Source organism: Paenisporosarcina quisquiliarum, assembly GCF_027563315.1.
GTDB classification, from domain to species: domain Bacteria; phylum Bacillota; class Bacilli; order Bacillales_A; family Planococcaceae; genus Paenisporosarcina; species Paenisporosarcina quisquiliarum.
The window spans coordinates 1-56,864 of record NZ_JAMKBJ010000004.1 but is presented as its reverse complement, the minus strand read 5'-3'; the positions used below and the strand labels follow the sequence as shown (position 1 = coordinate 56,864).

Genomic DNA, 56,864 nt, shown 5'->3' with positions numbered 1-56,864 from the left:
CATCTGTAAGTAAATTTAAAGGGCCTTTTTTCAATTTCATCATCTCCTGAACGAACACAAAGACTGACCAACGAATTGGTCAGTCCGAGTTCAATTTATAAGAAAGGGTCGCTATTTCGATGCTTTCAAAAGTAGCGTAAAGCAATTATTTGATTAATAGTACAGGTGAATGTACGCGTTTTGCTACTTTATGGCTTACACTACCAAGCACCATTTCCTGAAGGGTATTAAGACCCCTGCTGCCAATGACCACAATATCGTAATTCTCCTGGTTTGCGTGTTCCACAATCACTGGACCGGCTTCACCATGTAGCAATTTAATTTCAGTTGAAATCCCTTTGGACGTAAATAAATCTTTAATAGGCATGATTTTGTTTTTACGATCAATATGCAACTCATCACTATTCATGCTGTGAATAACATCCGTTCTCGTTTTATCGTAGTCCAAAACATATAACAATGTGACATGTGCATCGGGAGAGGCGCTTGCCAAGAAAACTGCGTGCATTGCGGCTCTTTTTGAATGTAAAGAACCATCTACAGCCACCAAAATTCGTTTATACATCTTCAAACCCCCTTAGTGAAGTGATTGTTCTCTGCAATTCGTTACAATCAAACTGCTTATGTATTGGATATATATTCTCTAAAGGAGAAGAAAAATCCTTTATTTACATAGGTTTCATTTTAATATTTGAATTGGTGTGAAAACATTTTTTGCAACCTGGACAACTAATCTGTCAACCTGGAAGTCAATTCTGTCTACCGGTAACCTCAAACTGTCTACCTAGACTCAACTCCTAAACTTTCTACGCACTTACATTTAAAAAATCATCATGTCACTGTCCTTGCTTTTAAAAGTACGCGAGCATATACTGTAGGTAATAATCAAATGGACGTTTGAATGAGGGGTTGAAACGATGAAAACAGAAACATGTGAAACGGTATGTGTTCACGAAGAAGATGTGAAACACGTTCAACAAAACTTGCCTGAGTTGAAAGGTATGTCATTAATTTTCAAAGCACTGGCAGACGAAACCCGACTTAAGATTGCTTATTCTTTAACCTTGAAAAATGAATTATGTGTATGCGATGTGGCGGCTATTATCCAATCATCAACCGCAACCGCTTCACATCATCTACGTTATTTAAAAGATATCGACTTAGCGAAGTCAGAGAAAAGAGGCAAACTCGTATATTACCGACTTGCAGATAATCATGTGGGGCAGCTCGTGAAAATTGCCCATGAACATGCGAAAGAAGGGGAAAGACATGAAAGCACATGAACAACAGGAATTTCGCTTAGAAAACTTAACCTGTGCGAACTGCGCCATGAAATTCGAGAAAAACATTCAAGCTTTACCGGATGTAACGGAAGCGAATGTTAACTTTGGCGCATCCAAAGTACGTGTGATTGGTCCTGTAACAGTTGAGGACTTAGAGAAAGCAGGCGCTTTCGATGGCATTAAAGTTGTTCCGATGTCGTCGAAACGTACAATCGAAAGTAAACCATTCTTTAAACAAAAAGAAAATGTCATGACATTGATATCATTGCTGTTTTTAGTTATCGGAACAATCATTTCATTTCAAACGTCTGAAGCGGACCCATATGCGATTCTTTTCTTTGCATTATCGATCGTCGTTGGTGGTTATGAAATGTTCTGGAGTGGTCTGAAAAATTTGTCCCGATTTTACTTTGATATGAAAACCCTTATGACCATTGCGATTATTGGGGCTGCCATCATTGGGGAATGGCGTGAAGGTGCTGTCGTTGTCTTCTTATTCGCTGTAAGCGAAGCACTTGAGGCATATTCGATGAATAAAGCAAGACAATCCATTAGACAGTTGATGGACATTGCTCCTGCCCGTGCCGTCATTCGCAGAAACAATGAAATGATGGAACTTGGCACAGAAGAAATCATCATTGGCGATACGCTCATTGTAAAATCTGGTCAAAAGATTGCCATGGACGGGGAAGTAATCTCAGGTCAATCTTCCGTCAATCAGGCGCCGATTACGGGTGAATCGATGCCGGTTAAGAAAGCACAAGGTGACGAAGTGTTTGCCGGTACGTTAAATGAAGAAGGGGCTCTTGAAGTCCGAGTGACAAAAAGAGTGGAAGACACGACCATTGCGAAAATCATCCACTTAGTTGAAGAGGCTCAGGCAGAAAAAGCACCGTCTCAAAAGTTTGTCGATCAATTTGCGAAGTACTACACACCGATCATTATTTTGATTGCACTACTGGTAGCAGTCATTCCACCTTTATTTACCGGCGACTGGCAAGCTTGGATTTATCAAGGTCTTGCAGTACTGGTTGTAGGTTGTCCTTGTGCACTCGTAGTTTCAACTCCGGTGGCCATTGTCACAGCGATTGGGAATGCAGCTAAACAAGGTGTTCTAATTAAAGGTGGCATTCATCTTGAAGAGATGGGGCGTCTCCAAGCGATTGCTTTTGATAAAACAGGTACATTGACTAAAGGTTATCCAGAAGTGACTGACCTTGTGACGGAAGCAAATTTCACGAAAAGTGAGATTCTGCAAAAAGTGGCGTCTGTCGAGTCATATTCAGATCATCCATTAGCACGGGCTATTGTGAATCATGCTGCATCCATGGATGTAGCACACTCTGCTGCTGAAAATTTTCACTCGGTTACAGGTAAAGGAGCAAAAGCTCTGGTGGATGGAATCGAAGTAGCGATCGGAAGTTTAAAATGGGCAGAGGAAACTACCGCCATTTCAGCTAATGTGAAAGCAAACGTGGAAACACTTCAAAAACAAGGGAAGTCTGTCATGGTCGTTCTTTTCAATAGTCAATATGCAGGCCATTTGGCTGTCGCAGATGCAATAAGAGAATCAAGTCCTACAATCCTGATGAAGTTGAGAGAACTCGGAATGAAACATATCGTGATGCTGACAGGGGATCATCCTACAACTGCCGTTGCAATAGGTCAATTACTTAACATGACCGACGTGCGTGCTGGGTTGATGCCAGAGGAAAAACTGGAAGCAGTAAAATCTTTGCGCAACGAGTTCGGTCGGGTTGCGATGGTTGGGGATGGCATGAATGATGCACCCGCGCTTGCCGCTGCTTCTGTTGGAATTGCAATGGGGGGAGCAGGTACGGATGCAGCTTTAGAAACGGCTGACGTTGCCTTGATGGCTGATGACTTGGAAAAACTTCCTTACACCATTCAATTGAGTCGAAAAGCATTGCGTATTATTAAAGAAAACATTATGTTTGCATTAGGTTTAAAAATAGTGGCGTTACTGCTGATCATTCCAGGGTGGCTGACTCTTTGGATTGCGATCTTTGCAGATATGGGAGCAACGTTGCTCGTTGTGTTAAATTCAATGAGATTACTGCGCATTCAAAAGTAACGCAGTTCGGGGGAAGAGCATGCGACTAACAGAATGGACAATGGAAGAACAAGAACAACTAATACATTTCATGACGACCAATACCTGGCCTTTTCACGGGAATTCAAATCCAGCAAGAGAAATTATTGAAAAGACCATTGAAGAGGGCGGGTATGAATCAGACGAAGTCAAAACGTTCTGGGTCGAAAATGAGGAACAGCAAAAAGTGGGCATTGTGAAAGTATTCGATTTGCAGGATGAAATCCCGGTATTTGACTTGCGGATTGCTGACAGTCATCGTGGTCATGGATATGGTCCTGCTGCTTTAACAAAAGTGGCGGAATACGTATTCAATTTGCCTGAAAAGAAAATCCGTGTGGAAGGTCACACGCGTCAAGATAACTTTGCGATGCGCAAAACGTTTGAACGCGCGGGATTTGTTAAAGAAGGACATCTTCGTAAAGCGTGGTTTTCTCCAAAAGAGAATTCTTACTATGATGCCATCACGTATGGGATTACAAGGGAAGACTTTATGGAAGGCACAACGACGCCTGTCTTATGGGATGATCAGCAAGCAACGGACCAATCGGAATCGAAAGTCCATGTCGCCATGCGAACTTTTCCGGATTCATTTGAATCGGAACGACTTTTCATCCGTGCACCAAAAGTTGAAGATGCACCTCTTGTCTGGGAAAGTGTTCAAGTATCCCATAAAGCATTAAAACCATGGATGCCCTGGGCCCAAAGCCGTCAAAAAATCGAAGATACAACAGAAAATACAAGACAAGCGGTTGCTGATTTTGTAACTAGAAAAGATTTGCGTCTTCATTTGTTTTTAAAAGAAACGGGTGAATTTATTGGGGCAAGCGGGTTTCATCGCATCAATTGGGATATTCCAAAAGTGGAAATCGGGTATTGGTTGGACAGTCGTTTTGAAGGAAAAGGCTATATGACGGAAGCAGCTGAGCGTCTGACGAAATTTGCTTTTGAAGAGTTAGGAGCCAGAAGAGTGGAAATTCGCTGCGATACAGATAACGTGCGAAGCCGGGCTGTAGCTGAACGATTGAAATTTACGTTAGAAGGAATCCTAAAGCAAGAGGGATTATCTGCGGATGGAAAATATATTCGTGATACGTGTATCTACGCTAAAATCAAATAACATACAAAAGGGATGTCCGCATTATACGGACATCCCTTTTGTTACAGTTTTCGTTTACCCGTAACTAATTGTACGACTAAAATGATACCTGCAATTAATAAAATCAAGTGAATTAGACCGCCGCCAATTTTAAATACAAGTCCTAATAACCAAATAACTAATAATACGACGATGATCATCCATAACATTCTACCCATTCAAGCTCATCCTCTCTGCTGTAATGCTTTGATATTAGTAAGGTACCCTTGATATTTTACTGATAAACCACCGAAACAAAATTTATTAAAATTTAGTTGTTTTTTGTATGTTTCGGCACTCATATTTTGCCCATTTTACATATATTCGTTATTCATTGAGAACGATAAGCGACTATAGTACACTTATATAAGCTATGGAAAGAGAGGAACAGAGTGATGCCGACACCTAGTATGGAAGACCATATTGAACAAATCTATATGCTGATTGAGCAAAAAGGATATGCACGTGTATCGGATATCGCTGAATCTCTTTCAGTTCTTCCTTCTTCTGTAACGAAAATGGTTCAAAAACTCGACAAAGATGGATACTTGATTTATGAACGTTACCGAGGTCTGATGTTAACACCTAAAGGGTTAAAATTAGGAAAGCGGTTGGTTCAGCGTCATGATTTGTTGGAACAATTTTTGCGTTTAATTGGCGTACAGGAAGACAAAATATATGAAGATGTAGAAGGAATTGAACATCACTTGAGCTGGAATTCGATCGATCGTATTGCAGATTTGATTCAAGCGATGGAAGAGAACCCTGACTTTCTTCAAAAACTAGAAGAACTTAAAGAACAGCAACAATCAGAATAGGAAAAAGCGAAAGGAGTGTCCGCTATGAGCGAAATGGTATCTGGAGAAATTGTTGACTTACAGATAAAGTCACAGGAATCTTCTAAATGGATATTATCCAATGGTGAAATCGAAGTACCAATCAATGGATCTGAAGCACCTGAAGGAGTTCAGGAAGGCGATACAATTAAAGTGTTTTTATTTAAAGACCGTCGTGGCAATTTAAGTGCAACTTCCACATTGCCACATATCACAAAAGGTACTTATGGATGGGCAAGAGTCATTAAAATGGACGAGCGTGAAGGTGCAGTTGTTGATATCGGCAGCTCACGTGAAGTCATTGTGAAACCATCAGACTTACCATTATTAAAAGAGTTATGGCCAAAGACTGGTGACCATTTATACATGACATTGAGAACCGATTTTCATGGCGATTTATTCGGTCGTCTGGCAACCGAAGATCGTGTAGCTGAAACATTTGTAGAAGCTCCAACATCTGTCATGAATGAAAACTTGAAGGCACGAGCATATCGCTTATTGCCAATCGGATCGTTTTTCATCAGCGTTCCTCAAGGGTACAGAGTATTTGTTCATCACACAGAACAAATGGCTGAACCACGTTTAGGTGAAGAAGTTGACGTTCGTGTGATTGGTGTGAAAGAAGATGGGTCATTGAATGGTTCTATGTTGCCACGAAAACAAGAGCGTTTGATGGATGATGCAGAAACTCTGTATCGTTACTTACAGGATGTTGGTGGTAAAATGCCATTTACGGATAAATCATCTCCAGATGAAATTTACGACATGTTCAATTTAAGCAAAGCTTCGTTTAAGCGTGCATTAGGAAAGTTAATGAAAGAAAAGAAAATCGAACAAAAAGATGGTTGGACTTTGGTCAAATCTGACATTTAAGTTTAAAATATTCCGTCAAGGGGCACAAAAAGAATGGAGACATAAAACTCTCCGAAACTTTTTGTGCCTTTTCGTCGTATTATCAAAAGGGAAGCATATTCATAGACAGAATGGCTTGACCCATTTTAAAAAAGAAAATTTCGTTCTGAGAGGAGAAATATGAATGAAAAAGAATATTGTCCGCTTTGCGTCAATTCTACTGGCTGCCTCGTTGCTACTACCTTCTGGAGCTTTGGCCAGCACTGGTTCTTCGTCGTCCGGGAATGCGATTAATGAGAAATTCGGCATGCCCATCGTCGTTTATGGAGCAGATTTAACAGAAGCTGAAAAACAAAGTGTTAAAGACAGTCTTAAGGTGACGAGTGAAAGCGAAGTAGAGGAAATTTCAGTAACTGGCGAGGATCTCGTAAAGTATATTAAAGATGGAGATTCAAAAGCCCGCATGTTTTCATCTGCGAAAATTACACGTGAAGATGCAGGTAAAGGCTTAGTCATCAATATTGTGACCGAAGAAAACATCACACAAGTTACTGCTGAAATGTACGAAAATGCAATGTTAACTGCAGGAATTGAAGATGCAACAGTTGAAGTGGCTGCACCGAAGAAAGTTACGGGACACTCTGCTTTGGTCGGGATTTACAAAGCATATGAAGTTAGTGGAGAAACATTGGATAAAGAGCGTACCGATGTAGCGAATGAAGAGCTTTCCGTGGCAACCATTTTAGCTGATAAAGCAGGCGTTGATGAAGCGAAAGTCAGTGAACTGTTGACGGAGATTAAGAAAGATATCGCAGAACAAAATCCGGCATCTAAAGAAGAAGTTGAAAAGATTGTTCAAGATCAGTTGACGAAACTTCAAATTGAGTTGAATCCAGAAGACCGCCAATTATTAATTGATTTAATGGACCGTATTCGCCAACTGGATATCGATTTCAGTAAATGGTCAGATCAATTAAATGATTTAAGCAAAACACTTGAAGACAAAATCGGCAACATTGTTGATAATGAAGGTTTTTGGCAAAGTGTTAAAAACTTCTTCAATAATTTGATTGATTCCCTTCGCTCATTATTTAATTAAGAATTAGCCTCCCAAGTGGAGGTTTTTTTCATTGAAACAGATGAATTGCACAACCTAAAAATGCGTGATAAACTAAAAGAAAAAATATCTCGAATTCGAGATATTATGACGCGGGAGGAATTAATATGGAGTTAGCAGGTATTCATCATGTATCAGCCATTACTGCAAATGCTGAAAAAAACTATGATTTCTTTACACGTATATTGGGAATGCGACTCGTCAAAAAGAGTGTGAATCAAGATAACACATCCTCATATCATTTGTTTTATGCTGATGCAGTAGGCACACCTGGAACAGATATGACTTATTTCGATATACCGCACGCAGCAAAAACAGTACCTGGCGTATCAAGTATTAGTAACACGTCATTTCGTGTGAAAAGTGAAGATGCCTTAGCATATTGGAAAGAAAGGTTCACTGAATACAACGTTCATTTTGAAGAAGTGATTGAACGCTTCGGAAGAAAAACAATGTATTTTGAAGACTTCGAGGGATCTCGTCTTATGTTGGTTGTTGATGATGGAAAAGGAGTACCTTATGGGATTCCGTGGACCAAATCTGGCATTGCTGAAGAAAATGCAGTGGTTGGGTTAGGTCATGTCACTTTGACGGTTCGCAAAGCGGAACAAACACAACTTGTATTGACGGAAGTATTGGGGTTTAAAAAGATAGGTTCGTATCCATCCGTTATTGAAGGAATGCCTGAAATTACGGTTTTCTCTACAGGTGAAGGTGGTCCTGCATCTGAAGTGCATATTGAAGAGCGACCTGATTTGCCAATGGAACGACCGGGTCGTGGCAGCGTTCATCATGTAGCCTTCCGCGTAAAAACGTTTGAAGACTATGATAGATGGGAAGAATTACTTCGTTCTAAAGGATTTATGACATCTGGAAAAGTGGATCGCTACTACTTTAAATCGATTTATTTTCGTGAACCGAATGGAATACTGTATGAATTGGCGACGGATGAGCCAGGGTTTGCAACAGATGAATCCATGGAAACGTTAGGTGAAACCCTTGCCTTACCACCATTTTTAGAGTCACGACGTGAACAAATCGAAGCTTCACTGCGTCCGCTTTCGTTGAAAGAGTAAGTTATGCTACACTGAAAAAAAGGAGTGATGGGTATGGAATTCCAGTATAAAGAATTAGGTCATGATGCATACGCTTTTGTGTATGAAAAAGATGGTAAGACTTTAGGGGAAATTACATGGACGTTGCTAGGGGATGTAATGGTGATGGATCATACATTCGTTTCGCCGGCACTTCGTGGTCAAGGGGTGGCTAAGCAATTACTCGATCGTTCAGCTAATTTTGCTCGTGAAAAAGGATACAAAATGGAAGCCGTATGTTCATATGTTGTAACAGCTTTCAATCAGTCAGATGAATATGAAGATCTCAAAGCATAATAAAAAGGCAAACCGCTAATTACAATTAGTGGGTTGCCTTTTAAGTCGTCTGCGTCATATAAGTTATCCCTCACATTTGAGTAAAAATAAATAAAAATCCTGTTAAAACTGAAGCACCTACCATTGTATACATGAAATCTGATTGACTGAATACTAATTTCTTTTCCATTGTGCATCTGCTCCTTTCAATTTGGTGTTAGTAGATGTGTACCCGTGTATTCTTACTTTTAAACAGGTTTATTCATAATTTATGTAGGGAAAGTTAAATTTATGTAACCATAATACGTTTGGTTCGTACATAATATAGTAAATACATTTAAAGAGGTGAATGCTTTGAGCAGAGCGGGAGAAGTAGCATTAGGAGTTATCGGAACTATATTAAATATTATCTTATTAATTTTCGTCATACTCGCAGTAGTGGGAGCATCCAATGCGAACACAGATGAATTGAAACAAATGTTTGAAGAGGAAATTGTATTGTCTGATCCGACCATGACACCTGAAGATATTGCTGTTTTTAATGACGCTGTGGATGTCGGCATTGAAGTAGTAGGTGTAGTAGGATGGGTAGTAGTGGTAACATTACTAGTCAGTATTATATTAAGTATCTTGGGAGTCGTGAAAGTTTCCAAAAATAAGAGTCCGAAAGCGGCAGGAATCATGTTCATCTTTGCAGGATTACTGTCAGGGATATTATTATTGGCACCAATTTTATTCTACATCGCTGCGATTATGTGTTTCGTTCGTAAAACACCCGTTCAGTATGTAGAAGATCCATACTATAACAATGATGTGCAACATCAAAACCAACCTCAACAACCATTATAAAAACAAAAAAACGCCTGTTAACATTAACTGTTAACAGGCGTTTTTAGATAGTAAACATATTTAGCTGTGGATAAAGGATGACCTTCAAAAAATTCATCGAACTCTTCTATACATGTAAAATTGTTACGTTCATAGAAAGCACGACCTTTTTGATTTTCGCTTTCGACGTATACAAATAATTGTTGAGCGTCTTGAATATGTTGCAGTCCTTCATTTAATAGCTTCTTTCCATACCCTAAATGCTGATGGGAAGGCAATAAATAAATGGCAGTCAGTTCTGCATCGCCATCTTCATCTACACGAGTAAAATTGGCGAAACCAATAATTTCTTCATCATGAACAGCGACATAAACGGATGTTTTTTCTAAACGTTTCATCATCATGGCATTGGAATAAGCCCGTTCAATAAATAGATTTTGAATATCCCCAGGAATAATACCTTCATACGTATCATGCCAACTGATTTTAGCGATTTGCTGTACCGCAGCAATATCGTCTTGTTTCATCGCTCGTATCAAATCGTCTCACCTCAAAATTCTTTCAGCTATCATACCAAACATTTCACTTGTATGCCATAGTTGTGGAATAATATCCACATAGGGAGTGAAATAAATGTGGACAATCAAATCATTTAAAGAGTTATCAACAACGGAGCTTTATACATACTTACAATTGCGGGTGAATGTATTTGTGGTGGAACAGTCATGTCCATATCCAGAGATTGATGGATACGACATAGATTCATATCATCTTGCTTATATTGAAAATGGCGAATTGCTAGCATATGCGCGTATTTTACCAGCAGGAATAAAATATGACCGAGTATCAATCGGAAGAGTAATCGTGAATAAAAATGCACGTGGAAGAGGTTTGGCAAAACAATTGATGGAACAGGCCATTTCCTTCAGCCGAGAAAAATGGCCACTGGGCGAAGTTCAATTACAAGCACAAACATACTTAAGAAATTTTTATGGCTCATTCGGTTTTGAGGAAATTTCGGAAGAATATGACGAAGATGGAATTCCTCATGTCGATATGCTATTAAAGAAATTGTGAAATTGTAACCAATTTGTCATCATAAAAAAGTGTGAATTTAATAATAACGGGTATCTATATGAGTATCAGAAGAAATTAAACTTTGGAGGAATGATGACAATGGCAAGAGGAAATAATCGTTCACTATTGCTGGCTGGATTGGCAGCAGGTGCATATGCATACTTTAGCAAACCAGAAAATCGTGAAAAGGCACTAGTTGCTTTCAATAATACAAAAACAAAAGTGAATTCGTATTTGGATTCACAAAAATTGAATAATACGGATATGACCAAAGTAGGTCACTCAGAACCTCATGATATTGACGACAACAAAATGTTAGATGAAGGTGCTAGTACAAGTGTTCAATATTACAATGAGGAAGTTCAGGAAAACAAGAAAAAAACAGATTCAACTTTAGCAAATGAAGATAAATTAGATAGTAAAAATCTATAAAAAGAAGGCTACGCTTTTTGCGAGCGTAACCTTCTTTTTTTTATGAACGCCTCTAGGGACAATAGTAATATGAGAGGTTTAATTAGTGAGTAATAAGTCGTTCCAAAAACTGTAAAGCGGACTTTTATTAAAATCCTAATGATCGACGGAAATAGCTTGCATACCGCTGACTAACTGGAATTCTCGTTCCATCCGTCATTTCCAATAAAAAAGTAGAATGGGAATCCGGTTGGATTTCTTTAATAAATGCAATGTTGACTATGTAAGAACGGTGACATCTGATAAAAGTTTCTGATGAAAGAAACAATTCCAGTTCGCTTAAATTTAAGCGATGATAGCCTTCCTTAAATTCCGTTTTAACAAACGTTTTTCTTAGTTGAGTTTCTAAAAATATGACTTGTTCATGCTTGATTGGATACCAATTCTCTTCCGTTTTAATCGTCATATATTGACTTAAAAAAGGAGACGGTTGATGAGGGAGAATGGCAGTGACGGCTCCCTTGGTTTTACCTTCTTCAATAATGGGGATACTCATTCCATAATAGGAAACACCAAAAATATCAGGATCTATAAACTCGTTTACTTTTTGACCATATACGAGTGCTTTGTGTGTGGCAGTTCCTTCTTTTATCGAATCACCTGGTAGTATTTTTAAATCAATTCTTTTACTTGGTTGATAATACACATATTCACGTGTATTGGATATCGCAATGGATGCTTGCTCTGGAAAAAACTCTTGTATAACTTGCATGATTTCATTAATTGTTTTTGTGTCCATTGACTGCACCTCATTTTTAACGAACTTCTCTTTTTACTATTTTACCATATAAAGCAAGAATACAAAGGAGGCATTTTCCTTGAAAAAAGCCATGTTTATTTTAAATCCCTCATCAGGTAAAGAATTAGCAGGAACATATAAAGATCAAACGATTGAAACCTTACAGGAAATGGGATATGAGGTTCATGTCAAGGAAACACAAGGGGAAGGCGATGCCACTGATTTTGCTCGTCAAGCCTGTGTGGAAAAATACCATCTTGTGACTGCCATGGGTGGGGATGGCACAATAAATGAAGCAGTGAATGGATTGGCAGAGCAAGAACATCGACCAATTTTTTCATTTATACCTTTAGGTACAGTAAACGATTTTGCCAGAGCCCTCGGAATTCCTTTGGATCCTGTTAAGGCAATTGAAGCTTTGAAAACAGCCGAACCACGTTTTGCAGATATTGCGAAAGCCCAAAACAAATTCTTTATGAATATTTTGGCCGTCGGTCGAATTGCTGAGAACGTTTCGCACGTATCAGTTGAACAAAAAACAAAATTAGGAGCACTCGCTTACTTGATTGAAGGCGTGAAGGCTTTAACATCTGACGAAGAAACCGAAGTATCAGTTGAACATGATCATGGTACATGGAAAGGAAATGCGGTCATTGTTCTGGCTGCACTAACCAACTCTGTGGGAGGTTTTGAAAAGCTTGCACCTAATGCAGAGACAGACGATGGGCTATTACATGTATTTGTTGTGAAAAGTGCGGGAATTCCTGCTTTCCTTCGTATGGCTTCCGCTATATTACGTGGCAAGTTAGAGGAAGATCCAGACGTCATTGTTATTAAAACTAAGAAAGCTAGAATTGAAACTACTCCTGAATTGAGTTGCAATTTAGATGGGGATGAAGGATGTACAACTCCTATAGACGTTAAAATCCTAGAAAGACATATCGAATTACTAGTTCCAATTAAGGAGATTGTATAAGACAATATCATGAGACCAATTGTATAAATTTGCTAAATCCATACTATACAAAAATGACATTTTCGTAAAATGAAGAATTTTGTCGTATATTTGTGAAAAAATACCTAATATTCCAGATTAATTTTTTTCGTGAGGAAAGTAATAAATCTATTTTCATAAAAGAATTTTCATTATATAGTTAACTAATAATGGTGAAATACGCACGGGCGTATTGTAACGAAAGATGGTGAGTTTTTATGCAGCAAAAACAATCAACAGGCAGTGAAACAATAGCTAAAAAATATATGAGTGAAATTGAGATATCCTCTCAGTTCGAAGGAATAGAAGATTTCTTTGAATTAGAAGCTAAACTTTTGTATGAAATTCACCATTTGGAAACAGAACAGGCAAAGAAAACCTTGCATCTCATTATCGATCGGATTTCACTGAGAGCTGGGAAGCAGACGATTCGTGGAGTGAAAAATTATTTTAGTGTACTGTCATCCATAATGGCGAGAAAGTTATATGAAAACCAAGTACCTTCAAAAAAGGCTTTTGCATTTAATGCAGCATGTATCGATATGATTGATCTTCACATGAATGATGCATCATTTCTGCAATTTGCAGATGATTTAATTGATTTTTTCGTGTCGGTTATTTCCGAAAGAAAACAACCGACATTCAGCCATCAAACAGTAAATAAAGTAATTTTATTCATTAATGATGAAGTGGAGTCTGAGCTGTCGGTAGAGGATATAGCTAAACACTTCCAGGTCAGCACGAGCCATTTATCCCGAATTTTCCGGGAACATGTAGGAATTACACTTGTAGAATATTTAAATGTGAGACGTGTGGAAGAGTCTCAATACTATTTGAGACATACAAACAAAAGTATTTCAGCGATTTCAAAGCAATATCATTTTTGCAACCAAAGTTATTTCACCCGCATATTTAAGAAGTATACAGAAGTCACACCAAAACAATTCCGTGATCAAAAAGAACATGAGTATTTTCGTTTTTCATTACCGACAACAGTTTAAAGAGTCGCTGGCAACGACTCTTTTTTCTATGGATTTGAAAAGTAGTAGTCATATAAGGTATACTTTTCTATAGTTTAAAAGATGAAGGTGTGAACCTAGTGAAGAAAAAAATTGGATTACTATCTATGCTTGTAATGGCTGCTGTTGTTTTAAGTGGATGTTCAGGTGTTGAAAACAAAGAAGGATACTTCTACAGTATATTTGTAAAACCCTTCGACTTTTTACTTAACTTTTTTGGGGATTTATTCAACGGAAGTTTCGGTTTGGCAATTATCGCAATCACCATTCTAATACGACTTGTTTTAATGCCTTTAATGCTTCGTAACTATAAAACTCAACAAGGCATGAAAGTCAAAATGGATGCAATGAAGCCTGAAATGGACGAAATCCAAAAGAAAATTAAAGCATCTAAAGATAAAGAAGAGCAAATGAAGTTACAACAAGAGATGATGGGCCTTTACCGTAAGCATAATGTGAATCCATTAAACATGGGTTGCTTGCCGATGCTGGTACAAATGCCAATCATTATGGGACTTTATTTTGCGATTTTATATTCGCCAGATGTGAAGAGCCATCAATTTTTATGGTATAGTCTGGGATCACCAGATGTTATTATGACGTTGATTGCAGGTGCCGTATACTTCCTACAAGCGAAAGTGTCTTTATGGACAGTTCCGGAACAACAAAAACAACAAATGAAAATGTTTGTGTATATTTCGCCAATCATGATTATGTTCGTTTCATTTACATCGATGTCGGCGTTGCCACTTTACTGGACTGTTGGTGGTTTACTATTAATATTCCAAACTTATCTTGGACGCAAGTTTTACTCGAACCATCCTGAAAAAGCATTAGAAGAATAACAAGTAAAAGTCGGTGCATGGCGCACCGACTTTTTTTAGGAGTGACAGATATGAAACGTAATTGGGTTGCTGGGTTATTAATTACTGCGGTAAGCATTGCTGCTATCGTTTTTATTATTAAAGGAAATTTATATGTATCTGTATTGTTTATGACGGCACTGTTTGCCTTAACGAATGGATTTAGAGCTGTCAGTTTTAAAGAAAAAGGATTTGAGCGAGAATCGAAATGGATGAAAGGGATGTCAATTTTCTTTTCAATCGCATTTTTCATCATTTTAGCAGTGATTATTTTTTAAATGTATAATTGTCTAAAATAAAGCCATCATGCTAATGAGAAGTCATTTGCATGGAGGTTTTTTTATGAAAAAATGGATAATTGCATGTGCAGCAATTCTTGTTACTGGATGCAGCCAACAAAATGTATCAATACCCGTTAGTGGTGTGATTGAACATTCGCTTGCTACCACGATAGTAGATGCTACAGGTAAAGGAATAGGCACTGCAGAGTTAACCGAAACTGAAGCTGGGGTTAGAATTCATCTGTTGCTGAAAGGGATGACTCCAGGAGTAAAAGCGATTCACTTCCATGAAGTAGGAAAGTGCGAATACCCGAAGTTTACAACTGCAGGTAGTCATGTGAATCCAACGAATAAACAACACGGTTTTGATAATCCAAAAGGCTATCATTCCGGTGATCTTCCTAATTTGACTGTGGGCGAAAATGGCGAAGTGGATTTAGAAATTACTTCACCGCATGTGACATTGGAAAAAGGAAAGTCCAATTCATTACTTGATGCAGATGGAAGTGCATTGGTGATCCATGAAAAAGCAGACGATTATAAAACGGATCCATCAGGGAACTCTGGTGATCGGATTGCTTGTGGAGTCCTTAAATAAAAAAACGTTCGTAACCATTAACGGTTACGAACGTTTTTCTGTTTTTTGTCCTTGTTTCTATCTTCTTTACGATTTTCTAAGAGTTCATCTAATTGTTGCATTAATAGTAGCACGTCGAATTTTGAGATTCGTGACATGTAGACACACACTCCCGTCTCGATTTTGATACTATATAATTCGTAACACAAGATAGTTTTCTGTCCGTCGAATGAAAAAAAGTTTTAATAAGAGAATTTTTTTCTAGTAAGCAGGACAATCACAATGGATGGAATGGAACATAACGTCATTCCTAAGAAAGCGGCACCTGGATCAACTTCATATAAATAACCGCCGGCCAACGTCAATACAGCTGTACTTAAACTAAAGGCAAATGCGGCATACATTCCTTGAGCCGCAGGGATTTCACTGGGAGAAAGTCTCCTTGAAATGTACTGAATAAAGGCATAATGCGCCACACCAAAAGAAGCTGCGTGAAATAACTGCGAGATATTAAATACCCAGACGTTTGGGAAAAGAAAGATTAAGACCCAGCGAATGGTGGATCCGATGCCAGCAATCAAAAACATGGTAGATACTTTAGTATTGGCGAAGAGTTTGTCAGCTCTAGTAAAAAATAAGATTTCCAGAAGAACCGCGACATTTAAAACGAACCCAATATATAGACTGTTCACGCCAAGATCTTGTAAGTAGATATAACCAAAGTTGTAATAAGAAGCATGAGCTCCTTGGAGTAATATCGCCAAAATTAATACAGTTACAAAAGGTTTAGAAGAAAGTAGTCGTTTGAAATTGGATTTTTTGTCTTCTCCGTCAATTGTCTTGTGTTTCACGGTGAGAGACACAGGTGCCGGGCGAGTATGCGATATCCACATAAATACAAGTCCAGCCAACATTACCCATAGAATGGCCTGTTCCGACCATATCGCCACAACCGCTCCAACGAGTAGGAGACCTACCGTATAGCCAATTGAACCAAAGGAACGGCTTTTTCCGTAATGTACTCGTTCATTTTGAATTAATACAGACGCGCTACTTTCCATTGCAGGAAGCAAATTGGGGTAAACAAAATTAAAAGCAATGGTGATCAGTAGTAATGGAACGAATGTATTGGCGGGAATATACAATGTCATGACCAACAATGACAAAAATGCAGTCCACATCATCACTACGCGTAAAGAAAAGATTTTCGTGGCAGCAGGAAATAACACAAAGGTAGATACGGCACGAGCGAGCATCCCTGCACCCATAATAAGACTTGCATGAGAAACGGAAAGTCCTTTTTCAGTGATTAACCAGCCTGTCCAAAAGGGGAGGAATACGCCCCATGTGAAAAAGAAGGCAAAGAAATTAGTAGATAACCATTTTTGCGAATTTATCATATATGAAACCTCTTATCTATTTCGATTGTCTAAATGTATTATAGCGAAAAAATATTGATGGGTGTCATCTTCAAACAAATTAATGGTAAAATAAATGTAAGTAAACTGAAAGAAGGCTTCTCATGCAATCTCCAAAATACCGTTTTAATCAAAAAGATAAAAAGAAATGGCCAATCATCCTTGCTGTTATTATAGGTAGCTTGTTGTTACTTACACCGGTGGTTTGGATTGGATTACACAATTGGAATCTGGATAATAGTTTATCAGCATTAAATTTCGAACGAAAAATAGATGAACCTAATCCCAATGCTCCTGAACCAACAGACAGCAGTGTAGCAAAAGTGGATGAAGGGGTTGAAGAACCAAATCAACCGCAGAAACCAGAAACACCGAAAGAACCTTTGCCTCCAAAGGAACAGGAAAAGACTGAAACCCCAGTCAAAACACCAGATGAGCCTAAGGAAAGCCCGACACCACCTGTAGAAAAACCAGCAAACGATGAATATATACCGAATCAAAAATATCCAACAACCCCAACAATTGTAGAAGGCTTAATTATTGCAAACAAACACCATCCTCTACCGAGTGACTATAATAAAGGCGAGGATCCAAAGGCACGTGAAGCATTCAATCAAATGGCGGCTGCCGCAAAACTTGATGGGTTTGAGCTTGTGGCATTCAGCACGTTCCGTTCTTTTGAACGCCAACAGGCTTTATACAATAAATATGTTGAAAAAGACGGACAACAAGCGGCAGATCAGTACAGTGCACGTCCGGGGTACTCTGAACATCAGACTGGTTTAGCGTTTGATATTGGAGAGAAAAACTTTGAACAGCACTGGGCTTCCGTCACTTTTGGAAACACACCAGCAGGTCAATGGGTTGCAAATAATGCACATAAATATGGATTTATTCTTCGTTACCCTTTAGGGAAAGAAACAATAACGGGCTATATGCACGAGTCGTGGCATTTCCGATACGTAGGAGTAGTACCTGCTACGGACATGTTTACACACAAACAGACGCTCGAAGAGTATTTAGATTTATAAAAGTTTATAAAGCTGAACATAAAAGAAGAGGGCACGTTCCTCTTCTTTTTATTATGGAAGTGAGATAGTTGCTTTTCTTGGTCGTTAGCTGAAAGTACTTTTCTAGGAACCACATTGGCAATGAATGTATAAGATGGACTAAAAGGAGTCTTACATGGCAGTTAGTGAAATTACTCAATATGTCTATACCGTTCAACCTGGAGATACTTTGTACAGCATTGCCAATCGTTTTGACAGTACAGTCCCTGCAATTGAACAAGCCAATTCCTTGTATCCGCCTTTCACAGATCCAGGATTAATTTTCCCGGGACAACTACTCATCATTCCAGGAGGAAGATTCGGTTTTCAATATGAAGTGTATGATGTCGTTTCTCCTAGCGACACGTTGTTTTCCATAGCTCAACGCTTTTCTGTATCAACAGATCTTTTGTTTGGTATTAACTCACAGATAGCGAACCGCAATTTTATTTATGCGAACCAAGTGATTTGGGTACCCGCATTCGTTTATGAAGTATCCACTGGAGACTCATTATCGGAAATATCTAGTGAAACGGGGGTTCCTTTGGATGCAATCATTCGAGCGAATCAACGTCGGGCCGGCTTTTCTCCTGATGTGTTGTATCTAGGCTATCGCTTGCTTATGCCGTTACCTGCGTCTCGCAACATTGTGGTCCTACGTCCATTGCCAGGGGATATACTTCAAACGGGTAGCTTAATCCAAGGAATGGCGAGGGCTTTTGAAGCGAATGTCCTTTACACCATATTGGACACACAAGGAAACGCGGTTTCAAAAGAGAAAAGCATAACAGCAAAGGCAGCCGGTCCGGAATACGCGGCATTCTCCACAAATGTTCAATTTGACTTTAAGCCTGCTACCCCTACAGGTGAATTAAGAGTCTATACACGAAGTGCCGATGATGGAAGCATTCAGGATTTGGTGAGCGTAAAGGTTCGTTTTGAATAATCGTACATTTGCGCTAGATTAGCCCAAAATGTACTTCTTTCGATTTTTGGAGCAACTTTTCAAAAATGAGATCAACTTTCACTGATTTTGGAGCAACTTTTCAAATTTGAGAGCAACTTTCACGATTTGGGAGCACTAACCAATTTCCTCCTAATTCTTACTCTTACCTCCCGCAGGAAATGTGTAAATAAAAAAGACACTCAAATCTCTGAGTGTCTTTTCTTATGATTATTAATTAACGATTATCAATCGTTTCAGGATACATATCGTGATTCATCATACGATGGGCAGCCATCTCTTCATATTTCGTACCTGGTTTCCCGTAGTTCGTATAAGGGTCGATGCTGATACCGCCGCGAGGAGTGAATTTGCCCCAAACTTCAATGTAGCGAGGATCCATCAGTTCAACCAAGTCGTTCAGAATGATATTCATGCAATCTTCGTGGAAATCACCATGATTTCGGAAGCTGAACAAATATAATTTAAGTGACTTACTTTCGACCATTTTGATATCTGGAATGTAACTGATATAAATCGTAGCGAAGTCAGGCTGGCTCGTAATTGGACATAAAGATGTGAACTCCGGGCAATTGAATTTCACGAAATAGTCTCGATAAGGATGTTTGTTATCGAATGATTCCAAAACACCGGGGTTATATGAAAAATCATATTGGACATTTTGATTACCTAGTAAATTGATTCCTTGTAAGTCTTCTTTTTGACGACCATGCATCTTTGTTTCCTCCTTGTTAGACACCGCGCTTATTTCCCCAAACTAATGCGTGTAATTGGGGCAACACTTTTGCATCGTTCATAATGGTTGATTTCATGGCACGATCAATCAGCCATTCAAATCGGGTCAATAGAGTCGAAACCAAGGCTTGGTCATCGACGGTAAATACATCATCATTTCCGACCTGCAAGTAAAAAGGCACCGCCGGATAACGCATGTGTATCATTTCTGCAAAATCAAAGTCTTCTTCATTGAAAACGACGACTTTCAGACTGATATGAGAGTCTTTTAAATTCATCATGAATGTATCAAGTTTGTTGAAATCAGTCACCATTAGCGAGCTCGGTGGTTTGGGTGAGATTGTGACATCATCAATCGCTGTCAGCCAGTCTTGCCAAAATGATCCTTGCGTTTCAATGGCCACTTTCCATCCTTGCTCGTGACATTGGCTGATAAATTCTCCCAACCCTTTATGAAGAGCGGGATTACCCCCTGAAATCGTGATATGTGAAAAAGCGTCTCCGCCAATTTCTTTAAGTGAAGCAATGATTTCTTCTGGTTTCATCGCAGTACTTTTCCCGGTACCATCCCAAGTGAATTTGGAATCACACCATGAACATGAATAATCACATCCGCCAGTACGGACAAACATCGTCTTTTGTCCGATGACCATTCCTTCACCTTGTATGGTCGGTCCGAATATTTCCATTACCGGTATTTTCATAGCAAATCCTCCGCTTTTGGACGATATACGACATAGCTGGTAGGAGTTTCACGCACCACAACTTGAATACATTTAGGTTGGTTCGATAAAGTATTCAATTTTTGTTGAATGGTCGACCAGATTGTTTCAGCCACTTGTTCGGTCGTAGGGTTTTTCTGTTTGAATTCTGGATGATCGTTCAGAACTGTATGATCATATTTTTTGTGAATGAGATTCTTAATTACTTTGAAATCAATGAGGAAACCCATCTCATCCAACTCGTCACCAGCAATGGTGATGTTGATAAAGTACGTATGGCCGTGCATATATTGACAGTTGCCTGCGTCGTCATGTGGAATGAAATGAGCTGCAGACAAATGCATATCTTTATTTAATTCAAATCGGTAAGTATGAGGTGTTTGTGGATAAAATTGCTGAATCACTGGGCTACACTTCCTTGTTTTTCTTCAAGATAAGTCGTTAACCCATTTTTACGCAGCACACATGAAGGACATTCACCACAGCCATCGCCACGGACTCCTTCATAACAAGTAAGAGTTTTGGTGCGGACGAAATCCAAAGCACCTAAGTCATCTGCAAGTTTCCAAGTTTCTGCTTTGTTCAACCACATCAATGGCGTCTGGAATTCAAGGGAAGTATCCATGGCCAGATTAATGGAAACATTAAGTGCTTTGACAAATACATCACGGCAATCCGGATATCCGCTGAAATCAGTCTCACAAACGCCTGTAATAATATGACGTGCTCCGATTGATTGAGCATAGACGGCTGCAAATGACAGGAATAAATGATTTCTTCCAGGGACGAATGTTGACGGTAATTCACCATCAGCTGCGTCGGTCACTGCAATATCGCTTCTTGTTAAAGCATTTGCCGATAACTGGTTGATCAATGTCATATCCAGTACTTTAAATGGAACGTTCAGTTCCTCGGCAATTTCTTCAGCACATTTAATTTCTTCAATATGCCTTTGACCGTAGTCGAATGTGACGGTATACACTTCTTCATACTGTGTTAATGCCCACAGTAGACATGTAGTACTGTCCTGGCCGCCACTGAAGACGACAACTGCTTTTTCTTGTTTCATTGCTCATTTCTCCTTTTGAAGAATGAGTATTCGACATCTCTATTTAGGTGATTCAGTTTTAAAAATCACATATTAATATGAAAATGGCACACTCCATGGAATCGGGGTATGCATGAACTGAGTTGATGCTAATCAAGCACAAAAAATGTGATTGTCAGCAACTATTTTCACCTTAGTTTTTTATAGAGGGAGTTTGCGAACCTCTTCCTATTTTGTTACATCGTACATAATAGCACAGAACAGATGGAGTGCATACATTTGCTTAATTTGTTAGCGCCAATCTTAACCATGAAAAAAGCATGAAGACGAATATCATCTTCATGCCGGTTTGTGCAATACATTCAGTTTTAAAGAATGGGTGATAGAAGTCTTGAGACGGACTCTTTCATTTTAATTAAACGTGTCCGCGATTCATAGAGTTCCCATGTTAATTCTCTAGACAATAACATATCCTGTTCGAACAACTCAGCCAATTGATGGGAAGTTTCCCGATCATAAATAAAGGCATTCACTTCAAAGTTCAATTTAAAGCTACGAACATCAATATTTGCGGTACCGACCGTGGATGCTTCATCATCAACCACAATCATTTTCGTGTGCAGGAACCCATTGTCGTAAATATATACTTTTGCACCTGCTTTAATCAGATTTCCTACATAAGAGTAAGTCGCCCAGTAAACAAACATGTGGTCAGGTTTATTTGGAATCATGATTCGAACATCTATTCCGGATAGACAAGCAATGCGAAGAGAATCCATAAAACTCGCATCGGGAATAAAATAAGGTGTTTGAATATAAATGTATTTCTTGGCCATCGTAATTAATTTTAAATAGCCATTTTTGATTTGTTCCCACTCTGAATCAGGACCACTTGAAACAATTTGTAAGCCTACTGATCCCTTCATTGGTATTGCAGGGAAATAACGATCGGAGTATTCGATATCTTGTTCTTTCGAAGCCGCCTGGTTCCAGTCCAAAATAAATCGGGTTTGCAAAGGATGTAAGGCACTACCTTCAATACGTAAATGTGTATCACGCCAGTAGCCAAATTTTCGGTCCAAACCTAAATACTCGTCTCCCACGTTAAATCCACCGATATATCCTACACGGCCATCAATGACTACGATTTTTCGATGATTACGGTAGTTTAATCGCGGATTTACAAGCGGCATAATGGATGGGAAAAATGCTTCTACTTCGCCACCTAAATCCATAAGCTCTTTAAAGTGTTTTTTACGCACGCCTCGAGAACCCATATCATCAAATAACAAGCGAACTTTCACACCTTGCTTTGCTTTTCGTATAAGTACCTCGTAGATGCGTCTGCCCAGTCCATCCAATCTGAAAATGTAGTATTGGATATGAATATGGTCTTTTGCATGCTCAAGGTCTTCCAAAAGTGCACTAAACTTTACATTTCCATCATTGTAGATCGTCAGGGCATTGTCCTGAGTCAATACAGCATGGTTATTTCTTAAATGCATATAAATCATGTCTTGATAATCTTGTGAGTCGTCAAGACGAAATTCAAAAGTGCCGTCTTCAATAGCATCTATTTGATAATCTATCAAGTTATCAATCCCGATTTTACTGCGGCCTTCCCAACGGAATAAATGCTTTTTGCGTAATTGTCTACCTAACATCAAGTAAAGAAGGAATCCAAGGATGGGAATGAAGAATAAGACCATCAACCATGCCCAAGTGGAAGAGGCATCACGGCGCTCAAGGAAAATTAACACAATGGCTAGAAAAATATTAAGTATGATAATGGCGGAAACGCCGATGCTGAGCAAATTGGCAGCCATATAGTCCCTCCTAAATAAACTGATTTGGTCATATTTAAGTATAGCTTAAAGTAACATAAGAAAGAAGGGAGTGAAAAATCGGACAGTTCAATGAATATTTCTCGACTCCTTGAAGCTTTTGGAAAACGGGTGATTTTATTATAAGCAGGGGGGATCATGTTGGATAATTTATTTATCTTGATCAATGTCGCCGTATTACTACTTCTTATCGGACTTCTTATATATATGGGACGGAAGCACATTTCATTTTCAAAAAGGGTATTCACCGGACTTGGCTTAGGGATTGTTTATGGTCTGATATTACACTATGTATATGGAACAGATTCTGAAATATTAAGTGATTCCGTTCAATGGTTCAATTTAGTTGGTAATGGTTACGTCAAATTGCTTCAAATGATTGTTATGCCATTGGTGTTCATTTCCATTCTTTCCGCTTTTACAAAGCTGACAATTGGAAAGAATTTCGGCAAAATGACAGGTCTTATTTTAAGTTTATTGATTGGTACTACAGCAGTTGCTGCAGCAGTCGGAATCCTTTCAGCGGTTGTATTCGATTTGGATGCTTCACAAATTGTGGGCGGGAACGCTGAAACAGATCGTGGTGAATACCTTGAAATGCGCACGACAGAAGTGGCTGATCGGACATTGCCACAACAGATTGTTGACTTATTACCAGGTAACCCTTTCCTTGATTTCACTGGCGCAAGACCGACCTCGACAATTGCAGTGGTCATTTTTGCTGCATTCCTAGGTTTCGCATATTTAGGCCTCGCTCGAAAAGAAGAGGAGCAAGCGGCTGCCATCAAAAAAGCTGTAGATGCAGTGTATGCATGGATCATGCGTGTTGTGAAAATCATTCTGCGTTTAACTCCATACGGCATTTTGGCCATTATGGCACGTACTGTTGCCACATCTAACTTTGACGCAATATATAATTTAGGTAAGTTTGTTATTGCATCATACGTCGCATTGCTTATTATGTTTGCCATTCACTTATTAATCGTTTCACTGTCTGGATTAAATCCTGTCACTTATGTGAAAAAAGCAGCTGAACCATTGTTGTTTGCTTTCACTTCGCGATCAAGTGCAGGTACTTTACCACTTACAATCAATGCTCAAACCACACGTTTAGGTGTTCCAGCAGGAATCGCGAATTTCGCAGGTTCATTCGGGTTATCAATCGGACAAAATGGTTGTGCGGGTGTTTATCCTGCGATGCTTGCTGTCATGATTGCGCCTACTGTAGGACAAAATCCGCTTGAGCCGATGTTCTTGCTAACACTCCTTGCAGTTGTAGCCATCAGCTCGTTCGGAGTGGCAGGTGTTGGTGGGGGTGCCACGTTTGCTGCTATCCTGGTATTATCCGCTTTGGATTTACCGGTTGCACTGGCGGGATTATTGATTTCTGTGGAACCTTTGATTGACATGGGGCGTACAGCTTTGAATGTAAGTGGGGCGATGGTGTCTGGTGTTACGACTGCCCGCGTTACAGGTGAACTGGACAGCGACATGTACAATGAAGCAATCGAGAACCAAACAGTTTAATAATAAAATATTCTTTAAGAACGGGGATACTCCATTAGTGTATGACACTTTTGGGGTATCCCTGTTTTACTTGTTCATACCTCGAGAGTGAAAAAATAAAGAAAATTTCTTTAATATGACAGAACTTCCATTCATTATATACGTCTTATAGTAAGTAGATGAGATTTTTCATCATAAGCAGCATCTAAATGAATGGTATGAACTCGTTAGAAAGTCCAAAACTGAGTAGTCTTTCTGGATCTTCATGTAAAAAGCAGTGATCTCACAAGGAGCCACTGCTTTTTAGTAGGTCATTATACGTTTGGAGAATAAACGTTTTATATGGTGTTTCTGGTAACGGAAGAATTAAGTCATGACCAATCTTGGCTTCTTTCACCGCTTTTTCATTATCGCCAAGTTTGGCGTAGCATTTCGCGCGGTAGGCATGGACTTCATAGCTTATTGATAAATCGAGAGGGTGATGGACATATTCCGGCACTTTATATTGGTTTAGTAGCGTCAACGCTTCATTAACTTGACCCAGTCCGAATAATGCTTTTCCTTTCTCTAGTAGGTAGTGGTTGTTACCTTCATGATCCGTTTTATCCTTGTACATTTCTTTTCCAAGTTTAAGAAAGCGTTCGAGATGGGTCAGCGCTTTTTCGTACTCATGCGCATAGGAATTGTAGTAATGTGCTTCCAGAAATTCTGCTATGGCTGTGGAAAAAAGATTTTCTGCGAACTCACCGTATTGTCTAACCTTGCGGAGATAGTATTCACGGTCCTCTTCATTTCCGTTAATAATGGCTTGTGCTCCAGCCAATCGATATAAATCGTCGATGCGGTAAAAAATGCGTTCTTCTTTTGAGTATGATAAGGCTTCATTCATTTTCAGCTGGGATTCTTCATATCTGCCAACTGCCGAATATAAAATGGATTCAATGTACATGTAGTCAAGAGTGGTCACGGCATCCAGTTTGATGGCAGGAGAATCAAAACGGGCATGTTCTTCCAAAATAATCGCCAAGGCTTCTTCGTAAGCGTGTTGGTTGAACTTAATTAACCCTTTAAACATTGCGAGCGATGCCCACTGATTGTATAGATGTAATTGTTCATATAGTTTCATCGCCTGGTTGTAATACGACTCCCAATCTTCACGTTTTAAATGATAGCCGCATTTACTGTAAATCTCGAGTAACCGTGCAGATTCGTAGCTGATTGACAATTTATCGACAACCGGTTGCACGAGTTCAATGATTTGTTGGTGTTCGTCGTGTAACTCTGCGTAATCCACTTTATATAATTTTTCAACTTGTGCCAACAAACTTCTTTTTTCTGTCTGACTGACATCTTCCATTAATTCGGACGATTCAATCCCAAGTCTTCCCGCAATATAAGATAGGCTCTCCATGGAAGGCTGTGCTTTGCCGTTTTCAATGAGACTTAGCATGCCTTTTGTCAGCTGATCTCCAGCCAAAGCTTCCAGTGTGAGCTTTTGTTGTTTGCGTAATTTTCTGATGCGTAAACCAAGTGTATCCATAATAATCGCTCCGTTTCTAATTAGTTTAATTATATTAAACTTTTTGTTGCAAGGGAAGTTATTTCGTGTTATTATTTGTTTAATTAAATTAAACTTTTGAAAAGAGGAATTAACCATGGAAGAATCCATGAAGTTAAAAAAGGCAACCTATCATCTTTGGACGTTCACAATCAGTAAATTAATTTCTACGTTTGGTGTCAGTGTTTTTTCGTTTGGAATAAGCTTTTACATTTTATCGGTAACAGGTTCTGCAACGAGCTTCGCTTTAGTCCTAATCTGTAGCATACTGCCGAGGGTGCTCGTGGCACCATTTGCGGGTTATATGGCAGATAAATATCCGAAAAAGACCATCATTATCGTTGCTCAGATTTGTAGTGTACTGGCGGTAGCGGGGTTGTTGACGGTGAGTTTAACTTTGGGACTTTCGCTCATTGCAATTTACATTACACAAATCATCTTGTCCATCACGTCTTTGTTCTCAGGGGTGACGTTCAGTTCGTCCATTGCAAACTTGGTGGATGATGCACGAATTCAAAAAGCAATGTCTTTCAACCAAATGTCTATGTCCTTCGCATCTATAGGGGGCCCGGCGGTGGGTGGTCTGTTGTTCGGACTGGTTTCGATGCAAATGTTCTTAGTTATTCACATGGTCAGTTATATCATTGCCGTGATTCTTGAATCAACAATGGATTTCAAACTGTATTCGAAGAAAGCGGCTGAAGTTGTAGAAGAGAAAAAAGAGACGATGCTTCAAAATATGAAAGCTGGCATCACTTACTTAAAGCAGCACCGTGTACTTTCAGTAATCGTATGGGTGGCGCTTGTAATCAATTTCTTCTTCGGTGCATTTACGGTTGGTTATTCATTTATCCTCGTAGAAGAACTGAAGGTCCAGTCCGCTCATTTCGGTATAACGGAAGGAGCACTTTCGATCGGAATGCTGGTAACGTCCATTTACTTATCTGCTCGTAAGGACATTAAGTTTCCGCTTGTTGTTTCCAAAAGAGGGATTGTAATCATGGGACTTCTGATGGCTGCCGCCACTCTGCCTTTGCTTGTCACCCTTTCCTATTTTGGTATTGTCAGTTTCTATTTCGTTCTTATGTTCTCATTCGGCGTGGCGATGATTTTTGTTAACACACCAATCGGCGTCATGATGCAAAAACAAATTGCGGAAGAATATAGAGGGAGGGTATTCGGACTGCTAGAAACAATGGCGATGTCATTGATGCCACTAGCGATGGTCCTTTTCGGGTTCCTATTCGATATCGTACCTGCACAATATGTATTGTTGACTTCAAGTGCCATTATGTTGGCGGCCATCCTATACATGCTCCGACCATCTGTCATGAGGCAGGCGCATCCTGACCTTGAGGAAGAAATTGCCCCTGAACCGATAAAAGCAGTATCTACCCAATAAAAAAATCCAGCCCCTCAATTTATGAGGAGGCTGGATTTTTAGATTGATGACAAAAAATATTAAATAATATAACAGTATATTAAAATTCGAGTTCTTTTTTTGCACTCAATCAAAAAAAGAAGGTGGTCGGCTATTTCTTTCGCTTTCCGCGGACGAAACGCCAGCCTCCTCGGCTCCTCTGTCTCTGACAGCGGAGCCTGTGGGGTCTAGCTTGTTCCGTTTTTTCCGCAGGAGTCTTCAGAAATAGCCGACCACTTTCCTAATTAAATATTTTGAAGAGAAACACATAAAGAAGCGGTTTCTGTTGATTGGAGTGGAGGCGGCGACTTCAGCGGGAACAGCACGAGCTGAAGGCCCCGCAAGAGCGTAGTGATGAGGAGACTGAGGCCGTGCCCGCGAAACGCGTCCGCCGCAAAGGAAATCAACATATTTTTGCTTACTCTTTTTCAAAAGTATGTAGCAATATTCACTCATTTTTTTGTTTCTCTAAAGCCTGAATCCAGCCCCTCAATTTAGGAGGAGGCTGGATTTTTATTTTTCAATGACTTATTGGATTTGCGGAACAAAAGTATCAAAGTGATGGATGCCAGGGCAAGGATAGCTGATAGAACATAGACGTGATCTGGTTGAACGGTAAATATCCATGTGAAAAGAAGAGGACCAATGATACGCCCCATATTATCCATGGAATACGTCATGCCTGCTGCTGTCCCGTACATCCCGCCGGACTCTTTAGTCGTCAGAGATACTAATACCGTTCGAGCAAGGGCATTTCCAGCAGTAAAGACACTGAGTGCAAAACCAGCCCACAGGAGACTGCCTGTAAAAAGCAGTAATACTAATCCGATCGCCGTCACAACTTGGGCAGCCATGATCCATTTTGTTTCCTGGCCGTTTTTCACGCGGCGAACGACACCACCTTGAATAATTGCGTCGACCAATCCACTAGCCATGAACAAATAGCCGAGTTGCAGTGGAGTTATTGATATTTTATCAATTTGAAATAACTGGAATGTCGCTTCAAGACCGGCTAGCAGGAAAGTCACCATAAAAGAAAACAGGAACAGATAGCGAATGCGATTCTGCCAAAGCTTGTTGGCACCTTTTGGCACAATGGCTCTTTTTCTTGCTTCCCCTCTGGATGTAGGTTCTTTTAAAATCAGACCCGCATACACCATCAAGGCAAGAACTAATAATGCGGAAGCAAAAAACGGAAGCTGTAGCGTGATGCCACCAAGTAATCCGCCGATTGCCGGACCGAAAATAAAACCGAGTCCAATTGACATGCCAAGCAAGCCCATATATTTATTGCGTTCTTCTTCAGTCGTCATATCCGCGACAAATCCGGTAACCGCTGTATACAATGCACCGGAGAAAATTCCGCCGACGATTCGTGATACATACAACATCGGAAGCTGTTCAATAAACAAAGCAAAAATCAAAAAGCTCATACTAAAACCGAATAGACCAATCAGGATTAATTTTTTTCTTCCCGTTCGATCCGATAGTGAACCCCAAAGCGGAGCTGTAAAGAAAGAAGCTAATGCATAAATGGTCAATAAACCACCAACGTGAACTTCACTGTAACCTTGATCCAATATTACTTCAGGTAAAATTGGAATGATGATTCCAAAACCTAAATAAACAAAAAATTGCACAGACATCAATAACAGAATGGCTTTCTTCATTTCAAAAGAACCCGCTTTCTAAACTCAATACGTATAGTCCATTTTACTCGCAAATCCTCCTTCAAACAACAAGGGGCTAAAAGAAAAGTGGAAAGCGTCCGTCCGGAATGAAAATCAACAATATGGTTTATAGCCTTTAAGTAAAAAACCCGCAGATATCATCTGCGGGTGTAATTATAATTTGGCACGCTGTAGACGCAGAGCATTCAATACAACGGAAACGGAACTGAACGCCATGGCGGAACCTGCAACCCATGGTGCCAATAAGCCCGCTGCAGCAATCGGGATTCCGATGGAGTTGTAAGCTAATGCCCAGAATAAATTTTGTTTAATGTTTCGTACGGTTAATCGACTCATAAGCAATGTGTCTGGCACACGCAGTAAATCGCCATGCATTAATGTGACGTCTGCTGCTTCCATTGCGACCGCCGTTCCCGTGCCCATGGCAATTCCGATATCAGCAACAGCAAGAGCGGGAGCGTCATTTATGCCGTCGCCTACCATGGCAACTTTGCGACCTTCTTTTTGAAGAGATGTAATGACTTCCGCTTTTTTCGTCGGAAATACACCTGCAACAACGTGCTCAATTCCAACTTGTTTGGCGATTGCCTGTGCGGTTGTTTCTTGATCACCCGTTAACATCACGACGTGAATGCCCATTTGTTGCAACTTGTGAATTGCTTCTTTAGATGTATCTTTTACTTGATCGGCAATAGCAATCGTGGCAACATGCACACCATCAACTGCCATGAACATGACCGTTTTGCCTTCTTGTTCCAGTGAAGAAGCTTGTTCCAAACCTGTATCCAGCTGAATATTACGCTCATGTAAAAGTTTGCGAGTACCGATGACGAGTACTTTGGAATCAACTGTACTTTCAATCCCATGCCCGGGGATAGCATTAAAGGAAGAACTCTTATGCAATGCAACTTTCATTTCCTCGCCGAAAGAGGTAATCGCATGTGCAACAGGATGTTCGGAATTACTTTCGGCTGCAGCAGCTAACAGGATGAGTGTTTGTCGATCCTGTTGATCGGCAACAATAAACTCCGTTACTGCAGGTTTTCCTTTGGTGATGGTTCCGGTCTTATCGAACACAACCGTGTTGATAGACCTTGTGTTTTCCATCGCTTCAGCCGTCTTGAATAATATTCCGAGTTCGGCAGAGCGACCTGATCCTGCCATAATCGAAGTGGGAGTTGCCAATCCAAGCGCACAAGGGCAGGCAATGACAAGTACGGCAATCGTACTTTCCAAAGCGGCAGCAAAGTTACCGACGTCCACAAGAAAATACCAAACTAAGAATGTCAGCAAGGCAAGACCGACTACGATTGGAACAAATATACCGGAAATCCGGTCCGCCAATCTTTGTATCGGAGCTTTCGATCCCTGAGCTTCTTCAACAACACGGATAATAGATGAAAGAACGGTTTCTTTACCGATTTTTGCAGCTGTAATTCGCAGTGCTCCATTCGCATTGATTGTGGCTGCGAAAACTTCATCATTTGCTGATTTTTCAACCGGCAAGCTTTCACCGGTCAACATGGATTCATCCACAGCAGACGAGCCAGATAGAACGACGCCGTCAACAGGAATGGATGCGCCTGGTTTAATCAATAAAATATCGCCTTTTTGAACAGATTCAATCGCGATTTCCCGTGTTTGGCCATTTTCTTCAATTAATGCCATAGCTGGTTGGAGGTTCATTAATTTCTTAATGGCATCCGAAGAATGTCCTTTTGCACGCGCTTCAAATACTTTCCCAAGTAAAATGAGTGTAATCAGTACCGCACTTGTTTCAAAGTACAATCCGAGCATATGTGACTCTCCATGTTGCAAGCTCTCTAAAACGAGATAAACACTGTAAAAGTAAGCGGCAGAAGTACCAAGCGCAACTAAAACATCCATATTGGCACTCTTATTGCGAAGGGCGAAGTATGCACCTTTATAAAACATCCAGCCAATCCCGAATTGAACAGGTGTAGCCAGGGCCCATTGGAAAAATGGATTCATTAATACTTCTGGTACAAAGATAGCTGACGTGAAGGTGAAATGCCCTACCATTGTCCATAAAAGCGGAAGAGACAAAATGGCTGAAATCCAGAACAAACGAGTTTTCTTTTCAATGTCTGCTTTCTTATAATCAATGGCTTCGGATTTATCATCTTCTTTGTATGTTGCATCATAACCTAGATCTTGAATTTTCTTCACAATATCTTTAGGGCTGGTTTGATTTGGATTAAATCTGATTTTCCCAGTTTCCAGCGCTAAATTAATGGCTGCTTCATTTACTCCAGGCAGTCGATTCAATCCTTTTTCAATACGGGTTGAACAGGCTGCACATGTCATTCCTTGAATTCTTAAATCGACCTGCTCGCTGATTACGTCGTAGCCCAGTGCGCGAACCTTGTCTTCTAATTGTTTCGGTTGAATGGTTTTCGCATCATATGAAATATGTGCTTTTTCAGATGCAAAGTTAACTGTAGCGGAAGAAACTCCTTCCATTTTTTGAAGTCCTTTTTCAATACGATTTGCACAGGCGGCACAAGTCATGCCAGTAATCGATATATCTTGTTGAGTTTCAGTCATACTGAACCCTCCTTCTGCATACCGTTATGGGGTATGTAAATGATTGAAAAAAAACTGCGAATCTCGCAGTCTTCTTTCGTCCGATTAATAGATTGGTTTCCAATCCTTATTTTCCGATTGTGTAACCTTGTTCTTCAATCGTGTTTGTAATTTGCTCAATTTCAACTACATCTTTGTTAAATTCAACGTCTACAGTGCCGTTTTCCAAATGTACTTGTACGTTATCAACACCAGAAATTTCAGTAACACTGCTTTCGATTGCTTTAACACAATGCCCACATGACATTCCTTCAACTTTTAAAGTAACGTGATCTACCATTAGTAATTCCTCCTTGTTATTTACGCATTAGTTTTTGAACTGTTGTCAGTAACTCATCCAGCACATCATCTTCACCTGCAGCCAGTCGTTCTTTTACACAGCCTTTTAAATGGCCATCAAGAAGAACTTTTGCAACACTATTCAAGGCTGATTGAGTTGCTGATAATTGGGTAATAATATCATCACAATACACGTCTTTATCAACCATGCCTTTAATCCCACGTATTTGTCCTTCAATACGGTTTAGCCGGGTGGTTAGATCTTTTTTTATAGAATCTGGATGATGACTTTTTCGACAAGTCGTTGGTTCTAGAGGTTCTTCAAGTGGTGTAGCATCATTTATATAAGTGGTCATGGTTTTTCACCTCCAGATTTTCTTTAGTATAAAGTACGGATGGGGGGTATGTAAAGAAAAGGGATTTAAAAACCCCCAAACTTGAAAAAAAGTTTGAGGGTGTCGTTTTACAGATGTCTTGGTTCCGAAATTTCATGGAGAGCCTGTGAAGCTTCGTGTGCTGTCTCACTCGGCACAGATAGATCTGCCAATGCTACGAAGCCAACAAGTTGATCATTTTTAATGACTGGCAGTCGGCGGATCCGGTGTTGTGCCATGATTTCAGCCGCTTCTTGAGATGTAGATTCAGGACCTACGGAAATCACTTCATCCGACATGACATCTTTAACATGACGTTTCCCGTTTTTTGCAACGGACCGGGTAACGATATCGCGGTCAGTAATCATCCCGATTACACGTGAACCTTCAACTACCGGCATACATCCGATATCCAAAGCACGCATGCTTTGTGCAATTTCCGATATTAAATCGGTAGGTGTGCATGTCACAATATCACGTGACATTATGTCTTTAATTTTCACAAGAACGCCTCCTTTTAATAATGGTTAGTATGATTTACAAAGGACTAAAATATGTAACAAAATTGAAAGATTTAAAAGTGGGTAAACGTGGTATGATAAGTGTATTAAATAAAAAAATCAAATTTTAAGGCAATTTTCTTGAAACTTTTAGTCAATGCAGGCGTTCCTAAACTAGAGGAAAGATAGAGGTGGATTGGATGACGAAAGAAGTTGATTTGCGAACAATCGTTTCGAACCTGTCAAAATTGGGTGTCACTGTAACGCTGACCAAATCTCGTCTCGAAATGTTAAAAGCACTCGCAGCACCAACTCAGACTCCACAATCTCAAGGCTGACTCGACAACTTAGACCATACATTCAAAACATCTACTATAGAGTAGGTGTTTTTTTATTGTAGTTTTTTTCATAATAATTAGGAGGAAATTGGCTAGTTGCTCCCAAATTGCGAAAGTTGCTCCAAAAACATCAAAAGTTGCTCCCAAATCGTGAAAGTTGCTCCAAACACACAATCCACCCCAATATACAAAAAAGGATTACGCAAAAACTGCGTAATCCTTTTCATTATTCGTCTTCGGAAGAACCAAACATATACGTGCGGTGATGGAATTTCATGCTGAAAACTAGTCCAAGTGCCAACATATTCCCCATTAACGAACTACCCCCGTAACTGATGAAAGGAAGCGGAATTCCCGTTATTGGCAATAGCTGAATCGTCATCCCGATATTTTGGAAGACATGGAATGTAATCATGGCAATAATTCCAGCACATACATACGTACTGAATGGATCTTTTAATTGCAAAGTGATTTTGGTCAAATGGTAAATGAGTAAGAAGAACAAACTGACCACAATACTGGCGCCAATGAACCCGTACTCTTCACCAATTACCGTGAAAATAAAGTCAGTATGATTTTCAGGCACGTACACTTCGCGACCTTGATAACCTTTTCCGGTAATTTCTCCGGAACCAATAGCCGTCATGGCATTAATCAAGTTATAGCCTTCGGATGTGGCGTAAGAATACGGATCAAGCCACGAATAAACGCGACCAAATTGATAAGCTTTGAACCCGAATTTTTCCGAAAGAAAATCTTGCATAAAGACAGCCATCCAAAGCAACGACCCGCCCAATACAGCAGTCCCCGCAAATATCGGGACAATCAATTTCCAAGTAACACCACCGACGATAATCATTGCTGCCGTGATGGCAAGGAAGACAAGAGACGTACCAAGGTCAGGCTGTTGCATGATGAAAAGTAATGGAACAAGTGCGGTCAAGACGATTTTCCCGAGGAGCAAAAGATCTGTTTTCATCGTTTTCACTACATTTATTTCATGATGTTTACTGATCATGCGTGCCATTGTCAATATAAAGAACGTTTTCATAAATTCAGAGGGCTGAATGCTACCGATCCCCGGTAAGTGGAACCAACTTTTCGCTCCTCCGCGCATTTCGGCAATTTGACCTTCGCCACCTGGAGCTAAAACCAGAGCAATCAAGATGAAAATACCTATACCATACAGAACCCATGCCATCTTTTTATATTGCTCGGGTTCGAAAAACATAGTAAATCCAATAATCGTCGCGCCTACAATGTACCAAAAGGCTTGTCTTGGGATGAAATTAATCGGGTATTGACCCGAAGTTTGGGCAGATGAAATTGCGAATAAGCTTACAATGAATAGCAGTAATAATATAAAAGCCAACGTCCAGTCAAAACGGTCGGCAAAACCTTTGTTATTTTCCATAGTTGTCACCTAAATTTCTAGTTTAAAGTTATAACTTATCAATTATAGCGTAAATGACTTACAAATGCTTGTGCAGTAAGTACTGACGAAGAACATCTTAAAATGTTTCCTTCTTCACAAAGGGAGATTATAATGAAAGGAGGAATGGAGTGATGATAATGGTGAAAAAGGCACGTGATACAGAAAATTATCTTCACCATATTTATATACATATGAACGAGGCAGATCAATTCGTGATCTTCAGCGGTCTTACAATGCAACAATTTGTCCAAAACGCCGGGCCCTTGCAACATTTATTGTTACTTAAACATGAATACGAAGACAGTTCGTTTAACATTCATACCCAACTGGAATTCGTACCGGATGAAGAGGTCCTGTCGTTTACAAAAGAGTATATGGACAAGCCAACTGATTTGAGATGGATTGATTTTGCAGATGAGCGCAGACTCAACATGTTAACGCCTCAAGAACAAGCAGAACTTTTATATATCGGTCATAAAAAAGAACCGATTCGTTCACCATTTTATTATCAACTCCAAAATCGTTTTGTCTATTTGTCCAACGAAGAAGAAAGTATGACGAAAATTTATTTTCGTGAACTAAATGATTCAATCCATTTGGTCGTTAATATACTAAATCAAGTAGTTCGTGACAAAGAGAGAGGTGCCCCTTTTTGGCGTAGAAAGCAAAAAGAAGGATATCCTGAGCTGACTTTGGAACAATGTATTGCACATAAACCTTTGATGAAGGAAGGCGTGCTGCTTTCATTATTCAAGCTAGAGAAGTCAAAAGCAACATATGATTTAGAAATCCGTTCATTGCCAGAATCGGTCTTCCCCGATGAAATATGGGACGAATTAACTGCAGTCATGAAACATAATCCGGACGAAACCATCCGTTTCTAACCACAATCCCTTGCAAAGATGAGTGCAAGGGATTGTTTTTTGATTAGTGTACGTGGGTAAACATGGTTCATGTTAAAATAACTGTATCCAATACATGGAGGTATTTAAATGAAAAAAAGAATAGGTTTATTATATGGTGGGAAATCCGCTGAACACGAAGTTTCTTTATCGACTGCACGTGCGGTCACGCAAGCTTTAAATTTTGATGAATATGATGTGTTCCCAATATACATTACGCATGAAGGTGAATGGCGTAAGGGTGAGCAGTTAATGGCACCTGTTGATACAATTGAACAATTACAATTCAACAATGCATCTAATCAAGAATTGCCAAATAACATTTCAAGTTTCTTACCTTCCCATCAGGAAAAAGAGGAAGCTGCTCTAGACGTGATTTTCCCACTTTTACATGGACCAAATGGGGAAGATGGAACGGTACAGGGACTACTTGAAGTATTGAATCTTCCGTACATCGGGAATGGAGTTCTCGCTTCTTCTGCAGGAATGGATAAAGTGGTGATGAAACAGCTCTTCGCGATTGCTGGATTGAAACAAGTACCATTCGTTCATTTCATTCGTAAAGAATGGCAAAAAGACCAGGAAAGTTTAATCGGGAAAATGGAAAAGGATCTTGCATGGCCTGTATTTGTTAAACCTGCGAACCTGGGATCAAGTGTAGGCATCAGCAAAGCGTCTACTCGTGAGGAGTTAATTGCAGCTGTAGAGATGGCTTTGAAATATGACCGTAAAATTATCGTCGAACAGGGCATTAAAGCTCGTGAAGTTGAAATGGGTGTACTTGGTAACGACACGCCGAAATGTTCCGTGCCAGGTGAAATTAAACCATTGAAAGATTTCTATGACTATCAAGCAAAATATAAAGATGGCAATACGGCAATGATTATTCCTGCCGATGTAACTGAAGAAGTGGAGCAGACGATGCAAGATAACGCAATTAAAGCGTTTAAAGTTTTGGATTGCTCGGGACTTGTGCGAGCTGACTTCTTTGTAACGGATGAAGATGAAGTTCTTATTAATGAAGTAAACACACTTCCAGGCTTTACGCCATTCAGTATGTTCCCTTTATTATGGCAACACACGGGTGTGAATTACTCTGAACTAATAGACCAGTTAATCGAACTGGCAATCGAAAGACATGCAGAAAAACAACAACTACATTATACAATGGATTGAGTGTGAATTATTTTGAAAAAATCATTACGAACAGTTGCTGAATGGTTAAATATCAATGACCAGGAAATTTCGGATGTCACAGTCAGTGGCGTTTCGATTAATACTAAAACCATTCAACCGGGAGATCTATTCATTCCGTTTAAAGGTGAAAAAGTAAATGGTCATCAATATGTGACACAAGCATTTGAAAAAGGTGCTTCAGCAGCTCTTTGGCAAAAGGATGAACCAAATCCACCGCAAAACCTGCCTTTGCTTTTAGTTGAAGACAGTGAAAAAGCGTTACAGGAAATGGCACGGGCTTATCGTAAAGACCATCCTGCCACATTTATTGGAATTACAGGTTCGAATGGAAAAACATCCACAAAAGATTTGGTTGCGGGTGTTCTTTCTCCTTATTTCCGCGTGCAAAAGACCGCAGGGAATTTTAATAATAACTTGGGATTGCCCATCACTATCCTATCTCTTGATGAAGAGACAGAATTTGCAATTCTTGAAATGGGTATGAGTGGTTTTGGGGAAATTGAGTTTTTATCCAATTTGGCGCAACCACATCATGTTGCCATTACCAATATTGGTGAAGCACATATGCAAGATTTAGGCTCTCGTGAAGGGATTGCCAAAGCGAAGTTTGAAATTGTTTCCGGCCTACAAGATGAAGGTTGCCTATTTTATGATGGAGACGAACCATTACTGAAGCCATTCATTGATCAATTCAATGGTGAAAAAGGATCTTCTTCTATTAGAACGGTATCATTTGGAACAAATACAACGAATGATATTTCTGCACAATCAATTCAAGCGACTGAAAACGGCAGTGAATTTGATGTGGCTGGGTTAATTGACTCCCACTTCATGATTCCGGTTTTAGGTAAGCATCAAGTTAAAAATGCATTAGTTGCAATTTTGATTGCCAAAGAAGCAGGCTTAACAAATGAACAAATTCTAGAGTCTTTGAAAAACGTATCTCTTACAGATATGCGGATGCAAGTCATTCCTGCTCAAAACGGTGCGTTATTTATCAACGATGCGTATAACGCAGCGCCGACTTCCATGAGCGCTGCCATCACGTTTATCAGAGAAACATCGATTCGTTCTGAAAAATGGCTTGTCCTTGGGGATATGCTGGAACTCGGTTCTGATGAACAGGCTTATCATGAAGAATTAGCTGAACAAATCAAACCGGAAGATTTTGAAGGGGTCTGCTTATATGGCCCGCGCATGAAATGGTTATATGAAAAGTTGCAAAATACTTTTGGAGCACCGAATTTGATTTGGTCTGAAAAAGATTATGCACCAATACGTGATGTATTAGAGAATCATACTTCTGCAAATTCCATTATTTTAGTAAAAGGATCTCGCGGTATGGCGCTTGAACATGTAATTAATTAAGACTTTGTGGCTCAAGCGGCTAAGCGCATTGAGTGAATAGGATAATCAAAAGGAAACTCTGCTTACTGGGAGTTTCCTTTTTGCATGGTTATTACTTAAAATGAAGCGTTTGAAAAATGACGAACTGGGTAACCCAACAGTATTAAATAAGACAGCGTTGGATTTCAAAAGGGGACTGATAAAAAGTGAAAACAGGACTATTATGCATTCATGGATTTACGGGAGGTCCGTATGAAATCGAGCCTTTTGTGCAATATATTGAAGAGAAAACGGATTGGATTGTCAAAGTCCCTACATTGCCTGGTCACGGACCTACACTATCATTAACAGAGCTGACAGCTGAAAACTGGATGATGGAAGCTGAACAAGCTCTTAGGTTGTTGCAAAAAGAAGTAGATCGTGTAGTTGTGGTCGGATTCTCTATGGGTGGCTTGATTGCATTATATTTGGCAATGCGTTACAAGATCGACCGCCTCGTTCTACTCAGTGCAGCTGCAAAATATATTAGTGGTGCACAACTATTAGAAGACGTTAAGGATATTGTAGCGGATGCCGTGAGCGGGAAACTTTCAACCAATACGTTTTATCATTTATACGAATACAAATTAACTCATACGCCTATTCGAGCAGCGATTGAGTTTTTGCGTATCGTAAAAATGGTCGAGCCTTATTATGAGTCAATCACAGTACCAGTATGTATTGTGCAAGGGAAAAAGGATGGGATTGTCCCATTCGCCTCAGCTCAATATTTGTACGACCGATTAGGTTCGGAAGAGAAGTGCATGGTTACTTCAGAATGCGGCAAACATCTTATTTGCTATAGTGAGGATTGTGACGATTGGTTTGATGAAGTCTTAGTATTTCTGGAAAAGAATGAGAAAACTAATTATTACGACTGTGGCTGATTAATTGCATATCGTCTTTATTCGTGTTAAAGTAATTAGAGCAATGGATACATTTTGTGTAAAGACTCTTCGGTTTTCGATGAAGAGCTCTTTTTTTTGAACATAACGGTTTGTTCAATTTTTTAGGGTAGGATGTTTAGTTTCAAACATCAAATATGTGAACTATCACAATAGCCTCGTTCTCATTAGAACTGAACAAAGGCTACCAACAGGTCACAAGAGACAGCGTGATGCATAACGCTTTGAACATGCTCCCCACTGATCGAACCGCTCGGCAAAAGACCGGGCTTTCCTTTAAATATAAGTCCCCTCTGATAACTCTACAGAGAATTTTAAGTAACGGAAACGTTCCTCGTATAGGCTCGAATTTGCCGCAACTTCATCTGAAAATGTAACCATTTGTCAAATGTAAACAAAAAGGAGATTAAATTTTGACAAATTTTTCAGAATTAAATATTAGCGAATCAACATTAAAATCCGTAAAACGTATGGGTTTTGAAGAAGCAACACCAATCCAAGAAGGTACAATCAAGTTTGCAATGGAAGGCCGCGATATTATCGGTCAAGCACAAACAGGAACTGGTAAAACAGCTGCGTTTGGTATTCCATTGGTAGAAAAGATTGACCCAAAAAGCCCGAACATCCAAGGTTTAATTATCGCACCAACTCGTGAATTGGCGATTCAAGTTTCAGAAGAACTTTATAAAATCGGTCAAGACAAACGTGTGAAAATTTTATCTGTGTATGGTGGACAAGAAATCGGACGTCAAATCCGTGCATTGAAAAATAACCCACATGTAATCGTCGGTACTCCTGGTCGTATTCTTGACCATATCAACCGTCGTACATTAAAACTAGAAAACGTTCAAACGCTTATTTTAGATGAAGCGGATGAAATGTTAAACATGGGCTTCATTGAAGATATCAACACAATTATGGAAAGTGTTCCACCAGAACGTCAAACATTGCTGTTCTCGGCTACAATGCCAACACCAATCCGTAAAATTGCTGAGAAATTCATGAAAACGCCTGAAGTAGTTAAAATTCAATCAAAAGAAATGACAGTAGAAAACATCGAGCAATTTTTCGTTAAATCGCATGAGCGTGAAAAATTCGATATCCTTTCTCGTGTTATTAACGTACACCAACCTGAACTTGCAATTATCTTCGGTCGTACAAAACGTCGCGTAGACGAATTGTCACATGCATTGAGCATCCGTGGTTATTTAGCAGAAGGTATTCATGGTGATTTAAGCCAAGCGAAACGTATGTCAGTTCTTCGTCAATTTAAAGAAAACAAAATTGACATCCTTGTTGCAACAGACGTAGCTGCTCGTGGTCTTGATATCTCTGGTGTTACTCACGTTTATAACTATGACATTCCTCAAGATCCTGAAAGCTATGTACACCGTATCGGTCGTACAGGCCGTGCAGGTAAAAGTGGTGTGGCAGTAACTTTCGTTACTCCACGTGAAATGGGTTACTTACGTATCGTAGAAGAAACAACGAAAAAACGTATGTCTCCACTACGTCCACCAAGTTCTGATGAGGCTCTAATCGGTCAACAACGTTTAGCTGTTGAGTCATTAGCTGAAATGGTAGACAAAAACAATATCGGTGATTACCGTGCATTCGCAACGGAATTACTTGAGAAATATGAAGCAGTTGATGTAATCGCTGCTGCATTGAAATCAATGACACGTGAACCAAGTGATACTCCTGTATCAATTTCTGAAGAACGCCCATTACCAGCTCGTAAAGAGCGTAGTGGTGGTGGCGGACGCAGCGGCGGCGGTGGCTATAAAGGCAACAACCGTAGCAGCGGCGGCAGATCTTCATCAGGTTCAGGTCGCAGCTCAGATCGTGGTCCTTCTCGTCGTACTGGCGGTCGTGACGGAAGTTCTTCTTCATCACGTGAAGGTTCTGCAAGCCGTGGTGGACGTCCACGTACGTCTTCACGTCGTGAAAACTAATTAAATTTCAAATACCACAGTCCTTTTGGGCTGTGGTATTTTTTTGTGTCTTGATTTCGGAGGATTGAAACGTGAAGAACTGCTACGAACGCGAATAGACTTCACGAAACCGCGAATAAAAAGACTCATACCTCCAATAGCACCAGGAGTCAACGAAGCTGCTCTTTTTAATGAAACAAATTTACTGTAAAATCGTATGTATAGAAGAAAGTAGGTGTTTATATGAGGAAAGAACCAATTAATCAAATCTCACCGAAAGGATTAAAGGTTTGGAGATTATACGGTTTAATGCATTCAGCAATTATTTGGCTATTGGCGATAGGGGCTGGTGTTTTGAATTGGTGGCTTGAAGGGCCGTGGTGGGTAATGGTTATTTGTGTCGTACTCCCTATACTCTATACATACATATTTGTTTACTTATTCCCCAAGTTACGATGGCTACGTTGGCGATATGAAGTGCGGGAACAGGAGATTGAACTTCAGCATGGACTGTTTGTCGTCAAAAGGACGCTAGTGCCGATGGTCCGAGTTCAACATGTAGATACGGAACAAGGTCCAATTTTACGTAGATATGATCTGGCTTCCATTACAATTTCGACAGCCGCTACCAACCATACCATTCCGGCACTTATCACGAGTGAAGCGGATGAGTTAAGAAGTCGGATATCGACACTTGCAAGGGTGGCGGAAGATGATGTCTAACGAACGGTTTAAACTTCATCCGATTTCAGCCGCTGTTAATTTTATTAAAGGTTTAAAGGATTTAATCTTTCCGTTTATCTTCATTTTTGTTGTAAATGGATTTCAGGGAGATTCCTATGAAGGCGGCCATTGGACAGATTTTGTTCCTTATATTGTCGGGTTTCTTGTACTGACGATTATATTAGGAAGTGGAATCATTAAATGGAAACGTTTTGTTTACTGGTTTGAAGAAGATGAACTACGGATTGAATACGGATTGTTCGTGAAGAAGAAACGCTATATTCCTTTTGAACGAATTCAAAGCCTGAATTATACCGAAAGTATTTTGCATCGACCATTCAAACTTGTCAAAGTAACGATTGAGACAGCCGGTTCTGGCTCAGCTAAAGAAGCGGAAGCAGAATTAACCGCTATCACAAGAGAAAATGCAAAACGAATCGAAGCGGAAATGGCGATTGCAAAAAAACGTAAAGCGAACATTTTAACAGACGAAGCAATATCAATGGAAGATCAAATTCATGAAACGGATACTAGCATCCCGATTTTTAAGTTGTCTATGAAGGATTTAATTATTCTGGCTACAACTTCTGGAGGGATTGGTGTCGTTTTCTCCGGGGTAGCCGTGTTCATGTCCCAGTTTTCGGATATTATCCCTTACGAGAAGATTTACGATGAGTTTGTCGTGTTCTTGAAATTTGGCTTCTTCATTGTAGCTATCAGTATTTTTGTATTTTTGCTATTTGCATGGATAATCTCAGTCATCCTGACGACCTTAAATTATTATCAATTTACGATTGTTCAGGACAACAATCAAATCATCTTAACCCGTGGATTGCTTGAAAAGAAGAAAGTTTCCATTCCAATCGGGCGTGTTCAAGGCATTCGCATTGTCGAAAATCCATTGCGTCAATTATTTGGCTATTGTACGGTCATTGTGGAAAGTGCAGGGGGGTCCCTAGAGGATCAAGATAAAAAGATTAGACTGTTTCCTCTAGTGAAGAAAAGTGAAATCAAACAACCTCTTAATAAACTTTTCGCCGATTTCGATTTTGAACCAGCTTGGACGACTTCACCAAACGAGGCTAAGCCATTTTATTATCGTCTGGATTTTCTATGGATGCTTCCAGTCATTGCGGCCGTCAGTTATTTCTACTATCCATATGGATTATTGTCGCTGTTGCTGATTCCAATCGTATTGTTACTTGGGCTATGGCAGCACCATTCTGCAGGATTTTCTTTACATCGAAATCAGTTGTCATTGCGCTATAGAGGAATCAGTAAATATACGTTCTTCATTGAAAAGAAAAGAATGCAATCTCTTGAAATGACCCAAAGCCCATTTCAAAAAAGAAAATCCCTTGCTTCAATTGAAACAACGATCAAGTCAGGGATGCTTGGGGCGACGGCAAAAGTCGATCATCTGAAAGTAGAAGATATTGAGAAAGTAATGACATGGTACGAACCATCTGGACATGAAGTGATAGAAAAAGGACAGCCACATTAAGGCTGTCCTATCTTTTTCTTTTTTTCCAGCTGATGATTCTTTGGGGATGAAAATAACTTAGTCCAATTAGGAATCCAACAGCCAATCCGCTTAAATGAGCAGTTGCATTAATGTTTGGTGTCAAGAATGTCATGATAATACTGATGACGATAATGGGTAAAATGATTTGGCGAAGTTGGGGTAATGTTTTACGAGCGTAATACACCAGTGCCCCAAAAGCACCCAGCAATCCATAAATAGCACCGCTTGCTCCAACATGAACATAAGAAGCATCTTGTAAAAGGAATGTTGCAACGGTACCGAATAAACCAGCCATAAAATAAATGGTCAGAAAACGAACTTTTCCTGCAAGCTTTTCAAGTTCCGGTCCAAACAAATACAATGAAAACATGTTAAACAGTAAATGCAAAAAGCCTGCATGTAAAAACATCGGTGTAATGAAGCGCCACCATTGACCGTCCGAAATCAGGTAATTTACACCTGCCCCATAATTAAATAGCACAGTGCCGAGGACTGGGACTATTGAAAGCAAATGAATAATTACATTAAGTGCAATTAGAGTGGAAACCACTGGGTAAAACTTAATGTATTGTGAAAAATTTTCTGTACGACTAAACATGAATTCACCTCGAATTTCTATGAAAGTATTATACCGTGAAATTGGCTATGGTTGAAAGGAGAAGTGTTGCATGATTAAAGGAATTGGCTTGGATGTGACAGAAATAGAACGTATTAAAGCTGCCCATATACTTACCCCGAAATTTAAAGCGCGTATTCTTACAGCCAATGAATTAGATCGTTTTTCAAAAATGAAAGAGACGAGACAGCTTGAATTTTTGGCTGGTCGTTTTGCGGCGAAAGAAGCTTTCGCGAAAGCAATGGGGACGGGCATTGGCAAGCATTGCAGCTTTCATGATATTGAAATAAATTCTAACGAAGACGGTAAACCTGTCCTGTATTTTAAAGGGCGGGAAGTCAACGGCCACGTGAGTATCACACACACAAAACAATTCGCTGCTGCCCAAGTAATATTGGTTGAATAATCCCTGTCCCTCTTTCATAAGATGTCTTAACGGATCGATATGAGAAAGGGTGGATTTATGCGTAGCCGTTTATTTGCAGGAGTAGTTGTACTGTTAATGCTTTTATTAACAGCATGTGGGGCGGAGTCAAAAGAAGATGTGTTGAAGAAGTTGAGTAGTAAATGGGTTGACACAAAAGGGTACGAGTTAGAAGCACAGATGCAAATCAGTACAGGTTCAGAACCACGTCTTTACGAAGTAAGCGTATGGCACACAAAACCAGAATTTTACCGTGTGAAAGTTAGCCAAGCGGAAGAAGATGTTTCACAAACGATTGTTCGAAATAAAGAAGGGGTGTTTGTCATCACTCCGACATTAGGCAAGACATACAAATTCCAGAGCGATTGGCCGGAAAAAAATAGCCAAGCCTATTTAATCGGTTCACTTGCACAAGATATTAAAGCGGATAAAGAATCAGTTATGACTGAAAACAAAAATTCGTATATCTTTGAAACAAAAACTAGAAACAGTCACCAGAAAATGTTGCCGACTCAACAAATCTTTATTAGCAAGAAAACATTGCTTCCAACAAAAGTATCGATCCTGAACGATCAAAAACAAGAACAAATTTTGATTACTTTTGATAAGATTACGTTAGGGACTTCAAGAAGCGCTGCTGATTACAAAGCGGATATGCCTTCTGAGGAAACAACAGAAAATGAAACAGCTAGTACAGATGCAGAGTTACCTGTATTCCAAACGCATTATCCTACTTTACAGTGGGAAGGCGTAGATAAGCTTGATGAAAAAGTGATTAAAAATGATAAAGAAGAACGCGTCATCATGACATATGGCGGCAATAAAGAGTTCACGATCATTCAATCACCAATTACGAAAAAATCTGTAGACCTAGTTCCTGTATTTGCTGCTGGAGACCCAGCTGATCTTGGATTTGCCATCGGTGCAATTACAGATAAATCAATCAGTTGGGAACAAAATGGCGTACAGTTCTTCCTGGCATCCGATTCAATGACTCGTGAAGAAATGATTACAGTAGCTTCATCCATGACAGCAGGAGATTTAAAATAATAACTTCATACTAACTATCTACTAACTATCGAACCCTAAATGAGGAATGACCATGCAACCAGCTAATTTTTATCGACCAACATTCGCACAAATTGATTTGAATGCGTTACAAATGAATATACTTAATCTGAAGAAACATATTGGACCAGCCGTAGATGTAATTGCGGTAGTAAAAGCAAATGCTTATGGGCATGGTGATTTTGAAGTATCGACAGCTGCAGTAAAGGCAGGGGCAAGCATGCTTGCCGTTGCCACACCAGATGAAGCGATTCGTTTGCGAGCAAGTGGCATCGAATCGCCCATTCTCGTGATGGGTGCATCTCCCCCCTCCTTTGCAGTCACTGCTAGCCAAAACGACATTATGCTTACCGTTTTTCAAACAGATTGGTTTCTTCATATTCCGGCCTTACCCAATATGCTGAAAATACATATTAAAATCGACACTGGCATGGGTAGGTTAGGTGTAACTACGGAATCAGAATTAAGCACTCTTATTCAAACCATCAATCATCGACAAGATGTCGTGATTGATGGTGTCTTTACTCATTTTGCGACGGCAGATGATGAAGATGTTGTCCAGTATACAAGCCAGTTGGAAAAGTTCAAAACATTTCTGCATTGCTTTCCTGAAAGACCACGGTGCATTCATACCGCGAACAGTGCCGCTGCATTAATGCACAAAGAATCTTTATTCGATGCAGTAAGGTACGGAATTTCAATGTACGGACTTTCACCATCAGCTTACGTTGATCAAGGGCTTCCGTTTCCATTGGAAAGAGTCATGAGCTTGCATACAGAAGTTGTGCATGTAAAAAAAGTGCCTGCAGGTTCTTCAATCAGTTATGGTGCTACTTACACTGCCGATGAGGATGAGTGGATTGCCACCCTTCCAATTGGGTATGCGGATGGTATGCTTCGGGGGTTAAGTGGACAAGAAGTGTTGATTCAAGGGAAGAGGTTGCCGGTAATTGGACGTATCTGTATGGATCAATGCATGGTCCGTCTAAATGGACATGTTTCCATTGGCGAGCCGGTAGTGTTAATTGGAAGACAAGGAAATGAACAAGTAAACATTGAAGAATGGGCCCAGAAACTGCAAACAATATCGTACGAAATTCCTTGTGTACTGACAAATCGAGTGCCGAGGACATATACGCCATAGTGTTCGACATAAACCGACCAAACTAAAAATATTGTCAGATATTTTCCTTCTTTGTCTTCTCATACCAAGTATTGAATGGTAAGATAGAAAAGTATTGAAAAGAGGGACGGGTTTGTCGGAGGTGTTGACTGTGAATGAAAAGAGAGAAACAAAGGAAGTTATCGTTAAGCTTCCGCGACAATTTGTGAACGATCTTGATAGACAGAAAGAGCAACAACTGGCTGAGCCAGGAGAGTTTGTTTATATTTCGACAAAAAAAGTGATTAAACATGTTCAACCCAATCTTATACGAGAAGCGATGATCAAGGGCTACGTGGAAATGTCCCATATCAACTTGTCTATTGCAAGCGAGTGTCTGCATTTGGAATACGAAGCGGAGCATACGGTGGAGCGTCTCGTAAGCGGAGGATGAAATCTTGAACGTAAAACGTGGTGACGTTTTTTTTGCTGACTTATCGCCAGTTGTCGGGTCTGAACAAGGTGGAACAAGGCCCGTTCTGGTGATACAAAACGATATCGGGAATCGTTTCAGCCCAACAGTCATCATTGCGGCTATCACGGCGCAAATTCAAAAAGCAAAATTACCAACACATGTAGAAATCAATGCTAAAAAGTATGGGTTTGAACGGGATTCTGTTATTTTGCTTGAACAATTGCGTACGATTGATAAATCGCGGCTGACCGATAAAATTACCCAGCTGGATGATGTACTGATGGAAGAAGTAGATGAGGCGCTTGAAATAAGTCTTGGCCTTGTAAAGTTTTAATCATACATAACATAACGAATGAACATCGTGCGCAGCTTCTGCGGACGGTGTTTTTTTGAAGACGATTAAAAAACGTGTGTAGTTGGCTATTTTCAGATACAATAAAAGGTAGGTATGAATTTGATTCGAGGAGGCTTCACCGAACTGTATGAATAAACACATGGCAACATTCATTCAAGATAATCTAGATGAAATATTAGTAAGATGGCAGGAAATGATGAAAGACGATTCAGATGAAAAATTCTTTCAAATCATGTCGCAAGATGTCATCAATAAGACAAGCCGTGAATTTGCAGAGTTAATGATCTCTAATTTGTTTGAAGGCGAAAATAATTATGAAAATCGTTTAAATGAGTTCACGAGTAAAGTGGTCCGTTTTGGTTGGTCCATCAGCTTTGTCATGAAAGCAATTAACCATTTTGCACAAGTTGTTTATGACATGTTAGAGCAAAACAAAACTATTACTGAACAGAACATGAAAGAATACGTGATGGTATTTGCTGAGTGGATTAATCCAATGCGTGATGGCATCGTTGAAACGTATGCAAAGACATGGGAACGTACAGTGCAATTACAAAAAATTGCCTTGCAAGAACTGTCAGCATCCTTGATTCCTGTTTTTGATAAGATTTCGGTTATGCCCCTTGTCGGAACAATCGACACGGAACGCGCAAAATTGATTATGGAGAACTTATTGGACGGTGTCGTTAAACACCGTGCAGAAGTCGTATTATTGGATATTACAGGTGTACCGGTTGTGGATACAATGGTTGCACATCATATCATTCAGGCAGCAGACGCAGTTCGTTTAGTTGGAGCGAAGTGTATGCTCGTCGGAATTCGGCCTGAAATTGCGCAAACAATCGTTACTTTAGGAATTAACTTGAAAGATTTCACAACTACTAGCACATTGCAACGTGGTGTGGAACAAGCATTAGCATGGACAAACCGCAAAATCGTGGAGGTGGAAGAGGATTGAACTTACGTATACCGATCTTGAAGTTAAAAGATACCTTAATTGTTTCAATTCAATGGGAGCTTGATGACCAAACTGCACTACAATTCCAAGAAGATTTACTAACCAAAATGCATGAAACAAGCGCACGTGGAGTGGTAATCGATTTAACACCAATCGATTTTATTGACTCTTTCATCGCTAAAGTTCTAGGTGATGTCATCAGTATGTCTGGATTAATGGGTGCCAAAGTGGTAATTACAGGAATTCAGCCTGCGGTAGCAATTACACTTATCGAATTGGGAATTCGTTTAGAAGATGTAATGACAGCATTAGACTTAGAGAATGGTCTTGAAAAACTCCAACGAGAATTGGAGGCCTAAGTATGGGTTATCGGTCTTCTGTAGAAATTTTAACAGAGTGGGACATTGTTGCTGCTAGACAACTTGGTCGTAACGAAGCAAAGGAAGTTGGCTTTGGTACTGTTGACCAAGCCCGTATCACAACGGCAATCAGTGAACTAGCTCGTAATATTTACTTATATGCGGGAAAAGGTAAAATCGAAATTGAACGTATATCAGAAGGCGGATCATTTGGCATAATTATTATCGCATCAGACGAAGGACCGGGAATTCCCGATGTTCGAAAAGTGATGGAGGATGGCTTCTCCACTTCTGGTGGATTAGGTGCTGGTATGCCTGGAGTAAAACGTTTAATGGATGATTTTAAAATAGAAACAGTTTTAGGTGAAGGAACCGTCATTAAAGCGACGAAGTGGATTCGCTAGGAGGTTAGATATAAATGCCTCAAGAAATTGAACGGCAATATAAAGAAATACTCCGACAGTATGTCATGCGTCAAACAGAGCAAAATTTATATGCAGGCCAAAACTTCAGCCGTCAGCTGATCCAAAAAAACATAGCTCCTGAAGAGGTAATTAGCATACATAAGGCAGCACTTGAAGAAATGTTTCCTGAGTTGCCAATGAATGTTTGGCATTCATTTGATTTGCTAATCGAAATGATGATCCGTTATGGGCTTGCTCATGCGGAACATCAAAGCTTGTTGGAGCAGCAGGAAGAAATTAAGGTTGAAATGGATTTAGCGGCCAATGTTCAACGGACATTATTGAAAACAACTGTTCCTGAAGTTGCTGGTCTGGAGATTGGTCTTGTTTCTGTTCCGGCTCGAAAGATGAATGGGGATTATATTTATTTTCTCAGCGACGATTTAAAAAACGCTGGTGTTGCAGTTGCTGATGTCATCGGTAAAGGAATTCCTGCTGCACTTTGCATGTCCATGATTAAGTACGGGATGGACAGTTTGCAGGATGCAACGTCCGATCCCAAAAAAGTATTGGATATTATTAATCGCATTGTTGAGAAAAGTGTCGATGACGATATGTTTATCTCTATGTTTTACGGCCGTTATAATGTCGAACAATCTGTCTTTACATATGCATCGGCAGGTCACGAACCTGCTCTTTTTTATGATGCACAAAAAGGAGAGTTTTCTGAACTCCATGCAAAAGGTCTTTTGCTGGGTGTTGTACCGAATGTTACGTATGCACAACACGAGGTTAAAATGGAATACGGTGATTTTATCGTTATGATGACGGACGGTGTAACGGAGTGTAGAACGGATGAAGGATTCATTGAACAGGAAATCATTGCTTCCTTAATACATTCATTACGCGATGAATCTGCTCAAACCATCGTTGATACTGTGTATAAAGAACTAGAGAAGATGCAAAATTTTGAGCTTCGTGATGATTTTACGCTAGTTATTTTCAAAAAAACGCACTAATTAGGTTTAAAAAAATATCTTAGTGGTATTTAGTAAGTACAAAGAAAAAGATAAGTAGATGGACGGGGTGCAATAGATGAATATTCAGGTCGTATTAAAAGAAGAAGAGAATTTCGTTAAAGGTTTTATTAGCGGGGAAATTGATGCGTTTACTGCACCAATTTTACGAGAAAAATTAGCGACAGTACAACCAAAAGAAGGTTTGCAAGCTGAATTGGATATGTCAGACGTATCTTATATGGATAGTACTGGTTTGGGTGTTATTGTTGCGTTCTTCAAGAATATTAATGCCGATAATGGTCATGTTAAGTTAACGGGATTATCGCCTCGTCTAAAGAGATTATTTGATATAACAGGTCTTGGTGAAATTATGCATATTGAGACAGACGATAAAGGTGGAAACTGATCATGAGACCATTTGATTATGTAGAAATTAGAGTACCTGCAAAACCACAATATGTGGGTGTTGCGCGTTTAACTATATCTGGATTAGCCAGTCGTATTGGTTTTACTTACGATGATATCGAAGATTTAAAAATCGCTTCTTCTGAAGCAATTACAAATGCTGTACAACATGCTTATGCTGGAGTGGATGAAGGCGAAGTAGTGGTAGGTTGTGCACTTTATCCAGATAAAATTGAAATCATGGTTGCTGACCATGGGAAAAGCTTCAACTTTGAAGAAACGAAAGCCAAAGTTGGACCTTATCATGAAGAACAGGAAGTTCAGTTTTTACGCGAAGGTGGACTAGGCCTGTACTTAATAGAAACTTTAATGGATGAAGTAAAAGTCCACCACCAAGAAGGCGTAACCGTCTTTATGACAAAATATGTCGGAGAAGAGCAGGTGGAAGAGAATGTCGAAACTATCTCCTCCTAATCATCAAACCAAAGAACAAATTCTTGAGTGGATTAAAGCTTATCAAGAGTCTGAGGATGAAGAGGCTCAAACCAATCTGGTTTTAAATTACCAACGATTAGTCGAATCAATCGCTCGAAAATATTCTAACGGGAAATCGTACCACGAAGATATCGTTCAAGTTGGTATGTTAGGTTTACTTGGTGCGATTCGTCGATACGATCCCGAATTTGGGAGAACGTTTGAAGCCTTCGCAGTTCCGACAATCATCGGCGAAATCAAACGTTTTCTACGTGACAAAACATGGGCAGTCCATGTTCCACGTCGCATCAAAGAGCTGGGACCACGAATTAAATCTGCTGTTGAAACACTAACCACCGAACTTCAACGCTCACCTAAAGTTGTGGAAATTGCTGAATATCTTGAAGTAGATGAAGATGACGTATTAGAAGCAATGGAAATGGGTAAAAGCTACCAAGCTCTTTCGATGGACCATTCCCTTGAGTCTGATTCGGATGGAAGTAGCATTACTTTATTTGACGTTATTGGTCAGCAAGACGATGGGTATGAAAAAACAGATCAGCGTATGTTAGTGGCAAATGCACTCAGTGTCCTCTCCGAGCGGGAGAAACAAGTCATCCAGTTTACATATATAGATCAACTAAGCCAAAAAGAAGCCGGCGACAAACTAGGTATTTCCCAAATGCATGTTTCCCGATTACAACGTAAAGCCATCAAAAAGTTACAAGATGCTATTCTTGCAGCAGGTGGCGTATCGTAATGCGCTCAATACGGCATCCGTATATAGAAGTATTCGTCTATCAGGAAGCAAAAGAAGGAAACAATGAATCGGGAGATACGTATTTCACGTATATGAATGAAGATTACTTTTTATGTGCCATTGCTGATGGCTTAGGCAATGGACCAATTGCTAGACAATCGTCCGAAATCATACCGATGATTTTGACGGAATATCATCATGAAACAATTGATGAACTTTTGTTAAGATGCAATGAACTCATGTTTCAAAAACGTGGAGCAGCTGTGGCTATTGTTAAAGTTGATTTTTCAGCTAAGACGATTGCATATAGCTGTGTCGGAAACATCAAGTTTTATATGACTAGAAAAGACGATGATAAAATGATTTATCCATTACCAGTAATGGGCTATTTATCGGGAAGACCTACAAAACTTCGAACTCAAAGCTATTCATATAAACCAGGTGATTTATTCTTGTTCCATTCGGATGGTGTCGTATTAGGTAATCCTAAGAGCACAATGCGAAATAGTACAGGTGCTTATGACCTGCACCAAACATTAATTGACACCATTGAACATGGTGATGATGCAACATTTATCGCAGGAAGCCTGCTCCAATAAAATGGAGTGGGTTTTTTTGTGTTCTAAAAGATGGTGCATTCGTCACTCAATTGCTCAACATTTCAATGCGTAGCTAAGGAAGCGCAAGCGCTTTGCGGTTTGCTTGTGTTAAAATAAATGGGTGTAAAGCGAAAGGATGATAAGTCACATGGACGCTAAACAAATGATGCAACGAATCGCTAAAGAAACAAATGTACGACCTGCGCAAGCCCAACAAGTTATTGATTTGCTTGAAGAAGGAAATACTGTTCCTTTCATTGCACGATACCGAAAAGAAGCAACAGGCTCGTTGGATGAAGTGCAAATTAAAGCGGTTGAAGATCGATACCGTTACATACAGCAACTAGAACAACGAAAAGAAGAAGTGATGCGCTTAATCGATGAACAAGGGAAGTTAACGGAAGAGTTGTCCCAAGCGATACAAGCAGCCACTGTTCTTCAAAGACTTGAAGATTTATATCGACCATATAAACAAAAACGCAGAACGAAAGCAACCATCGCAAAAGAAAAAGGATTAGAAACACTAGCCGCTTTATTATTAACATATTCTCAAACACAACCTGAAGATCTAGCAAAAGATTTCATCAATGAAGAAAAAGAAGTCTTGAGTGTAGAAGAAGCTTTGCAGGGTGCCCGTGATATTTTAGCTGAACAATTTGCGGATGACGCAAAAATCCGTGAAAAGGTTCGAAACTTAACACGCGCGGAAGGATCAATCGTATCCACGGTAAAAAAGCAGGAAGCCGATGAGAAAAGCGTCTTTGAAATGTATTATGACTACTCGGAGCCTGTTAAGAAAATTGTTCCGCATCGTGTGCTTGCGCTGAACCGTGGAGAAAAAGAAGATATTTTGAAGATTCACTTTCATGCACCCGTGGATCGGATTTTAAGTGTCATGCGTGATGAATGGATTCCAACCCATAGCTCTTCACCAAGTATTGGCCAGGTGACCGAAGCGATTGAGGATTCCTATAAACGTCTGATTGCTCCTTCAGTAGAACGGGAAATCAGAACGGAGCTAACCGAGATAGGTGAAACACAAGCCATTCATATCTTCTCGGAAAACTTGCGAAACCTTTTATTACAGCCGCCATTGAAAGGTAAAGTCGTTCTTGGGGTAGACCCAGCATATCGCACTGGTTGTAAGTTAGCAGTCGTTGATGATACGGGTAAGCTTCAAGAAGTGTCCGTGATTTATCCTCATCCACCAAAAGCAGATCCGGTCGGGTCGAAGAAAACGATTCTAGATGTATTAAAGAGATACCCTGTCTCCATCGTTGCGATTGGTAACGGAACAGCATCTCGTGAGACAGAGCAATTCATTGCAGAGTGTTTGAAAGAAGCAGACCGTGAAATTGCATATGTTATTGTGAATGAAGCGGGAGCCAGTGTGTACTCAGCATCAGACACTGCACGTGCTGAATTTCCTCATCTTCAAGTCGAACAACGCAGTGCAGTATCAATTGCACGAAGACTTCAGGATCCACTTTCTGAGCTAGTGAAAATTGAACCAAAAGCTGTAGGGGTTGGTCAATATCAACACGACGTTTCTCAAAAGAAACTGAACGAGTCATTAACATTCATAGTGGAAACCGCTGTTAACCAAGTAGGTGTTAATATAAATACGGCTTCTGCATCGTTATTACAATATGTGTCGGGTCTTTCGAAAACCGTAGCTGAAAATGTCATTATCATGCGAAATGAAAACGGCAAATTCACTTCTCGCGCACAACTGAAGAAAATCCCGCGTCTTGGTGCTAAAACTTATGAACAAGCTATTGGGTTCTTAAGAATTCCTGAAGCTAAAAACCCCTTTGACGCAACGGGTATCCATCCCGAAAGTTATCAAAGTGCTGAAGAAGTACTGAAAACAGCTGGATTATCGAAAGCGCAAATCGGTACGAAAGAAGCTGAACTCGCACTTAATGAAATAGATTTGAAAGAGCTAAGCGAACGATTGGATATTGGTGAAATCACGTTGAAAGATATCGTGGATACTTTGAAAAAACCGACACGTGACCCACGTGATCAATTCCCTCAACCATTATTGAAGACGGACGTTCTTCAAATGGAAGACTTGGCAAGTGGTATGGAATTGCAGGGAACAGTTCGTAATGTAGTAGATTTCGGTGCATTTGTAGACATCGGAGTAAAACAAGATGGGCTCGTGCATATTTCTAAATTGAAAAAAGGGTTCGTCAAACATCCTCTTGATGTCGTTGCACTAGGAGACATCGTGACTGTTTGGGTGGAACAAGTTGAAAAAACAAAAGGTCGCATATCATTAACGATGCTTCCGCCTGTAAAACAAAACTAAATGGAACCTGCCTATCGGATATTCGGTAGGTGGGTTCTAATGTATTCAAAGGATGAGTGGCATGACAAACGAAGAACTTCAACAACTGGTCATAAATATTTCGGAAACTGTTTTTCATAAACCTTTTAAACATGAAGCATATTTCAACAGTCGCCTCAAGACAACAGGGGGCCGATACATGTTGCAGACACATCATATTCAAATCAATCCAAAATCATTAGAACTACATGGTCGTGATGAACTTGAAGGAATCATCCGCCATGAATTATGCCATTACCATTTACATATAGAAGGAAAAGGTTACAAACATCGTGATAAAGAATTTAAAGATTTATTGAAAGTGACTAAATCTCCAAGATTTTGTGCAAACTTAGGGGCGGTGAAAAGAAAGAAAAAAGAAACCCAACATGTCTATGGCTGCATCTCTTGCGGTTTATTATATAGACGGAAAATTCGTTTAAATACTAACAAATACAGGTGTGGCAAGTGTTCTGGGCGTTTAATAAAAGTGGAATAATATTTGTTTAGAGAAAATGGTCAAAAGTGGTTGACGTGGAAGAACTACCTCCCTATAATAAGAAAAGTCGATTAGTTACATAACATTATTCCGAAGTAGCTCAGTGGTAGAGCAATCGACTGTTAATCGATTGGTCGTAGGTTCGAGTCCTACCTTCGGAGCCATTATCGGCCCCTTGGTCAAGCGGTTAAGACACCGCCCTTTCACGGCGGTAACACGGGTTCGAATCCCGTAGGGGTCACCAATCATTTTATAAACAAACTATGTTATACTCAATGCAGTTCTTTCTTATAGAATAGTACAAGCCTCTATAAAGAAATCGCGAGGATAGTGAAATTCACTTCTAAAGAAAATCGCGAGGGTGTTATTCTCTCTTTAGAGAAAACGCGGGGTGGAGCAAATCGCCAAACGAAGATGGCGATTAACGTCGAAGCAGGCGAAGCCGATGCAGACGTCCACTACGACATAAGCGTTGAAGCAATTATGTTTATAACAATAATATTATCGCGGGGTGGAGCAGCACGGTAGCTCGTTGGGCTCATAACCCAAAGGTCGCAGGTTCAAATCCTGCCCCCGCAACCAAATGGTCCCGTGGTGTAGCGGTTAACATGCCTGCCTGTCACGCAGGAGATCGCGGGTTCGATTCCCGTCGGGACCGCCATTTTTTATTGGGGTATAGCCAAGCGGTAAGGCAACGGATTTTGATTCCGTCACGCCCTGGTTCGAATCCAGGTACCCCAGCCATATATTTTTCTAAGTTTGCGAGCCATTAGCTCAGTTGGTAGAGCATCTGACTTTTAATCAGAGGGTCGTAGGTTCGAATCCTACATGGCTCATAATTTTGTTGTTGACTTCTTGAATTAACGTGATATACTAAATCTTGTCGTTAAAACATCAAGCGGTCGTGGCGGAATGGCAGACGCGCTAGGTTGAGGGCCTAGTGGGAGAAATCCCGTGGAAGTTCGACTCTTCTCGGCCGCACCAAAAATTCTTTGCGCCCGTAGCTCAATTGGATAGAGCGTCTGACTACGGATCAGAAGGTTGTGGGTTCGACTCCTGCCGGGCGCGCCAAATTACCTTCTATATAATATAATAATGCGGGTGTAGTTTAGTGGTAAAACCTCAGCCTTCCAAGCTGATGATGAGGGTTCGATTCCCTTCACCCGCTCCATATAATTTACCTAATGAACCTTGAAAACTGAACAGCAAAACGTCAACAATAAAGCGGAACACACTTCGGTGTGGGAAGCAAAACTTGAACTTAAACGTTCATTATAAACGTCATTAATTTGACGCCAGCAACAAAGTCGAGCTAATCGACTCACCTATTATGGAGAGTTTGATCCTGGCTCAGGACGAACGCTGGCGGCGTGCCTAATACATGCAAGTCGAGC

62 protein-coding genes, 9 tRNA genes, 1 rRNA gene and 1 riboswitch (1 of these 73 running past the window's edge) are annotated in these 56,864 nt (G+C 39.9%); of the genes, 53 read left to right on the top strand and 19 right to left on the bottom strand.

From position 1 onward, the window contains the following. Positions 1–34 carry the beginning of a DmpA family aminopeptidase gene (locus M9R32_RS06125; RefSeq protein ID WP_269925847.1) on the bottom strand. It extends 947 nt beyond the left edge of the window, so the window shows 34 of its 981 coding nt (coding positions 1–34); its start codon is at positions 32–34; the stop codon falls past the left edge of the window. A 111-nt stretch (positions 35–145) separates the two neighbouring features. Then, positions 146–565: a universal stress protein gene (locus M9R32_RS06120; RefSeq protein ID WP_269925846.1), complete on the bottom strand. Its 420-nt coding sequence runs from the start codon at positions 563–565 to the stop codon at positions 146–148. A gap of 352 nt (positions 566–917) precedes the next feature. Between M9R32_RS06120 and M9R32_RS06115 the strand changes: the two genes are divergently transcribed. Genes M9R32_RS06115 through M9R32_RS06105 form a run of 3 tightly spaced genes read left to right on the top strand, consistent with a single transcriptional unit; the run spans position 918 to position 4,516 of the window. Next, a complete protein-coding gene (locus M9R32_RS06115) occupies positions 918–1,283 on the top strand; it encodes an ArsR/SmtB family transcription factor (protein WP_269925845.1) in 366 nt (121 codons plus the stop codon). Next, positions 1,270–3,378, top strand: a complete 2,109-nt coding sequence (locus tag M9R32_RS06110) for a heavy metal translocating P-type ATPase (RefSeq protein WP_269925844.1) — start codon at positions 1,270–1,272, stop codon at positions 3,376–3,378. The genes M9R32_RS06115 and M9R32_RS06110 overlap by 14 nt, the downstream gene beginning before the upstream one ends. Before the next feature lie 19 nt (positions 3,379–3,397). Continuing rightward, the gene (locus tag M9R32_RS06105) at positions 3,398–4,516 is read left to right on the top strand and encodes a GNAT family N-acetyltransferase (RefSeq protein ID WP_269925843.1); all 1,119 of its coding nucleotides are present in this window, start codon (positions 3,398–3,400) and stop codon (positions 4,514–4,516) included. A 41-nt stretch (positions 4,517–4,557) separates the two neighbouring features. On the opposite strand, the gene M9R32_RS06100 is transcribed toward M9R32_RS06105, so the two are convergent. Next, positions 4,558–4,713 carry a lmo0937 family membrane protein gene (locus M9R32_RS06100; RefSeq protein ID WP_269925842.1) on the bottom strand — a complete coding sequence of 52 codons (156 nt, stop codon included), beginning with the start codon at positions 4,711–4,713 and terminating at the stop codon, positions 4,558–4,560. Between the two features lie 216 nt (positions 4,714–4,929). Here M9R32_RS06100 and mntR point away from each other — a divergent pair, with 216 nt between their 5' ends. From mntR to M9R32_RS06070, 6 genes are all read left to right on the top strand, one after another. Then, the gene (mntR, locus tag M9R32_RS06095) at positions 4,930–5,352 is read left to right on the top strand and encodes a transcriptional regulator MntR (RefSeq protein ID WP_269925841.1); all 423 of its coding nucleotides are present in this window, start codon (positions 4,930–4,932) and stop codon (positions 5,350–5,352) included. Positions 5,353–5,376: 24 nt separating this feature from the next. Next, complete coding sequence (locus M9R32_RS06090) at positions 5,377–6,243, top strand: CvfB family protein (RefSeq protein ID WP_269925840.1); 867 nt, start codon at positions 5,377–5,379, stop codon at positions 6,241–6,243. A 163-nt stretch (positions 6,244–6,406) separates the two neighbouring features. Then, entirely contained in the window at positions 6,407–7,321 is a 915-nt protein-coding gene (locus M9R32_RS06085; protein ID WP_269925839.1) for a DUF1002 domain-containing protein, read from the top strand. A gap of 125 nt (positions 7,322–7,446) precedes the next feature. Next, positions 7,447–8,415: a ring-cleaving dioxygenase gene (locus tag M9R32_RS06080; RefSeq protein ID WP_269925838.1), complete on the top strand. Its 969-nt coding sequence runs from the start codon at positions 7,447–7,449 to the stop codon at positions 8,413–8,415. 33 nt (positions 8,416–8,448) lie between these two features. After that, positions 8,449–8,730, top strand: a complete 282-nt coding sequence (locus M9R32_RS06075) for a GNAT family N-acetyltransferase (protein ID WP_269925837.1) — start codon at positions 8,449–8,451, stop codon at positions 8,728–8,730. Between the two features lie 333 nt (positions 8,731–9,063). Further along, complete coding sequence (locus tag M9R32_RS06070) at positions 9,064–9,558, top strand: DUF4064 domain-containing protein (protein WP_269925836.1); 495 nt, start codon at positions 9,064–9,066, stop codon at positions 9,556–9,558. A gap of 23 nt (positions 9,559–9,581) precedes the next feature. Here M9R32_RS06070 and M9R32_RS06065 read toward each other — a convergent pair whose 3' ends face one another. Continuing rightward, a complete protein-coding gene (locus M9R32_RS06065; protein ID WP_269926059.1) occupies positions 9,582–10,064 on the bottom strand; it encodes a GNAT family N-acetyltransferase in 483 nt (160 codons plus the stop codon). Between the two features lie 106 nt (positions 10,065–10,170). On the opposite strand from M9R32_RS06065, the gene M9R32_RS06060 reads away from it, so the two are divergent. Then, the gene (locus M9R32_RS06060; protein WP_269925835.1) at positions 10,171–10,614 is read left to right on the top strand and encodes a GNAT family N-acetyltransferase; all 444 of its coding nucleotides are present in this window, start codon (positions 10,171–10,173) and stop codon (positions 10,612–10,614) included. A 99-nt stretch (positions 10,615–10,713) separates the two neighbouring features. After that, positions 10,714–11,046: a hypothetical protein gene (locus M9R32_RS06055; RefSeq protein WP_269925834.1), complete on the top strand. Its 333-nt coding sequence runs from the start codon at positions 10,714–10,716 to the stop codon at positions 11,044–11,046. 127 nt (positions 11,047–11,173) lie between these two features. Here the strand turns inward: M9R32_RS06055 and M9R32_RS06050 are convergent, their stop codons facing one another. Further along, complete coding sequence (locus M9R32_RS06050) at positions 11,174–11,824, bottom strand: LytTR family DNA-binding domain-containing protein (RefSeq protein ID WP_269925833.1); 651 nt, start codon at positions 11,822–11,824, stop codon at positions 11,174–11,176. Between the two features lie 79 nt (positions 11,825–11,903). Between M9R32_RS06050 and M9R32_RS06045 the strand changes: the two genes are divergently transcribed. The 5 genes from M9R32_RS06045 (at position 11,904) to M9R32_RS06025 (ending at position 15,579) form a co-directional block, all read left to right on the top strand. Beyond that, positions 11,904–12,800 carry a diacylglycerol/lipid kinase family protein gene (locus M9R32_RS06045; RefSeq protein ID WP_269925832.1) on the top strand — a complete coding sequence of 299 codons (897 nt, stop codon included), beginning with the start codon at positions 11,904–11,906 and terminating at the stop codon, positions 12,798–12,800. Positions 12,801–13,036: 236 nt separating this feature from the next. Beyond that, positions 13,037–13,819, top strand: coding sequence for a helix-turn-helix transcriptional regulator (locus M9R32_RS06040; RefSeq protein ID WP_269925831.1), 783 nt, complete (start codon positions 13,037–13,039; stop codon positions 13,817–13,819). Positions 13,820–13,917: 98 nt separating this feature from the next. Further along, positions 13,918–14,682 (top strand): membrane protein insertase YidC, encoded by a 765-nt coding sequence (gene yidC / locus M9R32_RS06035; RefSeq protein ID WP_269925830.1) that lies wholly within the window; start codon positions 13,918–13,920, stop codon positions 14,680–14,682. A gap of 50 nt (positions 14,683–14,732) precedes the next feature. Beyond that, entirely contained in the window at positions 14,733–14,978 is a 246-nt protein-coding gene (locus tag M9R32_RS06030) for a hypothetical protein (protein WP_269925829.1), read from the top strand. A 64-nt stretch (positions 14,979–15,042) separates the two neighbouring features. Then, positions 15,043–15,579, top strand: coding sequence for a superoxide dismutase family protein (locus tag M9R32_RS06025; RefSeq protein ID WP_269925828.1), 537 nt, complete (start codon positions 15,043–15,045; stop codon positions 15,577–15,579). Positions 15,580–15,800: 221 nt separating this feature from the next. On the opposite strand, the gene M9R32_RS06020 is transcribed toward M9R32_RS06025, so the two are convergent. Continuing rightward, entirely contained in the window at positions 15,801–16,958 is a 1,158-nt protein-coding gene (locus tag M9R32_RS06020) for a 3-phenylpropionate MFS transporter (RefSeq protein WP_269925827.1), read from the bottom strand. Between the two features lie 122 nt (positions 16,959–17,080). Between M9R32_RS06020 and M9R32_RS06015 the strand changes: the two genes are divergently transcribed. Together M9R32_RS06015 and M9R32_RS06010 are read left to right on the top strand one after the other, a co-directional pair. After that, positions 17,081–18,007 carry a D-alanyl-D-alanine carboxypeptidase family protein gene (locus M9R32_RS06015; protein ID WP_269925826.1) on the top strand — a complete coding sequence of 309 codons (927 nt, stop codon included), beginning with the start codon at positions 17,081–17,083 and terminating at the stop codon, positions 18,005–18,007. A 154-nt stretch (positions 18,008–18,161) separates the two neighbouring features. Continuing rightward, a complete protein-coding gene (locus M9R32_RS06010) occupies positions 18,162–18,971 on the top strand; it encodes a LysM peptidoglycan-binding domain-containing protein (protein ID WP_269925825.1) in 810 nt (269 codons plus the stop codon). 235 nt (positions 18,972–19,206) lie between these two features. Here the strand turns inward: M9R32_RS06010 and queF are convergent, their stop codons facing one another. The 5 genes from queF to cls form a co-directional block, all read right to left on the bottom strand. Continuing rightward, positions 19,207–19,704, bottom strand: coding sequence for a preQ(1) synthase (gene queF, locus M9R32_RS06005; protein ID WP_269925824.1), 498 nt, complete (start codon positions 19,702–19,704; stop codon positions 19,207–19,209). Between the two features lie 16 nt (positions 19,705–19,720). Then, on the bottom strand, positions 19,721–20,428 hold the full coding sequence (gene queE, locus M9R32_RS06000) for a 7-carboxy-7-deazaguanine synthase QueE (protein ID WP_269925823.1): 708 nt from the start codon (positions 20,426–20,428) through the stop codon (positions 19,721–19,723). Then, the gene (gene queD / locus M9R32_RS05995) at positions 20,425–20,850 is read right to left on the bottom strand and encodes a 6-carboxytetrahydropterin synthase QueD (protein WP_269925822.1); all 426 of its coding nucleotides are present in this window, start codon (positions 20,848–20,850) and stop codon (positions 20,425–20,427) included. Before queD ends, queE begins: the two co-directional genes overlap by 4 nt. After that, entirely contained in the window at positions 20,847–21,515 is a 669-nt protein-coding gene (gene queC, locus M9R32_RS05990) for a 7-cyano-7-deazaguanine synthase QueC (protein ID WP_269925821.1), read from the bottom strand. The genes queD and queC overlap by 4 nt, the downstream gene beginning before the upstream one ends. Positions 21,516–21,681: 166 nt before the next feature. After that, positions 21,682–21,725, bottom strand: a riboswitch (PreQ1 riboswitch). A 137-nt stretch (positions 21,726–21,862) separates the two neighbouring features. Continuing rightward, positions 21,863–23,320 carry a cardiolipin synthase gene (gene cls, locus M9R32_RS05985; protein ID WP_269925820.1) on the bottom strand — a complete coding sequence of 486 codons (1,458 nt, stop codon included), beginning with the start codon at positions 23,318–23,320 and terminating at the stop codon, positions 21,863–21,865. Positions 23,321–23,545: 225 nt separating this feature from the next. On the opposite strand from cls, the gene M9R32_RS05980 reads away from it, so the two are divergent. After that, positions 23,546–24,865 carry an L-cystine transporter gene (locus M9R32_RS05980; protein WP_269926058.1) on the top strand — a complete coding sequence of 440 codons (1,320 nt, stop codon included), beginning with the start codon at positions 23,546–23,548 and terminating at the stop codon, positions 24,863–24,865. 262 nt (positions 24,866–25,127) lie between these two features. Here M9R32_RS05980 and M9R32_RS05975 read toward each other — a convergent pair whose 3' ends face one another. Continuing rightward, positions 25,128–26,384 (bottom strand): helix-turn-helix domain-containing protein, encoded by a 1,257-nt coding sequence (locus tag M9R32_RS05975; RefSeq protein WP_269925819.1) that lies wholly within the window; start codon positions 26,382–26,384, stop codon positions 25,128–25,130. 115 nt (positions 26,385–26,499) lie between these two features. Between M9R32_RS05975 and M9R32_RS05970 the strand changes: the two genes are divergently transcribed. Then, on the top strand, positions 26,500–27,804 hold the full coding sequence (locus tag M9R32_RS05970; protein WP_269925818.1) for an MFS transporter: 1,305 nt from the start codon (positions 26,500–26,502) through the stop codon (positions 27,802–27,804). Between the two features lie 512 nt (positions 27,805–28,316). Here the strand turns inward: M9R32_RS05970 and M9R32_RS05965 are convergent. The 5 genes from M9R32_RS05965 to M9R32_RS05945 all read right to left on the bottom strand — a co-directional run bounded on the left by M9R32_RS05965 (position 28,317) and on the right by M9R32_RS05945 (position 33,276). Beyond that, positions 28,317–29,492 (bottom strand): MFS transporter, encoded by a 1,176-nt coding sequence (locus tag M9R32_RS05965; RefSeq protein WP_269925817.1) that lies wholly within the window; start codon positions 29,490–29,492, stop codon positions 28,317–28,319. Between the two features lie 174 nt (positions 29,493–29,666). Beyond that, positions 29,667–32,081 (bottom strand): heavy metal translocating P-type ATPase, encoded by a 2,415-nt coding sequence (locus tag M9R32_RS05960; RefSeq protein WP_269925816.1) that lies wholly within the window; start codon positions 32,079–32,081, stop codon positions 29,667–29,669. 106 nt (positions 32,082–32,187) lie between these two features. Then, the gene (copZ, locus tag M9R32_RS05955) at positions 32,188–32,400 is read right to left on the bottom strand and encodes a copper chaperone CopZ (RefSeq protein WP_269925815.1); all 213 of its coding nucleotides are present in this window, start codon (positions 32,398–32,400) and stop codon (positions 32,188–32,190) included. Positions 32,401–32,416: 16 nt separating this feature from the next. Further along, positions 32,417–32,755 (bottom strand): metal-sensitive transcriptional regulator, encoded by a 339-nt coding sequence (locus M9R32_RS05950; protein ID WP_269925814.1) that lies wholly within the window; start codon positions 32,753–32,755, stop codon positions 32,417–32,419. 107 nt (positions 32,756–32,862) lie between these two features. Beyond that, positions 32,863–33,276: a CBS domain-containing protein gene (locus M9R32_RS05945; RefSeq protein ID WP_269925813.1), complete on the bottom strand. Its 414-nt coding sequence runs from the start codon at positions 33,274–33,276 to the stop codon at positions 32,863–32,865. 197 nt (positions 33,277–33,473) lie between these two features. Here M9R32_RS05945 and M9R32_RS05940 point away from each other — a divergent pair, with 197 nt between their 5' ends. Then, a complete protein-coding gene (locus M9R32_RS05940; protein ID WP_269925812.1) occupies positions 33,474–33,611 on the top strand; it encodes an Lmo0850 family protein in 138 nt (45 codons plus the stop codon). 226 nt (positions 33,612–33,837) lie between these two features. On the opposite strand, the gene M9R32_RS05935 is transcribed toward M9R32_RS05940, so the two are convergent. Further along, positions 33,838–35,025 carry an FtsW/RodA/SpoVE family cell cycle protein gene (locus tag M9R32_RS05935; protein ID WP_269925811.1) on the bottom strand — a complete coding sequence of 396 codons (1,188 nt, stop codon included), beginning with the start codon at positions 35,023–35,025 and terminating at the stop codon, positions 33,838–33,840. Between the two features lie 152 nt (positions 35,026–35,177). On the opposite strand from M9R32_RS05935, the gene M9R32_RS05930 reads away from it, so the two are divergent. From M9R32_RS05930 to M9R32_RS05900, 7 genes are all read left to right on the top strand, one after another. Next, positions 35,178–35,930 (top strand): hypothetical protein, encoded by a 753-nt coding sequence (locus M9R32_RS05930; protein WP_269925810.1) that lies wholly within the window; start codon positions 35,178–35,180, stop codon positions 35,928–35,930. Between the two features lie 108 nt (positions 35,931–36,038). After that, positions 36,039–37,124, top strand: a complete 1,086-nt coding sequence (locus M9R32_RS05925) for a D-alanine--D-alanine ligase (protein ID WP_269925809.1) — start codon at positions 36,039–36,041, stop codon at positions 37,122–37,124. A 12-nt stretch (positions 37,125–37,136) separates the two neighbouring features. Then, positions 37,137–38,513: a UDP-N-acetylmuramoyl-tripeptide--D-alanyl-D-alanine ligase gene (locus M9R32_RS05920; RefSeq protein ID WP_269925808.1), complete on the top strand. Its 1,377-nt coding sequence runs from the start codon at positions 37,137–37,139 to the stop codon at positions 38,511–38,513. 185 nt (positions 38,514–38,698) lie between these two features. Next, positions 38,699–39,418, top strand: coding sequence for an alpha/beta hydrolase (locus M9R32_RS05915; protein ID WP_269925807.1), 720 nt, complete (start codon positions 38,699–38,701; stop codon positions 39,416–39,418). Positions 39,419–39,849: 431 nt separating this feature from the next. After that, entirely contained in the window at positions 39,850–41,391 is a 1,542-nt protein-coding gene (cshA, locus tag M9R32_RS05910) for a degradosome RNA helicase CshA (protein ID WP_269925806.1), read from the top strand. Positions 41,392–41,613: 222 nt separating this feature from the next. After that, on the top strand, positions 41,614–42,093 hold the full coding sequence (locus tag M9R32_RS05905; protein ID WP_269925805.1) for a PH domain-containing protein: 480 nt from the start codon (positions 41,614–41,616) through the stop codon (positions 42,091–42,093). Beyond that, positions 42,086–43,597 carry a PH domain-containing protein gene (locus tag M9R32_RS05900; RefSeq protein ID WP_269925804.1) on the top strand — a complete coding sequence of 504 codons (1,512 nt, stop codon included), beginning with the start codon at positions 42,086–42,088 and terminating at the stop codon, positions 43,595–43,597. The genes M9R32_RS05905 and M9R32_RS05900 overlap by 8 nt, the downstream gene beginning before the upstream one ends. 7 nt (positions 43,598–43,604) lie before the next feature. Here the strand turns inward: M9R32_RS05900 and M9R32_RS05895 are convergent, their stop codons facing one another. After that, entirely contained in the window at positions 43,605–44,216 is a 612-nt protein-coding gene (locus M9R32_RS05895; protein WP_269925803.1) for a rhomboid family intramembrane serine protease, read from the bottom strand. A gap of 70 nt (positions 44,217–44,286) precedes the next feature. On the opposite strand from M9R32_RS05895, the gene acpS reads away from it, so the two are divergent. The 25 genes from acpS to M9R32_RS05770 form a co-directional block, all read left to right on the top strand. After that, entirely contained in the window at positions 44,287–44,640 is a 354-nt protein-coding gene (gene acpS / locus M9R32_RS05890; protein ID WP_269925802.1) for a holo-ACP synthase, read from the top strand. 57 nt (positions 44,641–44,697) lie between these two features. Beyond that, complete coding sequence (locus M9R32_RS05885) at positions 44,698–45,708, top strand: LolA family protein (protein ID WP_269925801.1); 1,011 nt, start codon at positions 44,698–44,700, stop codon at positions 45,706–45,708. Between the two features lie 52 nt (positions 45,709–45,760). Next, positions 45,761–46,870 (top strand): alanine racemase, encoded by a 1,110-nt coding sequence (alr, locus tag M9R32_RS05880; RefSeq protein ID WP_269925800.1) that lies wholly within the window; start codon positions 45,761–45,763, stop codon positions 46,868–46,870. A gap of 130 nt (positions 46,871–47,000) precedes the next feature. After that, positions 47,001–47,282, top strand: coding sequence for a transcriptional regulator (locus M9R32_RS05875; protein WP_269925799.1), 282 nt, complete (start codon positions 47,001–47,003; stop codon positions 47,280–47,282). 4 nt (positions 47,283–47,286) lie between these two features. Beyond that, positions 47,287–47,637 carry a type II toxin-antitoxin system PemK/MazF family toxin gene (locus M9R32_RS05870; RefSeq protein ID WP_016429759.1) on the top strand — a complete coding sequence of 117 codons (351 nt, stop codon included), beginning with the start codon at positions 47,287–47,289 and terminating at the stop codon, positions 47,635–47,637. Between the two features lie 148 nt (positions 47,638–47,785). Then, positions 47,786–48,616, top strand: coding sequence for an RsbT co-antagonist protein RsbRA (locus M9R32_RS05865; protein WP_269925798.1), 831 nt, complete (start codon positions 47,786–47,788; stop codon positions 48,614–48,616). Further along, positions 48,613–48,975, top strand: coding sequence for an STAS domain-containing protein (locus tag M9R32_RS05860; RefSeq protein WP_024536814.1), 363 nt, complete (start codon positions 48,613–48,615; stop codon positions 48,973–48,975). Before M9R32_RS05865 ends, M9R32_RS05860 begins: the two co-directional genes overlap by 4 nt. Before the next feature lie 2 nt (positions 48,976–48,977). After that, complete coding sequence (locus M9R32_RS05855) at positions 48,978–49,379, top strand: anti-sigma regulatory factor (RefSeq protein WP_269925797.1); 402 nt, start codon at positions 48,978–48,980, stop codon at positions 49,377–49,379. 14 nt (positions 49,380–49,393) lie between these two features. Beyond that, positions 49,394–50,398, top strand: a complete 1,005-nt coding sequence (locus tag M9R32_RS05850; RefSeq protein ID WP_269925796.1) for a PP2C family protein-serine/threonine phosphatase — start codon at positions 49,394–49,396, stop codon at positions 50,396–50,398. 76 nt (positions 50,399–50,474) lie between these two features. Further along, positions 50,475–50,804: an anti-sigma factor antagonist gene (locus M9R32_RS05845; RefSeq protein WP_269925795.1), complete on the top strand. Its 330-nt coding sequence runs from the start codon at positions 50,475–50,477 to the stop codon at positions 50,802–50,804. Between the two features lie 2 nt (positions 50,805–50,806). Continuing rightward, positions 50,807–51,277 (top strand): anti-sigma B factor RsbW, encoded by a 471-nt coding sequence (gene rsbW / locus M9R32_RS05840; RefSeq protein WP_269925794.1) that lies wholly within the window; start codon positions 50,807–50,809, stop codon positions 51,275–51,277. Next, positions 51,255–52,037 carry an RNA polymerase sigma factor SigB gene (sigB, locus tag M9R32_RS05835; protein WP_269925793.1) on the top strand — a complete coding sequence of 261 codons (783 nt, stop codon included), beginning with the start codon at positions 51,255–51,257 and terminating at the stop codon, positions 52,035–52,037. The genes rsbW and sigB overlap by 23 nt, the downstream gene beginning before the upstream one ends. Next, a complete protein-coding gene (locus M9R32_RS05830) occupies positions 52,037–52,636 on the top strand; it encodes a PP2C family serine/threonine-protein phosphatase (RefSeq protein ID WP_269925792.1) in 600 nt (199 codons plus the stop codon). The genes sigB and M9R32_RS05830 overlap by 1 nt, the downstream gene beginning before the upstream one ends. Positions 52,637–52,784: 148 nt before the next feature. After that, positions 52,785–54,953 (top strand): Tex family protein, encoded by a 2,169-nt coding sequence (locus M9R32_RS05825; protein WP_269925791.1) that lies wholly within the window; start codon positions 52,785–52,787, stop codon positions 54,951–54,953. A gap of 61 nt (positions 54,954–55,014) precedes the next feature. Next, on the top strand, positions 55,015–55,470 hold the full coding sequence (locus M9R32_RS05820) for a SprT family protein (protein WP_269925790.1): 456 nt from the start codon (positions 55,015–55,017) through the stop codon (positions 55,468–55,470). Positions 55,471–55,559: 89 nt separating this feature from the next. Next, positions 55,560–55,634 (top strand) — tRNA-Asn (locus tag M9R32_RS05815). 5 nt (positions 55,635–55,639) lie between these two features. Next, positions 55,640–55,714, top strand: a tRNA-Glu gene (locus tag M9R32_RS05810). A gap of 261 nt (positions 55,715–55,975) precedes the next feature. Further along, positions 55,976–56,052, top strand: a tRNA-Met gene (locus M9R32_RS05805). A gap of 3 nt (positions 56,053–56,055) precedes the next feature. Continuing rightward, positions 56,056–56,131, top strand: a tRNA-Asp gene (locus M9R32_RS05800). 8 nt (positions 56,132–56,139) lie between these two features. Beyond that, positions 56,140–56,214 (top strand) — tRNA-Gln (locus M9R32_RS05795). A gap of 19 nt (positions 56,215–56,233) precedes the next feature. Beyond that, positions 56,234–56,306, top strand: a tRNA-Lys gene (locus M9R32_RS05790). Positions 56,307–56,368: 62 nt separating this feature from the next. Continuing rightward, positions 56,369–56,454, top strand: a tRNA-Leu gene (locus M9R32_RS05785). A 10-nt stretch (positions 56,455–56,464) separates the two neighbouring features. Next, positions 56,465–56,541, top strand: a tRNA-Arg gene (locus tag M9R32_RS05780). A gap of 26 nt (positions 56,542–56,567) precedes the next feature. After that, positions 56,568–56,641: transfer RNA gene (locus M9R32_RS05775), tRNA-Gly, on the top strand. Positions 56,642–56,797: 156 nt separating this feature from the next. Continuing rightward, positions 56,798–56,864, top strand: a 16S ribosomal RNA gene (locus tag M9R32_RS05770); the annotation flags it as partial.

Coding starts and splice junctions, on each gene's coding strand:
- M9R32_RS06065 (WP_269926059.1), bottom strand. CDS start 10,064: ATGAAACAAGACGATATTGCTGCGGTACAGCAAATCGCTAAAATCAGT.
- M9R32_RS05830 (WP_269925792.1), top strand. CDS start 52,037: ATGCGCTCAATACGGCATCCGTATATAGAAGTATTCGTCTATCAGGAA.
- M9R32_RS05850 (WP_269925796.1), top strand. CDS start 49,394: ATGCCTCAAGAAATTGAACGGCAATATAAAGAAATACTCCGACAGTAT.
- queF (WP_269925824.1), bottom strand. CDS start 19,704: ATGCATGGTCGTCAAAAAGAAGACTTACAAGGAATCAATTTACTAGGT.
- M9R32_RS06120 (WP_269925846.1), bottom strand. CDS start 565: ATGTATAAACGAATTTTGGTGGCTGTAGATGGTTCTTTACATTCAAAA.
- M9R32_RS05950 (WP_269925814.1), bottom strand. CDS start 32,755: ATGACCACTTATATAAATGATGCTACACCACTTGAAGAACCTCTAGAA.
- M9R32_RS06050 (WP_269925833.1), bottom strand. CDS start 11,824: ATGGACACAAAAACAATTAATGAAATCATGCAAGTTATACAAGAGTTT.
- queC (WP_269925821.1), bottom strand. CDS start 21,515: ATGAAACAAGAAAAAGCAGTTGTCGTCTTCAGTGGCGGCCAGGACAGT.
- M9R32_RS06110 (WP_269925844.1), top strand. CDS start 1,270: ATGAAAGCACATGAACAACAGGAATTTCGCTTAGAAAACTTAACCTGT.
- sigB (WP_269925793.1), top strand. CDS start 51,255: ATGTCGAAACTATCTCCTCCTAATCATCAAACCAAAGAACAAATTCTT.
- M9R32_RS06085 (WP_269925839.1), top strand. CDS start 6,407: ATGAAAAAGAATATTGTCCGCTTTGCGTCAATTCTACTGGCTGCCTCG.
- M9R32_RS05895 (WP_269925803.1), bottom strand. CDS start 44,216: ATGTTTAGTCGTACAGAAAATTTTTCACAATACATTAAGTTTTACCCA.
- M9R32_RS06030 (WP_269925829.1), top strand. CDS start 14,733: ATGAAACGTAATTGGGTTGCTGGGTTATTAATTACTGCGGTAAGCATT.
- M9R32_RS05855 (WP_269925797.1), top strand. CDS start 48,978: ATGGGTTATCGGTCTTCTGTAGAAATTTTAACAGAGTGGGACATTGTT.
- M9R32_RS05845 (WP_269925795.1), top strand. CDS start 50,475: ATGAATATTCAGGTCGTATTAAAAGAAGAAGAGAATTTCGTTAAAGGT.
- M9R32_RS06075 (WP_269925837.1), top strand. CDS start 8,449: ATGGAATTCCAGTATAAAGAATTAGGTCATGATGCATACGCTTTTGTG.
- M9R32_RS06020 (WP_269925827.1), bottom strand. CDS start 16,958: ATGATAAATTCGCAAAAATGGTTATCTACTAATTTCTTTGCCTTCTTT.
- M9R32_RS05940 (WP_269925812.1), top strand. CDS start 33,474: ATGACGAAAGAAGTTGATTTGCGAACAATCGTTTCGAACCTGTCAAAA.
- alr (WP_269925800.1), top strand. CDS start 45,761: ATGCAACCAGCTAATTTTTATCGACCAACATTCGCACAAATTGATTTG.
- mntR (WP_269925841.1), top strand. CDS start 4,930: ATGCCGACACCTAGTATGGAAGACCATATTGAACAAATCTATATGCTG.
- M9R32_RS06115 (WP_269925845.1), top strand. CDS start 918: ATGAAAACAGAAACATGTGAAACGGTATGTGTTCACGAAGAAGATGTG.
- M9R32_RS06055 (WP_269925834.1), top strand. CDS start 10,714: ATGGCAAGAGGAAATAATCGTTCACTATTGCTGGCTGGATTGGCAGCA.
- copZ (WP_269925815.1), bottom strand. CDS start 32,400: ATGGTAGATCACGTTACTTTAAAAGTTGAAGGAATGTCATGTGGGCAT.
- M9R32_RS06025 (WP_269925828.1), top strand. CDS start 15,043: ATGAAAAAATGGATAATTGCATGTGCAGCAATTCTTGTTACTGGATGC.
- cls (WP_269925820.1), bottom strand. CDS start 23,320: ATGGCTGCCAATTTGCTCAGCATCGGCGTTTCCGCCATTATCATACTT.
- M9R32_RS05905 (WP_269925805.1), top strand. CDS start 41,614: ATGAGGAAAGAACCAATTAATCAAATCTCACCGAAAGGATTAAAGGTT.
- M9R32_RS06060 (WP_269925835.1), top strand. CDS start 10,171: ATGTGGACAATCAAATCATTTAAAGAGTTATCAACAACGGAGCTTTAT.
- M9R32_RS05820 (WP_269925790.1), top strand. CDS start 55,015: ATGACAAACGAAGAACTTCAACAACTGGTCATAAATATTTCGGAAACT.
- M9R32_RS05885 (WP_269925801.1), top strand. CDS start 44,698: ATGCGTAGCCGTTTATTTGCAGGAGTAGTTGTACTGTTAATGCTTTTA.
- M9R32_RS05865 (WP_269925798.1), top strand. CDS start 47,786: ATGAATAAACACATGGCAACATTCATTCAAGATAATCTAGATGAAATA.
- M9R32_RS05980 (WP_269926058.1), top strand. CDS start 23,546: ATGGGACGGAAGCACATTTCATTTTCAAAAAGGGTATTCACCGGACTT.
- M9R32_RS06080 (WP_269925838.1), top strand. CDS start 7,447: ATGGAGTTAGCAGGTATTCATCATGTATCAGCCATTACTGCAAATGCT.
- M9R32_RS05900 (WP_269925804.1), top strand. CDS start 42,086: ATGTCTAACGAACGGTTTAAACTTCATCCGATTTCAGCCGCTGTTAAT.
- M9R32_RS06040 (WP_269925831.1), top strand. CDS start 13,037: ATGCAGCAAAAACAATCAACAGGCAGTGAAACAATAGCTAAAAAATAT.
- M9R32_RS05825 (WP_269925791.1), top strand. CDS start 52,785: ATGGACGCTAAACAAATGATGCAACGAATCGCTAAAGAAACAAATGTA.
- M9R32_RS06015 (WP_269925826.1), top strand. CDS start 17,081: ATGCAATCTCCAAAATACCGTTTTAATCAAAAAGATAAAAAGAAATGG.
- M9R32_RS05960 (WP_269925816.1), bottom strand. CDS start 32,081: ATGACTGAAACTCAACAAGATATATCGATTACTGGCATGACTTGTGCC.
- M9R32_RS05925 (WP_269925809.1), top strand. CDS start 36,039: ATGAAAAAAAGAATAGGTTTATTATATGGTGGGAAATCCGCTGAACAC.
- rsbW (WP_269925794.1), top strand. CDS start 50,807: ATGAGACCATTTGATTATGTAGAAATTAGAGTACCTGCAAAACCACAA.
- M9R32_RS05975 (WP_269925819.1), bottom strand. CDS start 26,384: ATGGATACACTTGGTTTACGCATCAGAAAATTACGCAAACAACAAAAG.
- M9R32_RS05970 (WP_269925818.1), top strand. CDS start 26,500: ATGGAAGAATCCATGAAGTTAAAAAAGGCAACCTATCATCTTTGGACG.
- M9R32_RS06105 (WP_269925843.1), top strand. CDS start 3,398: ATGCGACTAACAGAATGGACAATGGAAGAACAAGAACAACTAATACAT.
- M9R32_RS05935 (WP_269925811.1), bottom strand. CDS start 35,025: ATGGAAAATAACAAAGGTTTTGCCGACCGTTTTGACTGGACGTTGGCT.
- M9R32_RS06090 (WP_269925840.1), top strand. CDS start 5,377: ATGAGCGAAATGGTATCTGGAGAAATTGTTGACTTACAGATAAAGTCA.
- M9R32_RS05965 (WP_269925817.1), bottom strand. CDS start 29,492: ATGAAGAAAGCCATTCTGTTATTGATGTCTGTGCAATTTTTTGTTTAT.
- M9R32_RS06100 (WP_269925842.1), bottom strand. CDS start 4,713: ATGGGTAGAATGTTATGGATGATCATCGTCGTATTATTAGTTATTTGG.
- M9R32_RS06010 (WP_269925825.1), top strand. CDS start 18,162: ATGGCAGTTAGTGAAATTACTCAATATGTCTATACCGTTCAACCTGGA.
- M9R32_RS05930 (WP_269925810.1), top strand. CDS start 35,178: ATGATAATGGTGAAAAAGGCACGTGATACAGAAAATTATCTTCACCAT.
- acpS (WP_269925802.1), top strand. CDS start 44,287: ATGATTAAAGGAATTGGCTTGGATGTGACAGAAATAGAACGTATTAAA.
- queE (WP_269925823.1), bottom strand. CDS start 20,428: ATGAAAATACCGGTAATGGAAATATTCGGACCGACCATACAAGGTGAA.